Below are 57188 nucleotides of genomic sequence, written 5' to 3' on the forward strand. Positions count from 1 at the left end.
TTCGCCCGGGAGTGACACCGCTTTCCGACGCGGCCCGCCGCGCCACCCCGACCACCACCGCCGGTCACCCGTCCGGCGGTCCACCCGAGACGGAGGTACGTCCGTGGCAGAAGCAGCCATCGTACTCAACACCACCGCCGGCCTGACCGGGTTCATCACCGGCCAGGCACGGGGGCTGACCGAAGGTCTGTTCCAGGTCACCGGCTTCAACGACGCCCGCTTCGAGAAGGAGATGCCGCTGGAGATGCTGGCCTCGCCGAACCCGCTCGGGGACCGGCAGGTCGTCATGGTCCGGGGCAGCCAGTCCGTGGACCACGTGTACTGGCTGCGCTACCTGCGCCGGGGCAAGGTCGGCGTGACCGACCGCAAGCGGGTCTGCGTGGAACTGCTGGTGCGCTTCACCACGTTCGACTACGTGCCCAAGGCCGGCCAGGACCTGCGCACCCGCCACCTGAACGCGCTCGCCGACTACCCGATGTGGGGTATCTCCGGACTGAGCATCTCGCTGATGGCCACCGGCCGGGGCCGGAACCCGTTCAACAAGTTCAACGAGGTGGGCAGCCTCGTCTTCGACACCACGCCGGTCACCACCGGGCTGCCGCACTTCCGGATCAACTACCGGGTCCAGCACCAGGCCAAGACCGTCATGGGGGCCACGCTCGCGCTGAACCACAACGACGTCGGCGCGTTCCTGGTGCACAGCAACGGGTTGCTGGAGATCGCCCCCGGTGAGGGCCGGACCGAGAAGCACTTCCGGATCACCCCGCTGAGCGGACGGGTGCACAACCGTCCGAGCGTGATCGGCGTGGCCCAGGCCCCGGCGGGCCGGGTGTCCCTGCTCACCGCCACCCAGATCGCCCGGAGCGCGGGGCGCGACGCGAACGCGCTCGCCGCCCACGAGCACGACAGTCTGCGGATCGTCGGCTTCGACCAGCTCGACGGCCCGGACACGCTGACCGTCGACAGCGCCGCCGCCAACGGGGTGGTGGCGCGGGCGGGCCAGAACGGTCGTCAGGGCGCGGTGCGGTTGGAGTACATCCGCAACGGCGGCGTGCTGGGCGCCCAGGTCCGCACCAAGATCAGGGTTCTGCTGCTCCTGCGGTACACGCTGGTGCACTACTTCACCGATCCGGACCAGTCCGGCAACCGGCAGGTGGTCCAGCGCAACGGGGTCCGGTACGCCAGCTTCCGGGACGTGTCGCTCACCGTGCTGGACACCGTCGCGGGCGACCCGCTCGTGGTCGGCGAGGACGGCACCAAGTACGACGTCAAGGCGGTCAAGAACCGGTTCCACGAGACGTCGACCCTGCGGTTCGGCGCCCGGATCGAGGAGGTGGACGGCCAGGTCGGGGCCCAGGTGAAGATCACCTGGCGGGCCCAGCACGCCGGGGTGGTGGGCAAGTCGAAGTCCCACGACAACCACGGCGACTTCCGGCTCGGTGTCGACCAGTCCGGCAACCCGGTGCTGCGCCTGCTCGACGAGGACAGCAACAAGTACTTCACCGTGACGGGCTGACAGGGAGAGTCGAGATGAGCAGCTACCCGGAGACCTTCGACACCACCGGACCAGCGAGCCTGGACGACTCGTACGCCTATCTGAACTGGACGGCGGTGAGCGTCGGCCGGATCCTCGCCGAGCAGCCGGAGACGAGCTGGGAACTCCTGCCCGGCCTGCTCGGCGAGCACTGGGGCGACCCGGACTGGTACCAGCGCAACGAGTGGCTGGCCGACTTCTACAACACCGTCTACCAGTACGCCAACTCCGTGCCGCCGGCGCAGTTCTTCGTCCTCGACGAACTGGGCGAGCCGGCGGCGGAGATCGCCCGCGTGATCGATTCGGTGGTGCAGAGCTGGAGCACCGTCGCCTACCACGCTCCGGAGGGCGACGAGCAGCCGTACGACGACCACGGCGACGACCCGGCGTACGACGACCACGGCCAGCACGACCAGGGGCAGTGGACCAGCGACCAGCAGTGGACCGGCCAGGACCCGGCGTACGGCTACGACGACCAGGGGCGGTGGACCGGCGACCAGCAGTGGACCGGGCAGGAGCACCCCGGCCACGACCGCACCGCCGGGGAGTACGCCGACCCGGTGGAGGACGACCGGGCGACGGAGTGCGACCCGGTCGCGGTGACCGGGACGACCCCCGCCGACGACGACCTCGCGGAGCGCGAACCGCTGGGCCACGTGGACCCGGACACCGCGCGGCAGGTCCTCGCCAAGGTCCTCGACGACGAGGCGGACGACCTCTCGTCGGAGGACGAGCAGATCCTCGCCACGGTGCTCACCGTCGAGAGGTTCCGGTATCTGGCCCGTGAGTTCGACCTGGTGTGACCGGAGGCGGCGGATCCGGCCCCGCGCCGGCCGCCGCCACCCGGGGGCGGGCGGACCTCCGCCCGTCCCCGGTCGGGCCCGGCGTCAGCCGACGTCGGGTGATCCCGGCGTCAGCCGAGGTGGGGTGACCTGCCGCCGTTCCACGTCCGGCCGAGCCCGGCGAGCCGGTCGGCCGCACGCCGGTAGGTCGTCGGGTCGACACCGGCGGCCGGACCGATCTCGGCGAGCAACCGCAGGCTGCGCAGCCGGCCGAGGAAGTGGCCGGTCTCCCGGTGCGTCGCCAGCGCCTCCCGGGCCGTCCGCACCGCTTCCACCGGATCCCGGCCGCCCATCGCCTCGGCCCGTGCCACCAGAGCGTGTCCCTCCCAGACCCGGTACCCGGCGGCCCGCGCCACCTCCCACGCCTGCCCGGCCAGGGCCAGCGCCCGGGTCGGATCGGTGTGCCGGTGCACCTCGGCCAGTCCGATCAGCGCCTCCGCCCGTTCGCCGTGCGTCCCGCTGGCACGGGCCAGCGCGAGGGCCCGCTGATGCTCGGTCACCGCCGCGTCGCCGTCGCCCCGTCGCAGGTGCACCGCACCCAGCACGTTACGGGCGGCAGCCTGCTGCGACGGGTCGCCGACCAGCTCCGCCAGGGCCAGCGCGGCGTCGGCCAGCTCGGCGGCCCGGGTCACGTCGTCCCCGTACAGGTGCAGCGCGGCGAGGCGGCGCAGGCTCTCCACCTCGGTCGGGCGGTAGCCGCTCTCCCGGCTCACCTCCAGCGCCTCGCCGAGATGGGCCAGGGCCTCGTCGTGGCGGCCGAGCGCGTGCTCCACGTCGCCGAGGTTGCTCAGGCTGATGCCGGCGTTCATCCGGGTTCCGGTCAGCCGGTTCAGGGTCAACCCCTGTCGGAAGACCTCCTCGGCGTCGCGCAACCGGCCCATGTCCCGGTAGATGACCCCGAGGTTGCCGAGGCTCGTGCTCAACCGCTCGGCCCCGCCGAGCTGTTCGTGGATCTCCACCGCCCGCCGGGTCAGCTCCGCCGCCTGGGCCAGCCGGCCGGCCCGCAGGTGCATCAGTCCGCAGGTCCCGTACGCCGCCGCCAGCCCCTCCGGCCAACCGGCCCGGGTGGCCGCGTCGATCATCGCCGAGGCGTGCGCCAATCCCACCCGGTACTCGCTGCGGCGCAGGTGCAGGCTGGCCAGCCCGAGTCGGCTCGCCGCCTCGCCCGCCGCGTCCCCGCTGACCTGCGCGGCCCGCAGCGCGTGCGTCGCGGCCAGGAAGCCGTCGCTGTGCGGCCGGAACTGGTAGTACCCACGCAACGCGTCGGGGATCCGCCAGGCGGCCGGGTCCGCGCCGTGCTCGGCGGCGTGCGCGACGACCCGGACCAGGTTGGTCCGTTCCGCCTCCAGCCAGGCCATCGCCTCCTCGGCCGAGGCGAAGCCCTCGCCGTCGGGGTGGCTGCCCGCCCGGTGCTCCCCGGCCGTCGTCGGCCCGGCGTCCGCCGGTCGGCCGTCCGCCGGGCCGGGGCCGTCGCGGACGGCCCCGGCGGTGGCCACGTCCTCCGGCGGCAGGCGCACCATCTGCGGGTACGTGGCCGCCGCGGCGGCCTCGGTACGCCGTCGGCACCAGGTGTAGAGCCGCCGGTCGGCGGCCGCCCGCTCCGGCGGTGGATCCTCGGCGACGGCCCGCTCGACGGCGTAGATCCGGAGCAGGTCGTGGAAGGTGTAGCGGCCGGGACGGGGCTGCTGCACCAGGTGCGCGGCGGCGAGGCGGTCCAGCTCCCGGGCGGCGGTGGGCTGGTCCAGCGCGGCGATGGCGGCTGCCGCCAGCACCGTCACGTCCGCCCCCGGAGCCGGACCGAGCAGCCGGAAGAGCCGCCGGGTCGAGGCGGGCAGCGCCGCGTACGACAGGTCGAAGGCCGCCCGGACGGCCGCCTGGTCGTCCCCCTCGACCCGCAGGCCGGCGAGCTGGTTGCCGGCGCTGAGCCGGGCGGTGTGCGTGCTGATCGGCCGGCCCGGATGGTCGATCAGGTCGGCGGCGGCGATCCGCAGCGCCAGCGGCAGCCGGGCGCAGACCTCCGCCAGCTCGGCGATCTCGGTCGGGGCGGCGGCCACCTGCTCGGCCGGGATGATCCGGGAGAGCAGGGCGCTGGCCTCGGCGCCGGTGAGCACGTCGAGGGGGATGCGGCGGGCCCCGTCGACCGCGACCAGGCCGCTGAGCCGGTCCCGGCTGGTGACCAGTGCCATGCAGCCGGGGGTACCGGGCAACAGGGGTCGGACCTGGTCGGCGCTGGCCGCGTTGTCGAGCACCAGCAGCATCCGACGGCCGGCGAGCAGGGTCCGCAGCAGCGCGGCGGCCTGCCCCGGATCCACCGGGATCTGTTCGGCGGACACCCCCAGCGCGTGCAGGAACCCGGCGAGCGCCTCGCCGTCGCGGACCGGGCTGGCCGTCGCGTACCCCCGCAGGTTGACGTAGAGCTGTCCGTCCGGGAAGTGCGGTCGGACCCGGTGCGCCCAGTGCACCGCCAGGGCCGTCTTGCCCACCCCGGCCATCCCGGTGATCGTGGCGACGACGACCGGCCCGCAGGTCGACGCCGCCAGCAGCGCGTCCAGCGCCGCCATCTGGCTGCTCCGGCCGGTGAAGTGGGCGACGTCGGCCGGCAGCTGGGCGGGCGGGCGGTGACCGGGGAGCCCGGGAGGTGCCGGCGTGGTCGGCCGGGACGGGAGCGGCGTGTCCGCCCGCACCCCGGCCACCGGCAGGTCCTGCCGGAGGACGCGTAGCTGGGCCTCGCGCAGCTCCGGTCCGGGCTCGACCCCGAGCTGGTCGGCGAGGCGGTCCCGCAGCTTCCGGTGCAGCGCCAGCGCACGGGCCTGCTGTCCGCAGGCGGCGAGGGCGAGCATCAGCCGGGCGTGCACCTGCTCGTGCAACGGCTCGTGGCCGGCCACCGCGCTGAGTTCCCGGACCGCCCGGTCCGGCAGGCCCAGGTCGACGGCGAGGGTGGCGTAGGTGACCGCGGTGGCGATCCGGCGACGGTTCAGCGCGACGGCGGTCGGGTGCTGGGCCACGCCGGGCCCCAGGTCGACCAGCGCCGGCCCCCGCCAGAGGGCCAGCGCCTCGGCCAGCCGGTCCAGGCTGGCCAGGTCACCGGCGACGCTGCCCTCGGCCCGGCCGATCAGGGCGGTGAACCGGGCCAGGTCGAGCTGCCCGGGGCCGACGCGCAGCTGGTAGCCGCCACCGGTGTGGACGACCGTGGTGCCGCCGGCCGCCCCACCCCCGCCGGGGTGGGCGAGGGCCCGGCGGAGCCGGGCCACGTACGTGTGCACCAGGTTCAGGCAACTCTCCGGTGGGTCGTGTCCCCACAGGACGTCGACGATCTCCTCGCGGGAGACGGTGGCCTCCGGGTGCAGGGCGAGCAGGCCGAGCAGCATCCGCTGCCGCCCCGAGCCGAGCCCGACCGGCTCGTCGTCGAGCCGGATGCTCAGCGGACCGAGCACCCCGATGCCCAGCACCGGTACGCCCCCGGTCGCCCCGCCGGCGCCGGGCGCCTCGGGCAGCCCGATGGCCTCGGCGATCCGCCGCAGCGACCCCGGCCGTGGCGCGCGTACCCGCCCCTGTTCGATGTCCCGTACCGCCCGGACGCTGATCCCCGCCCGGCGGGCCAGCTCCTCCTGGGTCAGCCCGGCACGCAACCGCCGGAGCCTCAGCTCGGCACCGTTGTCCGCCATCATCACGGCTCCTGTCCGCCCCCGCGACCCCACCGGCGCCGGCACGTCGCCCGAACGTGCCGGCCCGGAGTCCATGATCCCTCCCTGCGGCACCGGGCGACAGTGGATCGTCGAGCGGCGGGAAGCGCACGGTGGAGGGTCCGTCCGGGCAGCCGATCCTGCCGGTTTCTGCCGGTGCCCCACCGGCACGTCGTTGCCCCTAGGGGCAATCCGGCAGCTCGAGACGGTCGGATCGGGCAGCACCGTCGATGGGGCGGCGTCCAGTGTGACGTCAGTGCCGGCCGGCGGGGCTTCTCTAGCGTTTGGGGCCGAGCTACCGCAACCGCTCGATCACTTAGGCAGGGAACCCTCATGACCGGACGCACGCAGGCGTACATCCGCACCCCCGACCCGATCTCCACCGCCGGCATCACCGCCGCCCTCCGGGGCCGGATGGAGATCGAGGTGGTCGCCGAGGCCGAGGTCACCGCCGACACCGTCGGGGTGGTCGCCGCCGACACCCTCGACCAGGACGCCCTGGAACTGCTCCGGGCGGTCCGTCGGCTGGGCTGCCGGCGTTTCGTGCTGGTCGCCGCGGTCGAGTCGGACCTGGCCCTGATCCCCGCCGTCGAGCTGGGCGTACGGGCGCTCGCCGCACGGGCCGAGGCGACCAGCCACCGGCTCGCGCAACTCGTCGTCAGCACCGCCTCCGGCGGGGCGGCGATGCCACCGGAGGTGCTCGGTCGGCTGGTCAAGCAGGTGACCCGGTTGCAGCGGACGGTGCTCGCCCCGCGTGGCATCGACGTCAACGGGCTGACCCACCGGGAGAGCCAGGTGCTGCGCCTGGTCGCCGACGGGATGGACACCCGGGAGGTGGCGACCCAGCTCAGCTACTCGGAGCGCACCGTCAAGAACGTCCTGCACGACATCACCACCCGGTTCCAGCTCCGCAACCGCACCCACGCCGTCGCGTACGCGGTCCGGGAGGGACTGATCTGATCCGGAGCGGGGTGGGCATTTCCGGTGCGGCACACACCGGCATGCAATTTCCACGAAACTGCCGTCCGCGCCATTCCCGTGATCGTTCGAATAGTCCTCGGTAAATATTTCGACACTCGTCGGCCTGTCGATCAGGAAGGTCGCCTTCCTATGCTCGTGGACGGGTGCCCGGCACGACCGGCCCCCGGGCCGGCGACGCGACGAGCCGTCCGGCCTCCCGCCCGTCCCCGCGTGTCACATCGTGAGGTGTCGAATGGCTGGTTCCCGTCCGTTCCGTACGCTGATCGTCGGCCTTCTCGGCTGCGTGCTGGCCCTGGTGCCCGCCCCGCCCGCCTCGGCCGGACCGGACCCGGCCGGACCCGGACCGGTCGCGCTCGACCAGGAGATGCGCAGCTACCTGGCGTGGCACCCCGGCGGTACGCCGATCAACGCCGACGAGATCAGCTACGACGGCGGGGCGTTCGTCGTCACCCTGCGCCGACCGGTCGGGACGTACGGCGCGGACTGCCCGTCCGGGTGGTTCTGCTTCTACGACTGGCCCTACTACGGCTACCCCCGAGGCCGCCTCTCGTCCTGTGGCAAGCAGAACCTCGCCAACTGGGGGTGGCAGTACCGCGCGGCCTCGGCGCACTACAACCTGGCCTCCGGTTCGGTCACCTTCCAGTACCACGACAGCTCGCTGTTCAGCGTCAGCGTCAAGGCCCGGGTTGTCGGTGACGCCGGACCGTACCGGGACTGGGCGAACTACGTGTACCGGCGCTGCTGAGCCGGTCAGGAGCAGCCGGCCTGGCTGATGACGTCGGTGCGTCCCGACATGCGCAGCGAGGTGTAGCTGGTCACCCTGTCGCCCCGGATCCTCTCGTGGCTGAGCAGCCGGCCGGTCTGCCGGTCGAAGGTCGCGGTGACCTGCCCGTCCGTGCCGTCCGCCGCGCTCACCGCGACCCCGTGCCGGCCGTTCCAGTCGGTGTAGTCGCCCCGGTACGCCAGCGCGGGGGTCTCGGCGAGCTGCGCCAGCAGGGCGGCGCGTTGACCGGGCGTGAGCAGGTGGTACCTGTGGAAGTGCAGGACCAGGTCGAGGGCGACCACCGCCCCGCTCCGCTCGTGTGGTCGCTGGTCCGCCAGCTCACGTAGCTGGCGGCGCAGGACGTCCGGGTCCTCGGCGGGCAGCGGATGCGTCACCGTGCTGGCACCCGGCGAGTACGTGGACGTGGTCGCCGGCAGTCGGCGTCCGGCGACGACCTCGACGGCGGCCTGCCGGACCGCGCCGTCAGCGGTGATCCAGGACTGTTCGTCACGGTAGCGGTCCTGGCGCAGCGTCCGCTCGTCACGGTCCAACGACCAGGTCCGCAGGCAGAAGTACGCGAACGAGCCCGTTCCCGGCTCGTCCGCCACCCGGGCGGCACGGAGGGCGAGGTCCATCAGTTGCTGCGGCGCGGTCGGGTCGACCGGGTCCCGTCCGGTGCCGGCGGCGTGCCGGTCCGTACCGGGGCGCGGGGAACCGCTCGACGTGCCCACCTGGTGCACCACTCCCACGGTGGCGGCGAGCGCCGCCACCAGCACCGCGCCCCGGGCCAGGCACCGGGTGAGAGGTCGCCGGCGACGACGTTGCGCTCCGGGTCCGTCCACCGTCTCGTCTACCGATCGGCGCTGGTGGGGGATCTCGTGCGCGGTGACCGGCGGCTCGCCGGCCGTGTCGCTACGGACCCGCTCCGTCAGCCGGGAGGCGGACGTCTCGTGACCCGGCCCGCGGGCCGGGGGGTAGATCTGGAGCGGACGGTGGCCCCGGGGCACCGGTGCGTCGACCGCGTGGAACCGGGCCCGGCCAGCCCACTGGACAGGCGGATCCTGCGCCCGGTGCCGCCCCGGGGGTGGACGTTCGGCGAGACCGACCCCGCCCTGGCCGGCGGCGGGGACCGGCGTGGTGCCCGCCCAGCCGGGCCGCCCGCCCCCCTCGCCCCGGGGGCCGACGCGAGGTGGTTCCGGCGGGCCGCTGCCGCCCGCCGACCGGCCGGTGTCGGTCGGCAGCTCCTGCTCGACCACTGCCGAGGCGCGGGCTGCCAGGACGAGGCACCACCGGCGGCGGTGCGGGCCGAGATCCGTGTAGGTGGCGCAGACGAGGGCCTGACTGACCAGTGAGAGGCGGGCCTGCGTCCGCCACTCGCTGACCCAGTCCGGGGAGCTGTAGCGCCGGCCCTCCTCGTGGACGATGCGGACCAGGTCGACCGCCGGTCCCCGCAGGTTCGGCGGGCAGGGCCGGTCCGGGTGGATCAGGTACTCCGCCAGGGCGTCCGACTCGGGGGACCCGAAGTCGGAGACCAACCGGAGCACGGTGGTCAGCAGTAGGCAGACCGGATCCCGGCTCAGCGGGGCCGCCTCCTCGAAGCCGTCCAGGTCGATCAGTCGGAACGCTCCGGGCAGGGGTCTGCCGAAGCTGTCCCCCGGGCCCACCACGTTGCCGCCGTGCAGGTCGCCGTGGGTCAGGCCGTAGCAGTACCAGACCGGCACGTCACCGTAGGGCGCAGCGAGCAACCGGAGCGGGTTGGGCTCCCGTCGCAAGTGGTTGATGACCCAGGGCTCGTCGCGGGTCACGGGGAACCCGAACCGGCGCACCACGTCGTGGAGCTCTGTCTCTGCGTCGGCGGCTGCCAACTCCTGCCGGAGGTAGGCGTCCACGGTTGTCCGCTCGACCGGTAGTCCGAGTTGCCCGTCGGTCGAGGTCGCGCCGTTCCAGCGGTGCAGCAGGGCCGCGACCACCGTCCGGAACGTGTCGAGCAGGTCCTGCCCGGCCAGATCGTCCAGGCTCCACAGCCGGTCCCCACCGTTCGCCACCTCGAAGAACAGGACCCATCGACCGTTGGAGAGCCGGACCGGGTCGAGGGGCTGACCGACCAGATGCTCCCGCGCGAACTCCCGGTCGAGATGGAGGGCCCGACGGTGCCGCCCCGGCTCCTGGGACCTCCCGTCCGGCGGCAGCACCTTGAGCGGCAGCACCTTGAGCAGCAGCTTCCTGGTCCGCGGCGGGTGCAGGTTGTGGTCGGTGTACGTACCGTGGTGAACCTCGGCACCCGTGTAACTCCGCCGGGGCGGCGGACCGTCCAGCAGGTCGAGGATGGCGTTGCGGGCTGCCGCCAGTTCCCGCAGCTCCGACCGGAGCAACTCGGGCGGCATCCGCTGGTGGAGGGGGTCGACCACGTCGTCGCCCAAGCCGGTCATTCGGGCCTGCCCACAGGGGATGGAGAGCAGGACGACCCGGGCGGGTCGTCCGAGGGGCGCTCGGGGGAATCCCGCGCGCAAGGAACGCTACTCGATCCCTCGGACAATCGGTAGATGACCTACCCGTAGCGTTGCTATCTATGTGGAAGTAACAAAACCGGTCACCGAAAAAGCGCTCTCGGCGCGCTCTCTGTTACATATAGCGCGCTGGATATAGGCTCGGGTTCCCGGCCCGGGAGAGTGACGTGACCGAACGCGCCGATTCCCTGCTCAGCCGCCAGAACCGGCCCGAGATGATGGCCCTCCTGCGGGCCATGTCGGTCTGCCACTCCCGCGCCCAGCGCCTCGACAACCTGCGGATGGCCGTGTCGGTGGTGCTCGGTGCCGCCGGGGCGGTCGTCGCCGTCACGGCGGCACCCGGCACCACCGTGACGGTGGTCGGCGCGCTCTGGGCCGTCGCCAACGCCCTCGGCCTCGGCGCCTGGTCGCGGGGGCAGCTCCGGCAGGCGGCGGTCCTTCAGGAGATGTTCGACGTGGACCTGTTCGGGCTGCCGTGGAACACTGTGGCCGCCGGTGACCGGATCGACGCCCACGAGGTCAGCCGGCTGGAGCGCGCGTACCGGGGGGACGAGCAGTACCTGCGGGACTACTACGAGATCCCGCCGCTTCCGGTGCCGTACGACGTGCTCGCCTGCCAGCAGCAGAACCTCGGCTGGGGCTCCCGGATCCGCCTGCGGTACGCGCACACCGTCCTCGGTGGCGTGGCGCTCTGGTCGCTGCTGGGCGTGGTGTTCGGGGTGACCGCCGGGCTGACCGTGGCCCAGCTGCTGCTCCAGTGGTTCGTGCCGTCCCTCGGCGCCCTGCTCCTCGGCCTGGAGATCTACCGGAGCCAGCGGGACGTCGCGGTGGAACGCGCCCGGGCGCTCGCCATCCTCCGGGCTCGCCTCGCGCCGGGCGGGTCACCCGCCCCCGCCGCACCCCGCGACCTGCTCACCCTGGCCCGGCAGACCCAGGATCTGATCTTCCACAGCCGGCGCGGCCAGGCCCGGGTGCCCGACTGGTTCTTCCGCCGGTTCCACGCTGCGGACCGGGTCGACTTCCAGGCGGCGATGACCCGCTTCGTCGACGTCCTCGGCACCCGGCCCCGCCCGAGCGGCGTCGACTGAACTTGACCGTCCTGCGTCCGCCCGCCCGGACCACGGCCTGCCCGTACCGCTGTCCGCCCGCTACGCCGCCCGTACCGTCGCACCGGGTGGCGATCCCCGTTGAACCGTCCGCACCCCGCCGCGTAGAAGGGGCCGAACGCGGGAGGATGTCGATGGACGAGGACGTGGAAGGCGATGGTGTTGATGCGGCGAGCCCTGGCATCGGTGCTCCTGGTGATCGGGCTCGTGCTGCTCGTACCGCCGACCGTGGCACCGGCGGCACCCGCCGAGACCGGCCGGTACTACGTCGTGGGGCCGCCGGTCGACGGGCAGCGGGAGTACCTCTACGCCATCGCCCTGCGCACCCTCGGCAACGGCAACCGGTTCCGGGAGATCGTCGAGCTGAACACCGGTCGGGTCCAGCCTGACGGCCAGACCTTCACCGACGGCATGGTCCTCGGTCCGGGCTGGATCCTCGTGCTGCCCCGGGACGCCCGGGGAAAGGGGGTGCGCACCGGGCCGCTGCCGGACCTGGCCCCCCGTCCCGCCCGACCGTCGCCGAGCCGGTCGGCCGCCCGACCGGCACCGTCCTCCCCGTCCGCGCCGGCCACCCGCTCGGCGGCCCCGGCCCGGACGGCCCCGGCGGGCACCCCGACCGTGACGGCACCCGGACTGGCCGCCCGGCACGGTCAGGACGTCGGGCGGGACGACCCGCTCACCCCACTCCTGGTGCGCGGTGGAGCGGGTCTGCTCGCGGTGGTCTTCGCCGTGCTGGCGCTGATGCTGCTGCGACGCGGTGGCCTCCGGCGTCCGGCCGTGGCCCTCGACGACCGTGGCCCGTGGCCGCCGGAGCGGCACCACACCCCGACCCCCGCCGAACTGTCCACCCCACCCGCCCCTGACGCCCCGGTGCCCGCCGTCGACCTGTCCGCCCGAGCCGCCGCTCCCGCGACCTCCGCGCCACCGGTGCCGACCACGCCCGCGCCGATCCCCGTTGGGGCGGGGCCCGCCGCCGGCCCCGCCGCGCCGTCGCCCGTGCCGGCACCGGCCGCGTCCGTTCCACCGCAGCCCCGGCCCGCGCCGCCGCTCCCGCCGGCCGGGAACACCACCGGCGTACCGGCCGCGACCACCGCGCCCGGTGCGACGGTGCCGGTCACGCTGGTCACCCCTGCCGAGGTCGGCACCGGTACCTCGACAGCGGAAACGCCGGTTCCGGCAACTCCGGGCTCTCCGGCCCCGTCCCCGGCGGTTCCGGTGGCCCCCGCCCCGACCCCGGCGGTTCCGGTGGCCCCCGCCCCGTCCCCGGCTCCGGCGGCCCCTGCCCCCGCCCCGGCCCCGGCCCTCGCCCCGGCGGGCGAGCAGCGGGACGTGCCCCGGCCGGCGGTGCCGGTGGCCGGCGAGGTCCCGTACCTCGCGGCCGACCTGGAGAGCGGGGCGGGACCGGTCCGGGTCCGGCTGGTCGGGGTGGCCGCCGGGCAGGGCGACCCGGCGTACGCCTGGCTCGGCGGGGCGGAACCCGCGCCCCGGGCGACCGTGCCGCTGGACCTGGGCCGGACCGGGCCGTGGCGGCTGCGCGTCGACCTGGGGCGTACTCCCGACGTGCTGACCCTCGTCGGGTCGGCCGACGCCTGTCGGCGGATGGCCGTCCACTACGCGCGTGGGCTGCTCCGGGCCGGTGTCGGGGTGGCGGTGGTCGGCGACGCCCTCGGGCCCGACGTCCCCGAGGGGTGCCGCACCCTCGCGGCGCTGCCCGATCCGCCGGCTGCGGGGGAGGAGCTTCCGGAGCCGTACGTGGTGCTGGTCGCCGGCCTGCCGGCGGGCGCGGTGGGGCGGGCCCGTGGGCTCGCCGCCGCGACCCGGGGGCGCTGCGTGCCGGTGGTGATCGGTCCGGTGCCCGGCGGCCGGTGGTCGGTTCAGGTGGTGGCGGACTGAAGGGCGGCGACGGCGACCGGTAGCGGGCCGGCCGGCACGTCCGCGACCCGTTGCCAGCCTGCCTCACCCGGACGGTACGCGCGGTGCACCCGCACCCGGTCGTACGAGCGGCTGCCGAGGATCAGCTCGACCCCGGCGTCGCGCAGCCGGGCGGCCGGGGTGCGGACGAACGCCAGTCCGCCCAGCGCCCCGGCGGTGCCCGGCACGTCGATGGTGCGGCCCCGGGGCACCCGGAGTTCCACCATCAGCCGGCCGGGCCGCGCCGGCGGCGGTTCCCGGTGCAGCCGGAGCCAGCCCCGGGGCAGGCGGTGGGGTTTCGCCGGCAGCAGCGCGTACGCCCGGCCGGCGCCGATCCCGGGCCACCGGCGGACGTCGTTGGGCAGCCCGGCCAGCGTCCCGGTGCCCGGTGCGCACCGGATGCGCAGCGGTCCGCCCTCGATCCCGGCGGGGCGGAGCCGGCCGAAGCCCTCGGTGTGGAACCCCTCCAGCGTCCGCACCCGGTCCAGCCGGGCCGCCGGCAGCAGGTACGAGTCGGCCATCCCCATCAGGTGCTGGAACCGCGCGGGTACGTGCGAGCGGAGCACCGCCACCGGGACCGCGCCACCCGGCTGCACCCGGACCCGGAGCAGCCGGCTGCCCCGGGCCGCCGAGCGGGGGTCGAGGAAGGCGACCAGGAACAGTTCGGCGCTGGACACGCCGTCGCGGACCGCGCGGGCCAGCTCGCCCGGGGAGACGACGAACGCCTCGAACTCCTCGGCGTTGACCTGCTGTCCCCGGGGCAGCCACGGCGGGCCGTACTCCGGGGCGCGGCGACCCTCGGTGACCAGGACGGGCCGGGGCAGGGCCGGGACCAGCTCCGCCGCCGGTCCGGCGGCGGGCGCGGCGGTTCCGGCCACCGCGTCCCCCGCCGCACCGGCCACCGCGCCTCCCGCCGCACCGGTCGGCGCGCCCCCCGCCGCACTGATCGGCGCGCCTCCGTCGGGAGGATCGCCGCCCGGGTCGGGCGCGGCGGGCAGCGCGGGCTCCGACGTGCCGGGCCCGGTGACGGCGACCTGCGCGGCGGACCGCCGCGACACCAGCCGTCCGTCCCCGGTGGCGGCGAAACCGGGCGGATCGGCGGCGTACCGGGGCGGGTGGGCCCGCCAGGGCGCCGGTGCCCCCGCGAGGTCGAGGGCCCGCAGGTCCCGTTCGTGGTCGACCAGTTCGGCGCTGCCGCCGGGCGGCGGCGTCCAGACCGTCGCCCCGGTCGTCTCGGCCAGCTCGGCGACCTGCTCGGCCAACCGGGAGCGCTCGTCGTCGTCGGACGGCCAGGTCAGCCAGAGGCGGAGGTCGCTGCCGTAGAGAGGCAGGTCGCCGAGGAGGGCGGCGAGCTGGCCGCCGGTGTGCACCTCCTGGGTGCCGCCGTACGTGCCGACGAGGAAGCCGCCGGACCGGGCGGTGACCGCCACCGTGACCAGGCCGTCGGAGGTTCCGCCGAGCCGGTGCGCGATGGCCCGCCGGGTGACGAAGTCGGCGCGGGTGGCGAGGGCGAGGCCGTCCGGCAGGGGCAGGCCGACCACCCCCGTACGGGGCCGGACCAGGCCCCGGTCCACCGCGAACCAGCCGGGCAGGTCGGTGGCGAGGTCCGGCGGCTGGAGGACGATCCAGTCCAGCGGGCACCGGGTGACCCGGTCCAGGGCCACCGCGTGCAGCGGGCCGGGCTCGGCCTCGTCGCTCCGCTGCTGCTCGGCGGGGCCCCGGGCGGTGACGTGCCGGATGTCCGTACCGGCCGGGCCGATCAGGACGTCGTGCCCGAGCAGCCCGGCGACCTCGCGGAACAGCCCGCTGTGCCGGGCCCCGTCGTCGGTGAGGATCCGGACGTCGTCGGCGGCCCCACCGGAGCGGCGGACCAGATCGGCGACGCCCCGGGCGTCGAGCCGCCGGGCGGGCGCGCTGGGCACCACCAGACCGCCGTCGGGATCGGTCTCCAGCCAGAGGTCGAAGAGCCCGCTGATCCGCCGGTGTCGGTGCGGGTCGAAGCGGCGGGTCGCCGGTAACCGGTCGATGCCCGCGTCGCCCACCGTCCGCGTGAGTTCCACCACCACCGTCCCCGCCTCCGTGTCCACCCGGCCCGCCGACGTCCACAGTGGTCGACGTCGGAAACACGCGAGGGCCCTCCGGTTCATCGATGACCGGTACCCTCGGCCTGCTCCCCCTGACGAGGATCAAGGAAATCTGGTTCAGATCGATTTGAACGAACCTGGCTGGGATCCGCAATAGACGGAGACGGCCGCTGACCCATGGCGGCGGTGACTGAAGGAGGACATCCCAGTGCTGGCGAAGCACCCCACTTTTGCCCGCCTGCTCGCGGTGGCGATGGCCTGCTGCCTGCTGCTGGCCGTACCGCCCCCGTCGACAGCCGCGGCCGATCCCGACGACCAGGCGTACGTCAAGTACTACGTGGTCGCCGCCGCGTACCAGGGCGAGCCGGAGAACCTCTCCGAGATCGCGCTGCGGTTCCTCGGCAGCGCCGAGCGATCGGCGGAGATCTACCAGCTCAACACCGGACGGGTCCAGCCGGACGGGGCCAGCCTGTCCGATCCGACCCGGCTGAACGCCGGCTGGCACCTGGTGCTGCCCTGGGACGCGGCCGGTGACGGGGTGAAGTACGGCCAGTTACCGGCCGCTCCGGGAGTCAAGCCGAGCCCGTCGCGCACCGTCCGTCCGACGAAGCCCGCCCCGGGGGCCAGCCCGACCAGTCCGTCGCCCAGCCCGCGACCCTCCGGCACCGGCCGACCGGCCGGCGGTGGTGGTCCGGAGCGGTGCACCGTCACCAGGGCGTCGAGCAGCAAGTCCAACTGGGCCCAGTTGCGGATGGCCGCCGACGGCGCGTGGAACCTGACCCGGGGCAACGGGGTGATGGTGGCCGTGGTCGACTCCGGGGTCGACGCCACCGTCGGGCAGCTCAGCGGACGGGTGGCGGTCGGCGCGGACGTGACCGTCGGCAACGGCCGGGGCGACGTCGACTGCCTCGGGTCGGGCACCGCGATGGCGGGGATCGTCGCCGCCGACGCGGGCACGAAGGAATCCCCGGTGGGCATCGCCCCGGACGCCACCATCCTGCCCGTCCGGATGGTGCGCAACTCGGGGAACGGCCGGGCCGCCGACGCGGCCAACGCCGTCGAGGTGGCGGTCAGCGCGGGTGCCTCGGTGGTCGCCCTCGGGTCGTACGTGGACCTGACCGACCCGGCGGTGGCGGCCTCGATCACCACCGCGCTCAACCACGACGTGCTGGTGGTGGCGGGTGCGCCGACCAAGCCGCTGGACCGGCCGGAGAAGGGGGAGGACTCCGGCACCGGCGCCCTGATCCTCACCGGGGCCGTCGGGGTGGACGACAAGCTCGCCGAGGAGTACCAGGAGGGGAGCGTCGACCTGGTCGCGCCCGGCGTCGACGTGGCCAGCATCGGCGTCGGCGGCAGCGGCGTGGTGAGCAACACGGGAACCCAGTTCGCGGTGGCCTTCGTGGCCGGGCAGGCGGCCCTGGTCCGGGCGGCCTACCCGGACCTGACCGCCGAGCAGGTCAGGCAGCGTATCCAGGAGACCGCCGACAAGCTGGGCGGCGAGGCGCCGGACGCCCGCTTCGGCCACGGGATGATCAATCCGGGCGCCTCGGTGGCGAAGCGGCTCGACGGCGAGAACCCGCTCTCCGCACCCGAGCGGGGCGGCAACGGCGGGGTGGCCCTCGCCGTCGTCCTCGTCGTCGCGCTCGTCGCCGGTGGCGGCTTCGTCTACCTGCTGCGGGTCCGCCGGCGCGGCTACGCCAACTGACCTCCGGATCGGCGGGGCCGGTGGACCTCCACCGGCCCCGCCGTCAGGTCCGGGTCAGCGCAGCGACCAGGTCTGCTTGGGGTTGAAGACGCAGTACCAGATGTTCAGCGGCGCGCCCGTGCCGTGGCCGTCCACGTCCAGGCAGGTGTTGGAGTGCGTGCTGACGATGCCGCCCTCCGGGGACCGCCGCCACTGCTGGGCCGGGTTGCCGCTGCACCGGGCCACCTGGACCGGCGTGCCGTCCTGCTTGTCGCCCCAGGCCACGTCCATGCAGAGGCCGTTGGCGCGGATCGTGCCGTCGGCGCGGAAGTCCCACCACTGGGCCTTCTCCTCCCGGCACGGCCGCAGGGTGAGCACGGTGCCGTCGGTGCCCGCGCCGGCGCTCACGCAGAGGCCGGTCTCCTTGCCGACGAGCTGCTTCATCGTGCTGGGCCGCTGCGGTCCGGGGTCGACCGGCGCCGGCCGCTTGGTCGGCGGGGCCTTGCTGCTGGCGCTCGGGGTCGGCGTCGGCGCGTCGTCGGTCGGCTTCGGGGCGGGCGCGCTGGGGGTGGGGGTCGGCGGCGCCGCCGGCCGGAGCCGTCCGTCGAGGGTGTAGAAGTCGGTGAACTCCCGCACCGTCCGGACGAACGCCTCGGTGGCGCTGTCCAGCTCGCCGCCGGTCTGCCGGACGGCGGTCGGCCCGTTGCGGTACGCGGCGAGGGCCAGCAGGTAGGGATCGCCCGCCAGCCCACCCAGGTCCTTGACCATGGCGCACATCGCGCTGCCGACCGCCGGGACGGCCACCTCCGGCTCCCAGGCGGACACGCCGTCGGGGCCGTACGCCTGCCAGACCTCGGGCAGGAACTGGGCGACACCGCGCTGCCCGGACGGGCCGAGGCGGTTCGGGTCGAACCCGGAGAGCGCCATCAACTGGGCGGCGACCGCCGGTGGGGACACCTGCGGGCAGACCGAGCCGGCCCGCACGACGAGCGGCACGTACTCGGCCGGCACGGCCTTCGGCTGTTCCTTGCCGCCGGTCGGCCGTACGTCGCCGGAGCCGCCGAAGACGGTCAGCTTGCCGTAGTACGCGGCGTAGGCGCTGACCTCGTCGACGTACTCGACGGCCGGGGGCGGCACCTGACCGGCCCGTACCACGTCGTCCAGTCCGGTGTGGAAGGCCGCGACGGAGAGCCGCCAGGCGTCCCCGTCGACCTTCTTCAGCCGGAGCTGTCCGCTGAGGTCGCAGAGCTGGTGGGCCAGGGCGATGGTGTTCGCGGTGGCGTCCGACCGGGCCGCGTCGGGCCACGGCGCCCACTTCTTCCAGTCCTGGTCGTCGAGTCCGGCGATGCCCCGCCCGCCGGAGGCGGTGTCCCGGGCCCGGCTGTCCAGCCCGGACTCGGCCATGAGCTGCCCGGCGAGACGGGCGGGGGAGAGGACCGGGCAGGACCGGGCGGCGGCCACGACGGTGGCCGCAAGCTCGTCGGAGACCGGGCGGCCGACCAGGTCGTCGTCCTCGGCCGAGGCGACACCCCAACCGACGGCGGCGACCACCGCGCTCAGGACGGCCAGGCCGGCGACGAGACCGGCGGCGAGACGGCGGGGAATCCGCCCGAGTGGAGACCGGGCGGACGGAGAGACGGATGTCACGGGCCATCCCTTTCGGCGGGGCGTCATCGCTGTCATGACGGACGGTCGCTGCGGACGGTTCACCGTTGGTGGCTCAAGCCGAATGATGTGGTGCCGGTGCACATTGAACCGAGGACGTCACCTGCCCGTCAACGGGGCAGTCACGGTCCGCAGCGCGCAGCACGGCGCGTCCTGCCGGAGCCGGCGGCGACGATCGGAGGTTGGTGCCATGGTGACGCGACGCAGGCTGCTCGGGATGGGGCTGGCCGGGGCGGCGGTGGTCGGCGTGCCGGCGGTCGCGGCTCCGCTGATGTCACGCGCCCGCGCGTCCGGCGGCCTGCCGCTGACCGTGGTGAACAGCACAGGGCGGTTCGACAACGCGGCGATCCGGATGTACGTCGTCGGCACCGACCTGGAGACCGGCGAGATGGGGTACGTCCGGGAGAGCGGCCGGTTCAGCCCGGCCTCGCTGGCCGACAACGGCCCCGACGGCAGGGCCGACATCGCCGTGCCGCTCGCCGCGAGCGGTGCCACCTCGTTCCAGCTGCCGATGATGTCCGGCCGGATCTACTTCTCGATCGACGGCGAGCTGCCCTTCCGGGTGGTGACCGACGGCGCGGGTCGGCCCGCCCTCCAGTACCCGGTGGGCTGGGTGGACGGCGACCCGGCGTTCGGGGTGCTGCACGACTGCTGCGAGTTCACCTACAACGCGGCCGGGATGTTCTGCAACACCACCATGGTGGACATGTTCAGCATCCCGATGTCGATCCGGCTCACCGGCTCGGCGGAGGCGACCACCGGCCGGCTCCGGGACGGCGGGCGGGAGGCCGTCTTCGACGAGCTGTCCCGCCAGCCGGGCTTCGAGCGGCTCGTCGTCGGCGACCGGCTGCGGGTGATCGCGCCCGGTCACGCGATCGGCACCGGCCGGTTCGATCCCGGCTACTTCGACGGGTACGTCGGGGAGATGTGGGACCGGTACAGCCGGACCGACCTGCGGGTCGTCACGTCCGCCGGCCGCTACACCGGTCGGGTGGTGGACGGGCGGCTCACCTTCGACAACGGGGTGCGCGCCTTCGACCGGCCGTCCACCCGGGACGTGTTCTTCTGCGACGGGGCCCTGCTCGCGCCGAACGACGGGGTGTCCGGGCCGGTCGCGGCGATCCTCGGGGCCGCGCTGAACCGCTCGGTGCTGGCCCGACCGGACCAGCCCGTCACCAGCCGGGAGGCCTTCTACCAGCATCCGGTGACCAACCACTACGCCCGGGTGCTGCACCGGCACGCCGCCGACGGCCGGGCGTACGGTTTCCCCTTCGACGACGTGGTCGGCGACGCCTCGTACATCCAGGACACCGCGCCGGGCAGGATGACGCTCACGCTGACCCCGTTCGGCGGCGGGGCGGCGACCGACCCGACCGCCCCGGTCGTGCCTCCGCCGACCGTGGACGGCGGCGACCGGAAGCGCGGCGTGGGCCAGGAGATCGCCGCGGACGGCTTCGACCGGCAGCACGGGGTGCGCACCGAGGGCACCGACGGCGGCGGCGAGCACATCGGCTTCATCGCCGACGGCGACTGGGTGGCGTACCAGGGGGTGAACTTCGGCGACCAGCCGGTGACCGGCTTCGAGGTGCGGGTCGCCAGCGGCGCGGACCCGGGGATCTCCGGACTGGTCGAGATCCGGCTGGGCGGCGAGCGGAACCCGGTGGTCGGCAGCGTCGCGGTGGCCGGCACCGGCGGCTGGCAGCAGTGGCGGACGGTCCCGGGCGGTCTGCGCCCGACGACCGGCCGGCACGACGTCTACCTCACCTTCACCAGTGGCCAGCCGCAGGAGTTCACCAATGTCCGCTGGCTGCGGTTCGTCCGATGAGTCCTACCCGGACCGTCGAACCGAACCGGCAGCCGGGATCGTCCACAGGGGAGGAGCGTCGATGTCGGGAGGCGGGCACCCGGGTCGACGAGGTACGCCGTCGGCCGCGCCGGCCTGGTACACGCTCCCACGGGTCCGGCTATTCTCTCCCGGTAGGTGGGTCGGCCGTCGATACGACGATGTCGACCCGACGGTACGGGTCCGACCCGTACGTCAGGGGGAGGCGGGCGGTGTCGGCGGTGCCCAACGACGCACTCGGGCCGGGGCGCACGGCGGACGCGGAGGCCGCCCCGGCGGACACCGAGACCCTGATGCGGCGGATCCACGAGGAGTACCGGACCCCGCTGCTGCGCTTCCTCACCCGGCTGGTGCTCGGTCAGCAGGAACTCGCCGAGGACCTCGTGCAGGAGACCTTCCTGCGGGCCTGGCGGAACCTGCCCACCCTCGCCGCCGAACCGCAGCGGATCGCCCCGTGGCTCTACACCGTCGCCCGGCACGTGGCGATCGACGCGATGCGGTCCCGGCAGGCCCGGCCGCCCGAGGTGGGCATGCCGGACCCGAACCGGCTGACCACCGGCGAGGACGTGATGGACCGCGTGGTCAGCACGCACACGGTCCGGCTCGCCCTGGGGAAGCTCAGCCCGGAGCACCGTGCGGTGCTGGTCGAGATGTACTACAAGGGGGCCTCCGTCGCCGAGGCCGCGCAGCGGCTGGGTATCCCCGAAGGTACTGTAAAATCCAGGACGTACTATGCGGTGCGCGCGCTGCACGCGGCGATCGGTTCGACGGAATCATCCTGACTCCACCAGGCCCGGTCCCTCGCCCGACCCCCGGAACGGATGCTGTCCCCGGGTGCCGCCACACCGAATGGTGTTGTCGGGTTGAGGAGGGGGCTTGATGCGCACCGGCGGCGAGAACCCCACCACCGAGCAGGCGACCCTCGCCCTCTATCTCCTCGGCGCGCTCGACGACGCCGAGCGGGAGGCCTTCGAGGCGCACCTTGCCGGCTGCTCGCGCTGCCTGGCGGAGGCCGGCGAGATCGGCGACGTGACGGGCGCGCTGGTCGGGCTCGGTCCGGCCGACTGGGCCGACCTCGGCCTCGACCTCGACGCGATGTCCGGGCCGTCGGCGGCCGACCCGTCGTCCGCCGCCCCCGCGCCGCCGTCCCCGTCCGCCGCCGTGGTGTCACCCCCGTCCGCCCCCGCGCCGCCGTCCCCGGCTGCGGTGACTGCACCGTCTCCGGCGACCGCCCTGTCTCCGGCGACCGCGCTGCCGCCGGCCGCCGCGGTGCCGGCGCCGGCCACCGGCCCGGCCGTCGACGCCGGATCCCGGTCCGCCGGTCCGACCCGGCCGGGCGGCGCCCGCCCCGGGGAACCCGGTGGCCGGTCGTCTGGCGGTCCGGGCCGGAACCGTCCCGGTGGGACGGCCCGGCGCCGCCGGCTGATGCTCTGGGGCAGCGCGGCGGCCCTGGTCATGGCGGTCGTGCTGGGCGGCGGGGTCGTGGTCGGCCTGAACTCCGGCGACGACGTGGTGCTGACCGCCACCGGGCAGGGCTCCGCGCAGGGCGTCAGCCTCTCCGTCACCATCACCACCGACGACGAGCGGGGCTCCACCATCCGGATCACCGCCACCGGTCTTCGTCCGGGCCTGCGGCACCGGCTCTTCGCGGTCACCCGGGACGGCGTCACCCACGTCGTACGGGACTGGACGACCTCCGGCGGGCCGCAGGAGGTGACCGGCGAACTGTCACTTCCGATCGAGGACCTGGCCTTCGTCACGGTCGGCTTCGCCGACGGTTCGGCGATCGTGACCGCCCCGATCTCCCGGGACGACGACGCCCCCCGCTGAGCCACCGATCGGCACGGCTGGTGAACCGGCGACCGGCGACGGACGTAGAGCCCCGGACAGCAGCGCCCGAGGCTTGCCGGAGGTGGCCCCGTGTCCGAGCCAACCGCGCCGACCCGACCCGGGGAGCCGCCCGCGCCCGACCGTGACCTCGATCGGGTGGTGTTCGCGATCCTCCGGCAGGACCTCGACCGCCTCGACGCACGCCTCGACCGCACCGACCCGGAGATGATGCGGGGGGAGCGGGAGGCGGCGCGCGGGTTGGTGGAGTCGGCCCAGCGGGCCGTCGACCCGCCGGCGGTGCACCCGGTCCCCGGCCCCGGCTGGGGTCCGGCACCCGGCACGGCCGGGCCGGTCGGCCCCGGGAAACCGGCGGACCGGCCGGCCGGCCTCACCGACGCGATCGTGCGGCTGGTCCGGTCCGTGAACCGGATCGTCGACGAGCTGCTCGACGGCCCGCCCGAAGCACCCGCCCGTCCGGGCGTGGGTGGTGGCCGGGGGCCGCTGCCGCCGCTCCCTGCCGAACGGGGGGCCGCGGTAGGCCCGCCACCCGGGGCGCGGCCGGGTGGCGGGGTCGCCGGTCCGCTCGGTCCGGGCCCGCCACCGGGTCTGCCGCACGAGTGGCGGGTGCCGGCGGCATTCGAGGCGGCGCACGCCCGGTACCTCAGCCGGATCGGTGAACGCCTCGACCAGGTGATCCAGGGCAACCCGGCCCTGCGTGACCTGTGGCAGAACGGCGGGTTGCCCACCGTCTCCGGCCACTACCTGCACCCGCCGACGGTCGGCGGCGCACCGACCACACCCCCGCCCGCCCGTACGCCGGACCGGTCGGTCGCCGACGTCGCCGCGCTCGCCAGCCCCACCCTCTCGCCGAGCCGTTCCGGATCTGTCCGCTCCGACCGGACCACGCCGCCGGAGATCGTGGCGCCGACGCCGTACCGCCCTGGGCCGGCGGCCCGGGTGGCGGCGCTGGGGTCGGGGGGAACGCCCGCGCCGGTACGCAGCGAGTCGTCGACCCCGGGGTGGCAGCCGTCCCCACCGGGCTCCCCGGCACCGATGCCCGGTACGGTCACGCCCCCCGCCGGTCCGCGGGGGCACCGGCGCTGAGCGGTGCCCTCCGCTCCGCCGCGGGTGCAGGCGGGCACGCCGTGCGGTGCCCTCCGCTCCGCCGCGGGTGCAGGCGGGCACGCCGTGCGGTGCCGTCCGCTCCGCCGCGGGTGCGGGCGGGCACGCCGCGCGGCGCAGACGGCCGCCCGGGAGCAGGAGCAGCGCCGAGGTCAGAGCGGGTCGATCCGGGGGACCTCCTTGGCCCGGTGCCCGCCCACCTTGCAGCCGGCGAACGGCCCGGACGGGTCGCGCAGCGCGCCCATCACCGGCGCCAGGTAGTCCCGGTGCCAGTTCGCCGGTCCGCACATCCCGGCCTGCGGGCCGGTGAGTTCCTGCCAGGCCATCCAGAGGCCGTAGAGCTGGGCGACCGCCTCCGGGTGCAGCCACCACCGGGGGCACCACGGCGTGGTGGAGGTGGTCTCCCGGGCGTAGACCGGCAGCAGCAGGTGGTGGACCCAGGTGGTCAGCATGTGCAGCGCCTCGGCGTACCGGGGACCGTCGAGGTAGAGGATGAACGGCGGACGGTCGACCGCCTGCTCCGGCGGGGCGGTGGTCTCCGGGGTCGGCACGGGCTGCTCCTGCGAGGGTCAGTCGTCGGTCGCGGACGGGCTGGCGGTCGGCGGGAAGGAGGGTGGAGGGCCGCCGAGCCCCTGGTACTTGCCGAACAACGCCCGGACCTGCACCACGTAGGACTGGGCCTCGTTGGTGGACGGGATGCCGCCGGCCTCGCGGACCGCGTCGATGCCCTGGTCGTACGCGACAAGCGTCAGGTCGAGCGGGTCACCGATCGCCTGACCGTTGTCCAGCAGGGTCCGCACCTCGCCGGCCAGGGCACAGACGTACCGGGCCTGCGCCATGATCGAGTCTTCCTCGTCGAGGGCGCTGGTCTCGTCGTTGTCGTCGGTGTCCTCGCCGTACCGGGTGAACACGTCGGGCGGGAGCTGGGAGATGCCCACCCGGCCGCCCGGCCCGACCTTCGCCGGGTCCCAGCCGGAGGCCACCTCGATCTGCGCGGCGATCACGATCGGGCCGATCGCGGAGCAGGTCGAGCCGGCGTCCTCGACGGTGTCGGCCAGAGCCGCCGGCACCTGGCTGCGGTCGAGGTCGCCCTTCCCGTCGCCCTGGACGGCGGCGAGCGAGTCGTCGGCGGTCTGGCCGGCGTCCAGGCCCGATCCGCCCCCGCCGAAGAGCAGGATGAGCAGGATCAGCGGGGCCAGCAGGACGCCGAGCCCGCCGAAGACGAGGACGACGGCCGCGCCGCCCACCGCCAGCACCGGCGAGCCGAGGCAGCTCAGGCCGGCGGCGATCGCCGCGCCGACGATCGCGGCGTGGCTCTTTCCGGAACCCGTACCACCCTTGTCGGAAGCCGTCACGTCCCCTCCTGTCCAGGTTCCCGGTCGGACGAAAAAACCTGCGATCCGGCGTGAACCGGGGGCGGCGGAGCCCCGTAGGAGCGTCCGTCGGCGGCCCGGATCGACCCGTCCAACGGGCCGGAACCGCGCCCGGTTCACCGCAGCCGTCGACCGGACCGGATTCGTGGAAGGAGGTGGACGGGCATGGCCCCAGCCCTGGCAGCCGACCCGACGGCGGTGCCGCCGCCGCAGGCGTACGGCCTCGGGTTGCCGCCCCGGCGGTCGCTGGCGGCGGAGGGGATCGGGTGGATCGCGGCGCACGGCGGCGCCGGCGCCACCACGCTCACCCGGCTCTTCGGCGGCACCGACCTCGGCTGCCGCTGGCCCGACGCCGCGCTGGCGGAACCCGCCCAGGTGATGCTGGTCGCCCGGAGCAACGCCGACGGGCTGCGTGCGGCGTCCCGGGCGCTCAACGCGTTGCGGGAGGGCCGGCACCCGCCCGGCATGCGGTTGACCGGCCTGGTCGTGGTGGCGGACGCGCCCGGCGGCCTGCCGCTGGCGCTGGGCCGCCGGATCCGGGTGCTGCGGTCGGTCGCGCCGCTGCACCGGGTGCCCTGGCTGCCGTCGCTGCGGCTCGGGCGGCTCCCGGGCCGCCTGCCCAAGGGCCTGTCCCGGCTGGCGACGGCGGTCGGGGCCCAGCCGGACGGCAGGGCTGTGGCGGTCGGGGCCCAGCCGGACGGCAGGGCTGTGGCGGTCGGGGCCCAGCGGGACGGCAGGGCTGTGGCGGTCGGGGCCCGGCCGTCCGGCAGGGGAAGGAGAGCGTCGTGACCGGGAGGTACCTGGCCATCGGGCTGTTCCGGGGCCCCGACCAGGACGCGCCGAAGTTCGACCCCCCGCCGGCCTACAACCCGGCCGGCGGCAACGCCAGCGCCGACGCGCTGCTGAACCTGCTCGCCTGGTGCGTCACCGCCGCCGGGGTGGCCGGCCTGATCATCGTCGGCACGATGATGGCCCTCCAGCTCAACCGGGGCATGCCGGGTGAGGAGAGCGACCACTTCCGGGGGCTCGTCTTCGTCGCGTTCGCCTGCGTGCTCGGGGCCTCCGCCGGACCGCTCGTCACCTACTTCGGCGACCTCGGCCTCTGACCCGACCCTCCGACCACCCCGACCCGACCACTTCTCCCCGAGCCCGGACCCGGGCCCGGCCGATGCCACGCGCCCCGGCGCGCACCCACGAGGAGAAAACCGATGTCGCTCATGATCCTTTCCGCCGTCGCCCCCTGGGCGGTCGTCCGGTTCCCCGCCCTGGACAACCCGGAGCCGGACGCCCCGGGCGAGTTGGAGGACCTGGTGGGGACGCTGCTCAACCTGGTGGCCTGGGCGGGCACCGCCGCCGGCGTGGCCGGCGTGCTGATCACCGGAACGATGATGGCGATCTCGGTGAAGCGGGGCGAGAGCTCCGAGCACCTGACCCGGCTCGGCCTCGTCCTCTGCGGCTGCATCCTGGTCGCCGCCGCCGGCCCGCTGGCCGGGTTCATCTTCGACGGCGGAACCGGCGGCGAGGGCGGCGAGGGCGGACAGGGCGAATGACCGTGACCGGCCGGGAACACCGGCGCTCCGGGGCGGACCCGCCGTTCTGGAACGAGCGGAACTGGGTGCTCTCCGCAGTCTTCCTCGCCGGGGCGGTGTTGCTGGCGACCGTGGTCTGGCTGACCCGGGACACCGGTGCCGACCCGGCCGACCCCGGTCCCGCCGCCGTCGAGCGGAGACCGGCGGAGGCGGGGGCCTGTCCGCCCGGCCGGACGGTGGCGTCCGGTCCGGCGGTGCCGCCCGGGGACGTGACCTGGCGGACCCTCGATGCCGGGAAACGGGTACCGGTCTCGGCCAGCGAGGGCCCGTCCACCGCAGGGCCGGTGCTCCGGTGCTTCGCGCGTACCCCGATGGGCGCGGTGCTGGCGGCGCACGTGATCCCGACCCAGTTGGGCGGGCCGGAGTGGCGCGCGGTCGCCGACCGGCAGGTGGTGACCGGACGCGGCCGGGAGGTGCTGGTGGCCCGGCTGGACGCCGCGACCGGGTCCACCGCCGTGCGCGGCGGCGGCAGCTACGCCGGCTACGCCCTGCTCCGGTACGCGCCGGAGGCCGCGCGGGTGCAGGTGCTCGTCCGCAGCGGTTCCGGCGGTTACGTGGCGACCGTGGTGGAGCTGCGCTGGGACGGCGGCGACTGGAAGGTCGCCCCCACCCGGACCGGCGCAGTGCACACCTCGGCCGAGGTCATCACCGGTAGTGCCGGGTTCACCCTCTGGAGGAGTTGACGTGGGCGCCTGCTCGCCACCGGATCCGCTCGACCTGCTGCTGGGTTTCCTGTCGTTCCTCGGTGACCCGATCGGCACCATCGTGCGGATGATCGCCAACCTGATGCTGGCCGCGGCCATCGCGATCTTCGGCGAGCTGACCGAGGAGGTGCCCACCCTCGGTGACGGCATGGCGCCCGGCGCGGACGGCAGTGCCGGCGTACCGGCCCTGATCAGCGACCAGATCGAGTGGATCATCGTCTACCTGTCGATCGGGTCGATCCTCGTCGCCGCCGCCCGGATGGCGCTGGAGCGCCGGGGCGACGCCGGCAAGCAGGCGCTCCAGGGCTTCCTCCGGGTGATCCTGGTCGCCGGGGCCGGGGCCTACACCATCAGCTACGCCGCCGAACTCTCCGACGACTTCTCCGACCATCTCTTCTCGTCGGCGGCGCTGGAGGTCGTCAAGAGCGTCCCGTGCATCGACAACGGGTCCAGCCTGGAGTCGTTCCTGCTGCTGGTGCTCTCCTTCCTGCTGCTGATCTCGGCGATCGTGCACGTACTGATGCTCTACATCCGACTGGGTGTGCTGACCATCCTGCTCGGCACCCTGCCGCTGGCCGCCGCCGCGTCGATGACGAACTGGGGCACCGGCTGGTGGCGCAAGCACATCGGCTGGCTGGTCGCCTGGCTGCTCTACAAGCCGACCGTCGGCCTGATCATGTTCTCCGGCGCGGAGATGATCGCGGTGGGCAACGAGAACGACTCGGCGCACAGCCGGATCGCCGGCATCGGGGTGCTGCTGCTCTCGGCGGTCGCCCTGCCCGCCCTACTCAAGATCATCGTTCCGGCCACGGCAGCGTTGGGCACCGGCGACCCGTCCGCCGCCGGCATCTCCGCCGTGGGCGGCGCGGTCGCCTCCGGGGCGAAGAAGGTGGCCGGCTCCGCGTTCACCAGCCAGGGCGACAGCGGCCCGTCCGGATCGCGCGGTGGGGACAGCCGGAGCGACCAGGGGGGGTCGGGGCCGTCCGGCTCCGGCGGTCGGGACGGCTCCACCGGCGGGGACGGGACGTCCGGCTCCGGCGGTCACCCCGGTTCGTCCGGCTCCGGCGGGCACCCCGGCTCCGCCGGCTCGGACGGCTCCGCCGGTGCGACCGGTGGCCCCGGCTCGACCGGCGGGACCGGTGCCCCCGGCGCGTCGACGGCCGGTGCCACGGCCGGGGCGGCGCGCCTCGCCGGCCCGGTCGGCGTGGCGGTCGACGCCGCCGCCCAGGGCGCCCGGGTCGGCCGGGCGATCGTGACCAGCTCGATCAGCGGCGCGGACGGCGACGCCGGGCACAACTGACCGGCCCCGGACCCGTCCGACGGGGTGGGTCGGGGCCGACGTGAAGGGAGAGGACATGACGGCGGAAGCACACATCGAACCCACGTACGGCAACTGGCGCCGGCCACGTCGGCCGGGGCTCGGGCGGCTGGGCCTGGTGGGCACGGTCGGCGTCTTCGGCGGCCTGGTGCTGGTGCTGCTCGCCTCGCTGGTCTCGCTCACGGCGTCGGCGGTGGTCGCCACCCCGTTCGTGCTCGGGCTCGCCCCGATGGCGATCCGTACCCAGGACGGACGGAACCTGTACCAGCTCGCGTCGGTGCGGATCGGCTGGCGGCAACGGAGGGCCCGCGGCGAGCACCTGTACGTCTCCGGGCCACTGTCGGCCCGTCCCGAGGGGCGGTTCCACCCGCCGGGCATGCTCACCCGGGTCGAGACGCGGGACGGGCGGGACGCCTACGACCGGCCCTTCGGCGTGCTGCACCACCGCGGCCGCAACCTCTACACCATCGTGTTGCGCTGCGAACCCGACGGCGGTTCCCTGGTCGACCCGGACCAGGTCGACACCTGGGTGGCGCTCTGGGGGGAGTGGCTCTCCCGGCTGGCCCACGAGCCCGGCCTGCGCGGCGCGTCCGTGGTGGTGGAGACCGCACCGGACCCGGGCACCCGGCTCGCCACCGAGGTGCTGCCCCGGCTCGACGGGTCCGCCCCGGCCACCGCCCGCGCGGTGATGGAGGAGGTGGTCGACGACTACCCCTCCGCCTCGTCGGAGATGAACTCCTACGTCACCCTCACCTACGGCGTGCCCGGCAACCAGCGGCGCGACCCGGAGGACGTGGTCACCGACCTGGCGATCCGGGTGCCCAGCCTGCTGACCGGACTGGTCAGCGCGGGCGGAGGACTGGCCGAACCGCTCACCGCCGAGCAGATCGCCGAGGTGGTCCGGGTGGCGTACGACCCGGCCAGCGCCGCCGAGGTGCTGAGCGTGCGGGCCGAGCACGGCCACACCGGGCTGGAGTGGGCCGACGCCGGCCCGGTCGCGGCGGTGGAGACGGTCGACTCCTACCAGCACGACTCCGGGGTCTCCCGGACCTGGCTGCTCACCCTCGCCCCCCGGGGCACCGTCCGGGCCAGCGTGCTGCGCACCATGCTGGACGCCTCCGCCGGCACCCGCCGCAAGCGGGTGGCGCTGCTCTACCGGCCGATCGACCCGGCCACCTCGGCCCGGATCGTCGAGGCGGACCGGCGGGCCGCGCAGTTCATGGCGACCTCCCGGCGCGGCATGGTGCAGGCCCGAGCCGCCGCCGAGGTCCGCGCCGCCGAGCAGGCCGCCGCCGAGGAGGCGACCGGCGCCGGGCTGGTCGAGTTCTCGCTGATGCTCACCATCACCGTCGACACCGCCGCCCAGCTCGACGACGCCTCGGTGATCGTCCGCAACATGACCGGCGCGACCCGGATCGCCATGCGACCGGCGAACCGGATGCAGGCGGCGGCGTTCACCTGCACGCTTCCGGTCGGCGTCCTGCCCTGGGAGCAGACCATGCTGCCGCACGAACTCCAGGAGGCGATGTGACCGCCGGCGCCCATCCCACCCGGATGCTCGACCTCGCCGCCGGCTGGCCGGCCGGCACCGCCGGGACCACCACCGCGCTGACCGGTCTGGTCGGGGACCCGGACGACCAGGCCCCGCCGGCCCCGAAGCGGAAACCGACCCGGTCCGTCGCGCCGGCCGGCAGCCGGTCCACCCGGGGTTGGCCCGGACCGGGCGGCGGCCGGGTCGGCTACCTGGACGCGCCGACCATGTGGCGGGCCACCACCGTGCAGGCGTGCGGGCTGTGGCCGTTCTCGGCCGGGTCCGGCGCGCCGATGTCCGGGGTGCCGATCGGGCAGCACCTCTTCACCGGGGCCACCGTCTGCGGTGACCCGATCTCCTGGTTCACCCGCGCCCGCTACATCTCCAACCCGTCGCTGTTCATGCTCGGCATGCCCGGTCTCGGCAAGTCCACCCTGATCAACCGGATGGCGGTGGGACTGGCCGCGACCGGCGTGGTGCCGCTGGTCCTCGGTGACCTGAAGCCGGACTACGCCGACACGGTCCGCGCGCTCGGCGGCCAGGTGATCCCGATCGGCCGGGGCGTCGGCGGGATCAACGTGCTCGACCCGGGGGCGATGGGGCTCGCCGCCGAGCGGATCGGTGGCCGGGCCGGCAAGGCGCTCGCCGCCGAGACCCACGGCCGGGTGCTGAACATGGTGGCCGCGCTGCTCACCATCGTCCGGGGCCGGGCGCTGGACGACCACGAGCAGTCGGTGCTCTCCGCCTGCCTGCGGCACCTGCGCGAGCACACCCCGCCCGGCCGGCCGCCGCTCCTGCCCGACCTGCTCCGGGTGCTGGAGGAGGGGCCGGACCGGGTGCGCGCGGTGACCCTGGACCGGGGGCAGGAGACCCGCTACCGGGACGCGGTGGACCCACTGCACCGCTCCCTGCTCGGCATCCTCGACGGCGCGCTCGGCGACACCTTCGGCGCGGCCACCTCCACCCGGATCGACCCGGACGCCCCCGCGGTCTGCATCGACATCTCCCGGATCGGCGAGGCGGACACCCAGCTCACCGCGGCGGCGATGCTCGCCGCCTGGTCGGACGGGCTGGGCACGGTCGCCGCCGCGCACGCCCTCGCCGACGCCGGGCTGGCCCCCCGGCGCTGGTTCTTCACCATCCTCGACGAGCTGTGGCGACCGCTGCGCGCCGCCTCCGGCATCGTCGACCGGATCGACGCCCTGACCCGGCTCAACCGGTCGCTCGGCCTCGGTGACGCGAAGATCACCCACACCCTGAAGGACGCCGACGCACTCGGCACCGACGCGGACCGGGCCAAGGCCCGGGGCTTCGTCGAGCGGGCCGGCATCGTCGCCTGCGCCGGGCTGCCGGCGGCGGAGATGGAGGAGTTGGGCCGGGTGATCGGGCTCTCCCGGCGGGAGATCGACCTGGTCTCGTCCTGGTCCTCGCCGCCCGGCTGGGCGAGCACCGGCGCCAACGAGGAACCCCCCGGCCGCGGCCGTTTCCTGATCAAGGTCGGTGGGCGCCCCGGCATCCCGATCCGGGTCTCCATCACCGACACCGAGCGGCGGCTGCACGACACCAACCAGCGGTGGACCCAGAACCGGTACGCCGCCGAGCAGGCCGCCGAGCGCGCGGCGGCCCGGACGGCCGCCTTCGAGGCCGAGGCCGAGCTGGGCAACCTGGTGACCCGGTCGGAGTTCGCGTCCCCGGCCGGGGAGCCGGCCACCGGTGACCCGGGGTGGACCCGGTGAGCCGCCCGACCGGCGGCCGGCCGTACGGGGCGGACATGTTCTTCCTGGCGGTGACGGTGGTGGCCGCCGTGAACCTGGTGATCTTCACGCTCGCCTGGCTCGGCGGTACGGTCGGGGCCGCGCTGACCGGGCACGGCTGGCTGGCGCCGCCGTTCGCCCTCGGCTCGTACCTGCACCTGGTTTCCGGCGAGGTCGCGGTGCTCTGGCCCGGCGTGCCGGCCTGGGCGGTCTACGGCGGGATGATGCTGGTGACCGTCCTGCTGCTGGTGCCGGGCACCGCCGCGACCCGGCAGTTGCTCGGGCGGCTGGGCGGCCGGGGCCGGAACCTGGCCGGCGAGCGGGAGTTGGCGTCGATGGCCCCCGCCGGGATCGCCGCCCGCGCCCGCGAGCTGCGCCCCTCGCTGGCCGGACGGAAGCACCTGCCGCCGGACGAGACCGGCAACCTCCTCGGCGACCTGTTGCCGCACGGCCCGGAGCTGCGCTCCTCGTTCGAGGACGTGGAACTCGACCTGATGGCGCCCCGGGCGGGCAAGTCCACCGGCATCGCCATTCCCCGGGTGCTGCGCGCCCCCGGGGCGGTGCTGCTGACCTCCAACAAGTCCGACGTGTACGCGGTGACCCGGGCCGAACGGGAGCGGGTCGGCACGGTCTGGACCTTCGACCCGCAGGGCATCGCCCACACGCCCCGGGGCATGTGGTGGGACCTGCTCGCCGAGTGCGTCACCATCGAGGGCTCCCGGCGGCTGGCCGGGCACTTCGTCGCCTCGGTCAACGACGACACCGCGAAGAAGGACTTCTGGATCTCGGCCGCGCAGAACACCCTCACCGCGCTCTTCCTGGCCGCCGCGCGCGGCGGGGCCACCGTCACCGACCTGCTCGCCTGGTTGGCCGATCCGGCCGACCGGACCCCGGTGGACCTGCTGCGCGACGTCCGGATGACCGCGATGGCCGAGCAGTTGCAGGGCACCGTACGCGGCGCGGTGGAGACCCGCGACGGCATCTACGAGACGGCCCGGCAGTGCGTGGCCTGCCTGCTGGACCCGGAGATCCTCGCCTGGGTGACCCGGGACGACCGCCTGCCGCAGTTCCGCCCGGAGCAGCACGTCCTCGGCCGGGACACGCTCTACCTGCTCAGCAAGGACGGCGGCGGGTCGGCCGCCGGGGTGATCGCCGGGCTGGCCGACGCCACCCTGCGGGCCGGTGTGGTCGCCGCCGAGCGGATGGGCGGCCGGCTCGACCCGCCGCTGACCGCCGTGCTCGACGAGGCGGCGAACGTCTGCCGCATCTCCGACCTGCCCGACCTCTACTCCCACCTCGGGTCCCGGGGCATCAACGTGGTCACCCTGTTGCAGAGCTACCGGCAGGGCTCCCGGGTCTGGGGCGAGGCCGGCATGGACGCGCTGTGGAGCGCCGCCACCGTCAAACTGCTCGGCGCGGGGCTGGACGACGCCGACTTCGTGGAGAAGGTCGCCAAGCTGGTCGGCCAGCACGACGTCCGGACGCTGAGCGTCTCGCGCAGCCGGGACGGCGCGACCCGGTCCACCTCGTTCCGGCAGGAGCACGTGCTGCCGCCGGACCGGATCCGGGCGCTGCCGAAGGGGACCGCGCTGCTGCTGGCCACCGGCATCCGGCCGGCGGTGATCCGGCTGCGCCCGTGGTACCGGGAGCCGGACGCCGCGCGTATCTCGGCGGCGGCCCGGGACGAGCAGGCCGCCATCACCGAACGGGCCGCCGCCAAGGCCCTGCCGCCACCCCAGTGGTACGCACCGCCACAAATATGATCATCACTGACAGATCAGTCGAGATTCCGGTGAACCGGTCCCCGGCTCGGACCGTCGTGGAGGCGTCCCCGTTTCTTCCAGCATGGAGGAGTCCATGAACAACAACGGGTATCAGTCGTCCGGGTACGAGGCCTCGCAGAGCTCGAACTACCCGTCGTCCTCGTCGTCCTCGTCCGGCCGGACCAGCCCCGGCCCGGGTGACCAGATCCAGGTGGACTGGCCGCAGGGCGGCACCAGCTACCACATGCTCGACAACCAGAACCGCCTGATGACGTACGCGCAGCAGAGCGGACGGTGGGTCCGCGAGAACGACGACAGCGTCGCCGCCGCGCTGGCGGCGTTCGCCTCCCCGGTGGCCCAGGGCGGGGCGGGCCTCGCCTCCAGCGGGGTGGGGACCGGCGTGGGTGTCGCGCTGGCCGCCGCTCCGGGCGTGTACAAGGTCGGCGCCTCGGCCGTCCAGGCGCTCCGGGACTCGAGCGTGAGCTGGGAACGGGTCCTGGGCGCGGCGGCCGGCGCGCTCCAGGCGGGCGGCGCGATCGCCTGGGGGGTCGGCACCGCGGGTGCCGCCTCCACCACCACCCGGGACGCGGGGGCCATCGCGCACGGCGTCGGCGCGGGCGCGATGGCCCTGCACAGCTGGTACTACGGCAACAACCAGCAGCGCCCGGTCCAGAACGACGTGGAGTCGCAGTACTCGTACAGCTACCCGACCAACCCGTCGAACACGACGGTCAGCAACCTCAGCTCGCCGTACGGCGCCTCGGGATACCAGGCCTCCGGGTCCCAGACGTCGGGTCAGAGCTCCGGCTACTCGTACGGTTACTCGGCCAGCCAGTCCGGCAACCCGTCGTCCGGTCAGCTCAGCAACCCGTCGGCGTCGAGCGGGTCGACGCAGAGCTTCCACACGGCGCAGAGCGGCCAGTCGGGAGTGCGGCGGCGGTAGTACGCCGCTCGGAGCGCCGGTCCCGGCGCGGGGTTCCGCGCCGGGACCGGTGACCGGGTACGCCCTCGACCACTCCGGCCACGCCTCCTGCGCCCGTCCGCCGGGCGAACCCCGGAACGGACCCTGACGCAGGCCAGCACGCTGACCCGCCCGTGCCCGTAGCCACCCGTCGTACCGGCACCCGGCCAGCAACTCGCTCGGCAGGGCGATCGTGGCGGCCGGCTTCAGGGCCAGTGGCGCCGATCTGACTGCCGAGCGGAGGACGCCGGTCCGCAGGTAGCGTTGGCCGTGCCGGCGGGTCGAGTCTTAGCGGAGGGTAAAGTCGCGGTTCGGCCCTGGTTAATTCCCGACCACCTGGTTAGCGTGCAGCTACTTTTTGTCATTGACAGCCCGAGTACGACCGGTCACCGGGGAGTCTGATGTTACGACGAGGCTCAGCGATCGCGTTGGTGGCCGCAGGGACGACGGTGATGTTGGCCGTCTCCGTGCTGCCGCTGTTCGCCGACGAGAACACGTCGGTCACTGTGGGCGCGGTCGCGGACACCACCGCGACGCAGGTGGTCCAGGACGGCGACAACAGCGTCAAGACGACGCTGGCGAGCTGCCCACGGCTGTGCGACCGGAACCCGAACGGCCGCCGGGACGCGCTGTTGCAGTTCGACGTGACCGCGATCCCCAGTGGCGCCCGGGACGTCCGGGCCACCCTGCGGGTGCACGCCTGGGATCCGTTCCAGGCCAGGGTCTTCGCCCACTTCGCCGCCGGGTCGGCCACCTTCCCCGGCGACTGGGACGCGCGCCCCTCCCTCGGGCCGGCGCTGGACGGCGTCAACGAGGTCGACCGGGGGCACAACGAGTGGGACGTCAGCCGGGCGGTCACCGGCAACGGCTCCTACACGTTCGCGCTGACCCAGCAGGACCGCAACACCCGGATCTACTGGGCCTCCCGGGACAACTCCCGCTCCCAGATCCGTCCCGAGCTGGTGGTGACCTACAAGGGCGGCGGGAGCCGGCCGGTGCCGACGCCCTCCCGGACGACGGCCGCGCCGCAGCCGTCCCCGAGCCGGACGACGGCCAAGCCGACGCCGGCGCCGACCACGGCCAGGCCCACCCCGTCGGCCACCCCGAGCCGCCCCTCGCCGAGCCCGACGCAGACCCCGCCCGGCCAGGTGCCCGGCTGGCAGATGGTCTGGAACGACGAGTTCAACGGCGACTCGGTCAACCGTGCCAAGTGGAACCTGCGGACCGGTGAGGCGCGGGACATCGACAAGGGCTGCAACGTCGACAGCCCGGAGAACACCTTCGTCTCCGGCGGCGTGCTGACCCTGCGCGCACTGCGGCAGACCGCCCAGTGCAGCTCGCAGACCCGGCAGTACACCCAGAGCTACCTGGACACCATCGGCCGCCACTCGTGGACGTACGGCCGGTTCGAGATGCGGGCCGAGTCGCCCAACGGGCCGAACGACTCGCGGGGGCTCTGGCCGGCGTTCTGGCTGCGGCCGGAGGACGGTGGCCGGGGCGAGATCGACGTGGTGGAGCTGCCCGGCGGCAACCAGTACTACCGGGCTGCCACCCAGGCCATCTTCTACGACTACACCCCGGTCAAGCAGGACCAGCGGTGGACCTTCCCGGACGGCGGGTACCCCGGCGACGGGTTCCACACGTACACCACCGAGTGGGAGCCGGACGCGATCCGCTGGTACATCGACGGCCGCAAGGTGTACGAGCGCAACCGCGCCACGACGCCCTGGTTCGACGAGGTGTTCCACAAGCCGTACAACCTCCGGCTGAACTTCCAGGTCGGTGGCTGGCTCGGCGACCCGGACGGGGGCACGGTCTTCCCGGCCGACTTCCGGGTCGACTACATCCGCGTCTGGCAGCGCTAGCCACCCTCCTCCCCGGAGCGTCCTCCGTACCGCGCCGCACCCGCACCCGCACCGCGCCGCACCGCACCGCACTGCATCCGCGCCGCCCAGCGCCGCGCGCGTACCGCGCGGTGCGGTGCGGGCGGGGCGTCACCTATCGTGTGCGCGCGGACGTGGCGGGTGCGGGCGCGGACAGGGGGCGGCACGGTGGTGGCGGAGCGGCGGGACGGCGACCCCAGGGAGCGGCAGGACGGCATCGGGTGGGTCACCCGGGCGGTCTTCCCCGATCCCCGGCTGCGGTTGTCGGTCTCCCGGGAACAGTCCACCGCCACCCGGCGGGACGCGGCCGGCGCGGTGACCGTGCGGTACGCGGTGGTGCCGTCGGTGGAGCGGGCCCGGTTCCTCCTGCCGCTCGCCTCACGACGGGTCGGGGCGGCCTCGACCTGGGCGTACAACGCCCTGCGTCCGCCCCGGGTGCGGCTGAACCGCCTCGCGGTCGGCCTGCTGGCCGGGGTGGGGGCCACCGGGGCGGCGGGGATGCCCGTGCTGACCGTCTCGGTGCCGGCGGGGGTGGAACCGGCCGAGGTGCTCCTGGTCGACCATCTGGCCGGTGTGCTCGGTGGCCGGCTGCACGCCGCCATCGGTATCCGTCCGCCCGATCCGCACCACAAGCCGACCCTCCAGCTCTTCGACGACCGGGGACGCCCCCGGGGGTACGCGAAGATCGGCTGGAACGACGCGACCCGGTCCATGGTCCGGGCCGAGGCGGCGGCCCTGCGGGGCCTGCCGCGCGACGGTGGTGACCTGCCCGACGCGCCCCGGCTGCTGGGCGAGGTGGGCTGGGGTGACCTCGCGGTGACCGTGGTCGAACCGATGCCCGCCGGGGTGCGGGGCCTGCGCCGTCCGGAGGAGCCCCGGATCGCCGCGATGCTGGCGGTGGCCCGGCGCGGTGGCGCGCCCGGCCCGGTCCGGCCGTTGCGCGGCTCACCGTTCCTGGCCGACCTGACCGCCCGCGCGGCGGTGGCGGGTGGCCCGGTCCGGGACGCCGTGACCGCACTGGCGGCCCGGGACGGCGAGGTGGCCCTCGAGTTCGGCGACTGGCACGGCGACTGGGTGCCGTGGAACCTCGGCACCCACCGGGGCCGCCTGATCGCCTGGGACTGGGAGAACGGCGGCACCGACCGGCCGGTCGGCTTCGACCTCGCGCACCAGGGCTTCCAGACCGCGCTGTCGCTGGGCGGGCGGCCCGCCGCCGGGGCGGCGGAGCAGATGCGGGCCCTGCTCGACCGGCAGGGACCGGCCGTCGGGCTGGACGCCGCCGGCCGCCGGCTGGTGGGTGACGCTTATCTCATCGAACTCTGGCTGCGCACCGCGGAGCTGGCCGCGGGCGGTGGGGGCTGGAGTCCGAAGCTGCACCCGGCCCTGTTGGACCTGCTGGCCGCGCGGCTGCGGTAGGGCCGTAACCGGGCGGGAAACCGCTGTCCGCCCCGGTTTCGCATGTCCGGCCCCGGTCCGCCGGTCGGTCGACCGGCGGACGGGCGTGCCGTACGGACGGGTGGGGGCGGTTCGGCGGCCGTCCGGTCGAACCTCCACAATGCGAGGAATCGTCGGACCGTCCCTTCCGGGAGCGCGGGTATTCCTTTAATGTTTCACCGCTTGGTCGTTGTTCGCCGTGCCCCCGCACGTGGTGACCGGAAGGTCGGGACACCCGGGGCGCGGAGGGGACCGGAGCATCACCGGCCGCCGGCCGGGCTCGACCCGCGGATCCGTACGGCGGACGCCGGGCGAGTGCGCCCGGTGGTCGTGCCGTCGCTCCACGTTCCGACCATCCGGACCGGCCGAGACGTTCGTACCGTCCAGGAAGGACGCCCGTGGCGTTGACCCACCTCCGCACCGTCCGCGTGGTGCCCGTACCGGTGCCGCCGGTCGGGCCGGCGGTGACCGGCCGGGGTGGGCGTCGGTGACCACGCTCCTCGTCGCCTCCACCGGTGGTCACCTCGCCGAGCTGCACGACCTCGTGCCCCGGCTCGGTGTGCGGGACGACTGCGTCTGGGTGACCTTCGACTCCCCGCAGAGCCGTTCGTTGCTCGACGGCGCGGAGGTCATCCACGTCCCGCCGGCCACCAGCCGGGACCTGGTCGGCGCGGTACGGGACCTGGTGGCGGCCCGGCGGGTGCTGCGCGGCGGTCGGTTCAGTCGGGTGGTCAGCACCGGGGCCAGCGTCGCGGCGTCGTTCTTCCTGCCCGCCGTCCGGTCCGGCGTGGCCTGCCACTACATCGAGAGCGCCACCCGCACGACGGGACCGTCGCTCACCGGACGGATGGTGGCCCGACTGCCGGGGACCGGGCTCTACACCCAGTACCCCTCGTGGGCCGACGGTCGCTGGCGGTACGGCGGCTCGATCTTCGACGCGTACGTGCCCCGCGAGTCGTCCGCCACCCGCCCCGTCTCCCGGGTCGTCGTCACCCTCGGCACCCAGAAGTACGGGTTTCCCCGGCTGCTGGAACGGCTGACGCGGGTCATTCCCCCGTCGGCCGAGGTGCTGTGGCAGGTCGGGTCGACGCGGATCCCCCGGATGCCCGCCGACGCCCGCGCACAGGTGCCCTTCGCCGAGCTGCGGCAGGCGATGCGGGAGGCGGACGTGGTGGTCACCCACGCCGGGGTCGGCTCCGCGCTGACCGCGCTGCGGGCCGGCCAGCGCGCCATCTACGTGCCCCGTCGCCGGTGCCACGGCGAACACGTCGACGACCACCAGGTCGAGATGGCCCGGGAACTGGACCGCCGAGGACTCGTCCTGGCCCGTGAGGCGGACCAGGTCACCGAGCACGACCTCCTCCTGGCGACCCGGTGGACGGTCTCCGCCCGCAAGGAGGTGGAGCCGTTCCGATGGACGAACCAGACCTGATTCCCGAACGGTGCGCGACGGCCGAGTTACGGCACGTCCGGACCGGTCGGGTGATGTGCGCCGGCCACCGGCGCAGCAAGCTACGCCTGTATCACTTCATCCTTGGGGGCCGCCCAGTGTCACTCAGAACGTCAACCCGACCGGGCCGGAGATCGGCCGCGGTCCGCTGGCTCGCCGCGATCTCCGTGCCGGCACTGGTCGCCACGCTGGGGGTGGCGTCGTCGGTCGGGGCCGCCGACTTCACGCCGGTGGCCAGCACCCTCACCTCGCCGAACCCGGTGGACACCACCCCGCACGCGCAGAACGGCGACGTCAAGGCGTTCGCCGAGATCGGCGACACGGTCTACGCGGGCGGCAGCTTCACCTCGGTCAAGAGCCCCGGCGCGGCGACCTGGACGCCCCGCAACTACCTCTTCGCGTACGACCGGGCGACCGGCGCGCTGAAGGCCTCGTTCACGCCGGTGCTGGACGGCGCGGTGCACGCGCTGGCGGTCAACCCGGACGGCAAGCTGATCGTCGGCGGGAACTTCAAGAACGTGAACGGGGTGTCCCGGAAGAACCTCGTCGCCCTGGACCCGGCCACCGGCGCGACGGTGGGCTCCTGGGTGGGGCGCAGTGACGGCGGCCAGGTGCGGCGCACCATCGTCCGGGGCAACCACCTGTACGTCGCCGGCGCCTTCCACTGGATCAACGGCACCTCCCACTCGCTGCTGGCCCGGCTGAACGCCACCACCGGCGCGATCGACCCGACCTTCCAGGTCGACGCGTCGGTGGCCCGCACCAGCACCGAGCTGGTCTGGGGGCTGGACGTGTCGCCGGACGGCGGCACGCTGGTCGCGGTCGGCAACTTCACCCTGGTGAACGGGCTGTCCCGTAATCAGGTGGTGGTGGTCGAGCTGGCCGGCACCCCGACGGTCGCCGACTGGAGCACCCAGCGTTACGTGCACCCCTGCTCCAGCGCGAGCTTCCCGTTCTACGCCCGGGACGTCGACTTCTCCGACGACGGCAGCTACTTCGTGATCGTCGCGGACGGCGGCCGGGCGAGCGGGGCGTACTGCGACACGATCGCCCGCTTCGAGACGGACACCCGGGGCAGCGCGATCGACGGCACCTGGGTGAACCACACCGGTCACGACTCGGTGACCTCGGTCGAGGTGGCCGACAACGTGGTCTACGTCGGCGGGCACTTCCGCTGGCTGAACAACACCAACGGCAACGACGCGGCCGGCCCGGGGGCGATCAACCGGTTCGGCTACGGCGCGCTCGACCCGATCAACGGCATGCCGCTGGTCTGGAACCCGCAGCGCACCGGCGCTCCGGCGGGCACCACCAACTGGGGCCCGATCGTCTGGGAGCTGTGGCGGGGCAGCACCGGCATCCACGCCGGCTTCGACAACGACGGTGCCGGCGGCGAGTACCACGGCCGGATGGCGCTCTTCCCGCTGGCCGGCGGCCGGGTCACCCCGGCGGTGAACGCGCCGCAGACCGTTCCCGGGTACCTCTACGTCGGGGGCACCGACGGCCAGCTCACCAAGGTGGCCTTCAACGGCGCCGCGACGCTCGGCACGCCGACCGTGGTCAGCCAGCCGAACGTGACCGCGGCGGGCGCGGCGTTCGTCGTGCACAACCGGCTCTACTGGTCGAAGACGGACGCGACCGCCCCGGGCGGCAGCTACCTCGGGATCTCGGTGTTCAGCGGCGGTACGGTGGGCGCCCCCTGGGTCGGCAGCGGCTACAACGACTGGTTCAACCCGGCCATCATGAGCGGGGCGTTCTACCTGGACGGTCGGATGTACTACACCAAAGCCGGGCAGAACGTGCTGTACTACCGCTACCTGGAGCCGGACGGCTACACCGTCGGCGCCTCCGAGTTCACCGTCCCCAGCCAGGGCGTGACCTGGGGCACGGCCCGGGGACTGACCTGGGTCGACGGGCGGATCGTGTACGGCACGGCGCTCGGTGCCCTGTGGGCCGTGCCGTTCGACGGGGCGGCCGTGGACGGCTCCGCCGCGACCCAGCTCGACGGCGGCCTGCTCGGCACGAACTGGTCCAGCCGGACGCTGTTCTACGCCACGTCCTGACCCACCGACGCTCGACCGGTGCCCGGACGGCCGACCCCCGTGGTCGGCCGTCCGGGTGCCACGGGAGATTCGACTGAACTCCGGGTGACCGGGGGGAGGACCCGGGTGCGACCGTCGACGACAATAGGAGGACCGACCGTCCGCGAGTGTGGGTCGACCACCGGCACTCCGTACGCCCCCCGCCGCACCCCAAGAGGACCTGTCTGATGGACGCCACCGACGTCGCCCGACCACGCCCTGTGGGGCTGGCGGATCTCGCGCGAATCCCCCTACGTCGCTGGCGTACCGTGCTCGCCGCGGTGGGACTGCTGCTGCTCCTGGTCGTCGCCTACCTCGTCTTCGTGCCGGCCGTCTACACCGCGACGACCGTGGTCGTGGTCCGGCCGGTGGTCACCGACCCGTTCTCGCTGCCCGCCGGGGGCGCCGACCGGGCGGTCAACATGACCGCCGAGACCGGCATCGCCACCAGCAACGACGTCATCGACAGGGTGGCCCAGATCACCGGTCGGGACGTCGAGGGCGTGGGCAACGCGCTGAAGGTGGAGACCCCGGTCGGCGGTCAGCTGCTGCGGTTCAGCTACGCCGGGGAGAGCGAGCGGGAGGCGGTCGCGGGGGCGAACGGGGCGGCCGACACGTACCTCACCATCCGCAAGGGGATGTACGAGGACCAGCGCGCCGCCGTGCTCAAGTCGTACGACGAGACCATCTCGCTGGTGACCACGCAGCGGACCACCACCCAGCGGCAGTTGCCCTCCGAGGGCTCGAACACCGGCCCCCGGACCAGCGCCCTGCTCGACCAGATCCGGGCCCTGAACGACCAGTTGGCCCAGCTCGCCGAGCAGCGTTCCAAGATCGCCTCAGCGGACCTCAGCCCCGGTTCGGTCACCAGCGCCGCCCGCGAGCCGGTTCCCTCGAACCGGGACTCGGCCCCGGTCTTCGTCCTGGCCGGGCTGCTCGGCGGGGTGCTGCTCGGCGCGGTGCTGGCCTTCGTCCGGGAGGCGGTCGACCGTCGGGTGCGCTCGGCCAAGGAGGCGTCCGAGATCATCGGGGCGCCGCTGCTCGGCACGGTGCAGCGCGGCAAGGGCGACGCCGCCACGTCCGACATGCGCTACCTCGCCCTGGCGCTGAACCAGTGGATCGAGCGGCCGAAACCGGTCCCGCTGGTGGTGCTCTCCAGCGACGAGGACGAGGGCCGGGCCCAGGTGAGCGCGGGGCTCGCCGCCGTCCTGGCCGAGGCCGGGCACGAGGTGCGGCTGGGCAGTTCCCCGGAGAGCCTGGAGCAGATCCGGCCGGTCCTGCTCGCCGCCCAGCGGCGCGTCCCACCGGCGGTCACCGCCCCCCGGCCCCAACTCGCCAACCCCGTCCCCGCGCCCGCGGCGAAGCCCGCCGTCGAGCTGATCCCGAAGCCCCGCCCCGCCGCCGAGGCCACCGAGCCGCCCCGGTCGATGGACGACACCGTGCAGATCACGGCGGTGCGCTCGCCCCGACCGGCGGGCGGTGCCGGCGCCGCGAGCGGGCCGGACGACACCGTGCAGATCACGCCGGTGCGCTCGGCCCGGACGACGGGCGCTGCTCCGGCGACGGGCAACTCCGACGACACGGTGCTGATCACCCCGGTCCGCAAGCCCCGGCCCAGCCCGGGACCGGAGAGCAAGAACGGTGCCGTGTACCGGTCCGGCATCGCGAACGAGCCACCGAAGCCGCCCACGCCGGCGGCGGCGTCCGGCTCGGCCAGCGTTCCGGCCTCCGCGCCGGCCACGCCGGTCGCCCCGACCGGCCCGGCCGCCACCGACGACCGGACGGTCCGCATCGGCACCGGCGTCGTCCGGCTGATCCGGGACCTCGACTCCGGCGACGACCGGGGGCTGGTCCTGCTCGACGCCCCGGCCGCGACCCGCGACGACCGTGGCGTGCGGATCGCCCGAGCCGGCTTCGCGGTGCTGGTCGCCGCCCGGGACCGGACCCGGACCGCGCACCTGCACCGGGTGGTCGATCGGCTCCGCGCCGCCGGGGTGAACCCGGTCGGCTTCGTTCTGACGAGGGATGGACGTGACTGAGCTGGCACCGACCGACCAGACGTACCCGCGGGTGACCGCGGTGATCGCCACCCGGGACCGGCCGGGCCTGTTGGAGCGGGCCGTGCAGGCGGTGCTGGACCAGGACTACCCGGGTGAGATCGAGTGCGTGGTGGTCTACGACCACTGCGACATCCGACCGCTGGAGGTCCGGGTGCCGGAGCGCGGGCGGACGTTGAGCTACGTGAACAACAGCCACCGGCAGGGGCTGCCCGGCGGGCGCAACACCGGCGCGGACGTGGCCACCGGCGAGCTGATCGCCTTCTGCGACGACGACGACCTCTGGCTACCCGCCCGGTTGACCCGGCAGGTCGAGCTGCTGCGGAGGCGGCCCGACGCGGCGGCGGCGAGCTGCGGCATCCGGTTGCAGGGGCCGGGCATCGCCAAGGACCGCCAGCTCGACGCCGACGAGGTCACCCTGGACGACTTCCTCGCCGACCGGGTGATGGAGGTGCACTCCAGCACGATGCTGGTCCGCCGGTCCACCTGGGACGCGATCGGCCCGGTGGACGAGGAGATCCCCGGCGGCTACGGCGAGGACTACGAGTGGCTGTTGCGGGTCGCCGCCCACGGTCCGGTGGTGATCGCTCCCGAGGTGCTGGTGGTGGTCGACTGGCACGGCGGCTCGTTCTTCTTCGGGCGCTGGGCGGTCATCGTCGAGGCGTCCCGCTACCTGCTCGCCAAGCACCCCGAGCTGGCCCGTAGCCGGACCGGCCTGGCCCGGATCCACGGCCAGATCGCCTTCGCGCTGGCCTCCGGGCACCGGCGCGGAGAGGCGTTGCGCGAGCTGGCCCGGGTGGTCCGGCTCAACCCGGTCGAGAAGCGGGTCCTGGTGACCCTGCCGGTGGCGTTGGGCCTGGTCTCCGGGGAGCGGGTGCTGAGCCTGGCGCAGCGGCGGGGGCGGGGTGTCTGACCGTACCGACCGGGCCGGCGCCGGGGGAGAGGTCCGGCGCGGCACCCGCAACGGCGCGGTCGGGTTGGCCGGAGCAGCCGTCAACGGGCTGCTCGGCTTCGTACTGACCCTGGTCATCGTGCGGGGCTTCGGGCCGGCCGGTTCCGGGGCGGTCTTCACCGCGATCGGCGTCGTCACGATCGTCGGCGTGCTCTGTTGCGCGGGCGCGGACACCGCCCTGGTCTGGGCACTGCCCCGGCGACGGCTGGGCCCCCGGGGGGACGCCGCCCGGCTGCTCCCGGTCGCGCTGGTGCCCACCCTGCTCGGGTCGGCCGTGGTCGCCGTGGGCGGGGTGGCCCTGGCCGGGCCGCTGGCCCCGGTGCTGTTCGACCGCCCCGGTGGCGACGGGCCGGCGCTGCTGCGGCTGGCGTTCGCCACCCTGCCGCTGACCGTGGCGATGACGGTGCTGGTCGCCGCGGTACGTGCGGTCCGTCCGGTGACCGCCGTGGTGGCCGTCCAGTACGTGCTGGTGCCGTTGGCCCGGCCACTGCTGGTGGCGGCGGCGGTGGTCGGCGGTGCCGGGGTGGTGCTCGCCTTCGGCGGCTGGCTGTTCCCGGCCGCCCTGGCGGTGCTGGCCTGCGCGGTGCTGCTGCTCGGTCCGCTCGGTCTGACCTCGGGTGCGGTGCTGCGTCCGGAGCGCGCCGACTGGCGGACGTTCTGGGGCTTCGCGCTGCCCCGCGCCGGGTCGGCGGCCATCGACGCGAGCAGCATGTGGCTCAGCGTGCTGCTCACCTCGGCGCTGGCCGGTCAGGCGGACGCCGGTGTGCTCGGCGGGGTCGGCCGCTACGTGCTCGCCGGGCTGCTGGTCATGCAGGGGCTGCGGGTGGCGGTCGCGCCGCAGCTGTCCCGCCTGCTCGGGCAGGGCCGGACGGTCGAGGCCGCCGAGGTCTACCGCCGTACCACGATGATGATCATCGTGCTCTCCTGGCCGGCGTACCTGCTCCTCGGCTTTTTCGCCCCGGGCTTCCTGAGCCTGTTCGGGCCGGAGTTCGGCGCGGGCGCGACCGCGATGACCGTGCTGGCCGGCGCGATGATGGTCAACTCCGGGGTCGGGATCGTGCAGACCATGCTGCTGATGAGCGGCAACAGCGGCCGGCACCTGGCGGCGGCGGCCACCGGTCTGGTGCTCAACGTCGGTCTCGCCCTGGTCCTGGTGCCCCGGCACGGTGTGCTGGGCGCGGCGGTCGCCTGGACGGTCGGGATCGTGGTGGAGAACCTGCTCGCCGCCCGCGCCGCCCGCGCCGCGATCGGTCAGCCACTGCTCACCGGCGCGCTGCTGAAGGCCGGGGCGGTGGCCGGCGCGGGCACCCTGGTGCTCGCCACCGTCGGCGCGGCACTGGCCGGCCGGGGCGTCGCCGGGCTGGTGCTGACCGTGCTGCTGCTGGCGGCCGGGTGCGCCCTGCTGCTGCTCGACCGAAGGGTCCGGCGGGTGGTCCGGGCGGCTGCGGCGACGCTGCGGCCGACCCCCCGGGACCGGCCGGACGAGGGTTCACCCGACCGGACGGCCGTGGCCGGAACCGGCGCGACGAGAGGGACGCGATGACGATCCGGGACCGGGCCAAGAGCGTGCTGCCCACGGGGATGCGGACGGCGGTCCGCGGCTCGCTGGTGCGTTACGGCGAGTGGACCAGCGACCAGCGTCCGCTGCCGGACTTCCTGATCGCCGGCACCAAGCGGGGCGGGACCACCTCGCTCTGGCGGTACCTGCTGGAGCACCCCCTGGTGCCCCGGCTCTTCCCGGCGTGGAACACCAAGACCTCGCACTACTTCGAGGAGAACTGGGGTAGGGGCGAGACCTGGTACCGCTCGCACTTCCCGACCGAGCGGCAGCGCCGGGCGCTGGAACGCAAGCACGGCGGGCCGACCCGGGTGGGGGAGGCCGCGCCGCTGTACATGTTCCACCCGCTCGCCCCGCAGCGGGTCACCGACCTGCTCCCCTCGGTACGGCTGATCTTCCTGCTCCGCGACCCGGTGGAGCGGGCGTACTCGCACTGGAAGGAGCGGCGCACCGAGGGGAAGGAGCCGCTGGAGTTCGCCGAGGCGCTGGCGCGGGAGGAGGAGCGGACGGCCGGCGAGCGGGAGCGGCTCGTCGCGGACCCGACCTACTTCAGCGAGGCGTACGACTGGTACACCTACCGGGCCCGGGGTCGCTACCTGGAGCACCTCGAACCCTGGCTGTCCCGGTTCGACCGGGAGCAGCTGCTGTTCCTGCCCAGCGAGACGCTGTACCGGGAGCCGGCCGCGACGTACGCCCGGGTGCTGGACTTCCTCGGCCTGCCGCCGCACCAGCTCGCCCGCTTCGAGGTGTTCAACGACCGGCGCAGCAGCGCGATGGACCCGGTGCTCCGGACGGAGCTGGCCGCGTACTTCGCGCCGTACAACGACGCGCTCGCCGCGCGGCTGGGCACGGAGTTCGACTGGTCGCGCCCCTGACGGTGGCGGAGCAGCCGGGACGGCGGGCGGAGTGGCCGGGACGGCGCGCCGTCCCGTAAAACGGGCATAAGCCGTCTAAATTGGGCGAATGCCTCGCCGTCTGGTCGTGGTCGTCACCGTGGTGCTGACCATGCTGCTTCCCGTCGTCCTGTCCACCCCGGCGCGATCCGCGCCGGTCGGGGCCGTCGCGCCCTCGCCGACCGGCCCCGACCGGCCCGCGTCCCCCGTCGGCCCGGCCGGGCCCGGGGTGCTCCGGTGAACGACTTCGCGCTCGCCGCCACGCCCGGCTCGATGACCGTCACCGCCGGCCATCCGGCCCGGCTCACCGTCGCCACCACGGTCACCTCGGGGGCGTCCCAGCCGGTCGCCCTCCGGGTCGCCGACCTGCCCGCCGGGGCCACCGCCGAGTCCACCCCGGCCGTCGTCACGGCCGGCGCGTCGGCCCGGCTGACCCTGCACACCTCGATCTCCACCCGTCCCGGCACCTTCACCCTGACCATCGAGGGCCGGGGCGCCTCGGTGACCCGTCAGGTGGAGGTGCGGCTGGTCGTCCGCGCCGCGCCGGTCGTCCGGGCCGCCTTCTACTACCCGTGGTTCCCCGAGGCGTGGAAGCAGCAGGGGCTCGACCCGTTCACCAACTACCAGCCCGCCCGGGGTTTCTACTCGATCGACGAGAGCACCGTCCGGGAGCAGGTCGCCGAGATGCGCCAGGGCTGGATCACCGTGGGGATCGCCTCCTGGTTCGGCCGGGGCACCACCACCGACCGGCACTGGCCGGCGATGATGGCCGGCGCGCGCGACACCGGCTTCGCCTGGGCCCCCTACTACGAGCCGGAGGGCGTCACCGAGGTGAGCGTCGAGCGGATCGTCGAGGACCTGCACTACCTGCGGACCACCTACGGCGGCGCGCGCTCTCCGCTGGCCGTCCTGCCCGGTCGGGGCATGGTGGTCTTCGTCTACAACGCCAACGACGGCAGCACCGCCCGGGGCTGCGCCACCGTGGAGCGCTGGAACCAGGCCCGGGACCTGCTGGCCCAGCGGTACGGCGAGAGCGTCTACGTCAACCTGAAGGTCTTCCCGGGCTTCCGTACCTGCCCCGGCACCCCCCGGATCGACGGGTGGCACCAGTACGCTCCGGCGAGCGCCGAGAGCGACTTCAGCACCGCCCCCGGCGAGGGCACGTTCGCCGTCTCGCCCGGCTTCTGGAAGGCCGGTCTGGCGTACGGGCAGGAGCCCTTCCTCGCCCGGGACCGGGACCGTTGGTGGGCCAACCTGGCCCGGATGAACGCCTCCAGCGCGCGGTGGCAGCTGGTGACCACCTGGAACGAGTGGGGTGAGGGCACCTCGATCGAGGCCTCCGCCGGGTGCCGCGCCCCGGCCCCGGCGGGCACCTGGTGCGACTGGCGCGGCGACGAGGTCTCCGATCTGGTCGCGGACCTGCGCGACCTGCCGCCCCCCGGTGCGCCCGCCCCGCCACCCGCTGCCGCGCCCCCGGCGGCCCGGCGCCCCGCCGACGGGTCGCCCGAACCGGTCCGCCCGCCCGCCGGTTCCGCCGACGGGCCGTCAGCCGGTCCGCCCGTCCGGTGACCCGACCGTGACGCCGGTGGTGTTCGACTGACCGCCGGACGCCGCCTGTCGGGTGCAGTTTCCCGGCCGGTCCGGCGGTGTCGGGCGGTCGGTCAAACGGTCGGGAAACCGCCGGAAAAGAGAATGGTGCTCGCGTCCGGAAATTCCATCATCGAGGTGTGGAGGTGCTGTTCAATAATTGTTTCCTTTGGTGGGGTCTATCTGATCTCCGTAGCGCTTGAGCTGGGGAAACGATCAGAAGAACATGAACTCGTCGCGACGGAAAGCGCCTGCCCGCATGTCGCGTTGCCGACTGTTGCCGTAATGGACGTGCCCGGTTCACCGCTCGTACGCTTCCGCTGCCCGGGCCATTAACCGGCGGGTGTGGCGCAGTCTCGTTCTTTCTCGAAAGAGAATTCCTCACATGCTGCCCGCCGGTCGGACGAATGGCTCGATGAGCGATCGGTTCGACCGTGAGGGGTTGGCATGACCAGAGCCGTACTCGGCCCGGCCAGCAGGCAGACGCCAGAGAGTTCCGCGGCGGTGCCGCAGGACCTCGGGAGATCGGCCGGTGATCGGCCACCCCGGCTCAGCGTCGTGGTGCCCACCCGCAACGAGGCGGAGAACGTGCCACTGCTGATCGCCCGGCTCGGTCCACTGCTCGCCCCGCTCGACGCGGAGATCCTGGTGGTCGACGACAGCGACGACGACACCCCCGCCGTGCTCGCCCGCGCCGCGTTCGACGCCCCGCTACCGGTACGCCTGCTGCACCGCCCCGCGCCCATGCGGACCGGCGGTCTCAGCGGGGCGGTGCTCCTCGGGGCCGGGCATGCCCGGGGCGAGTGGATCCTGGTCATGGACGCCGACCTCCAGCACCCGCCGGCCACCGCCGCGATGCTCGCCGCCGTCGCCATGCGCCACGACGTAGACGTGGTGATCGGCACCCGGTACGCCGGCAACGGCTCCCGCGAGGGACTGGACGGCCCGGCGCGGGAGGCCACCTCCTCCTGGGCGACCCGGCTGGTCAAGAGTCTCTTCCCCGGTCGGCTGGCCACCGTCAGCGACCCGATGAGCGGCCTGTTCGCGGTCCGCCGGGCCGCGATCCGGCTGGACCGGATGAACCCGGTCGGCTTCAAGGTCCTGCTGGAGCTGCTGGTCCGCCACCCGGGGGCCCGGGTCGCCGAGGTCGGGTACGAGATGGCGACCCGGCACGCCGGTCGGTCCAAGGCCACCCTCCGGGAGGGGCTGGCCTTCCTGCGCCACCTGACCCGGCTGCGCGGGCAGCGACTGATCGGCCAGATCCGCTCCGGCCCCCGTGCTCAGCGGGAGCGGCTGCGCGAGTTGGGCCGGCTGGTCGCCTTCGGCCTGGTCGGCCTCTCCGGCATGGTGGTCAACACCGCCGTGCTCTGGTTCTGCTACGAACCCGCCCAGCTGCACCACCTGCTCGGCGCGGCGGTCGCCACCCAGGTCTCCACCTCGTGGAACTTCCTGCTGGTCGACAACCTGATCTACCGGCGCAACCGGCGGGCCGGGCTGACCGCCCGCGCCACCCGCTTCTTCCTGCTCAACAACGTCCTGCTGCTGTTGCGCCTGCCGGTGCTCCAGGCGCTGGTCTGGGCGGGGGCCGGGGTGCTCGCCGCCAACGCGGTCACCCTGGGCGCCCTCTTCCTGGTCCGGTTCCTGGTCAACGACCGGGTCATCTACACCGGCGACGAGCGGGGGCGCCGCGACCCGGTCCGGATGCTGGTCGCCGTCGACGGCACGGAGACGCTGCCGACGCCGTCGCGCCGCCGGTACCAGTACCTCAAGTACCGGTACGACGTCGCCGGGGTGGTCACCATCGGCTCCCAGATCCGTCTGCCCGAGCTGGAGTTCTTCCGCGCGCAGTGGGTGGCCGGGGCCGACGTGGACATCGCCGTCCGGGTCGCCGACGTGGGCGGACGCGGCCCGCAGCGGCGCGCGGCGATGACCCAGTACGCCGACCGGTCGGTGCTGCGTTACGAGGAGCAGCTCGGCCGGCTGGGGGCCAACTTCCGCATCCAGCTCGGCCGGCCGATCGACATCCAGGTCGGTCCGCTGCTGGCCCGCTCCCCGCACGTGGTCTACACCAACGTCATCGAGGCGCTGCTGCGCTTCGTGATGGTGTCCCGGGGGCACATGCTGCTGCACTCCGCCTGCGTCACCCTCGACGGCGTCGGGGTGATGCTCTCGGCGCTCACCGACACCGGCAAGACCGCCACCGTGCTGCGGCTGCTCCGCGACCACGGCGGACTCTTCCTCTCCGACGACATGACGATCGTCCGGCCGGACGGCGTGGCGCTCTGCTTCCCCAAGCCACTGACCATCAGCGCGCACACGCTCCGCGCGGTGCAGGCGCAGGACCTCACCCCGCAGGAGTGGCGGCGGCTCCAGATCCAGAGCCGCCTGCACTCCCGGGGCGGCCGGTCGCTGGCGCTGGCACTGGCCCGCTTCAACCTGCCGATCATGGGCATCAACGCGCTCACCCAACTGCTCGTCCCACCGCCCAAGTACAGCGTCGACCGCCTGGTGCCGTGCCGGATGGGCACCAGCACCCGGGTGGAGGAGCTCTTCGTCATCGAGCGGGGCGCGCCCGGGATCAGCGACCTCGACCCCACGGAAACCCTGGAACGGATGATCGACAACACCGACGACGCGTACGGCTTCCCGCCGTTCCGCTACCTCGCCCCCTCCATCACCATCGACGGGCAGGGCTACAGCCAGCTCCGGCAACGGGAACGGGAGATCCTGGCCGGCTTCCTCTCCACGGTGCGCGGCCGGGTCGTCTCCTCGGACTGCTTCGGCTGGGCCGACGAGATCCCGCGCCTGCTCCGCGAGGAGCGGGGCGAGGCCCGCCGCGCGGCCGTACCGTCGCCGGTGTGGCCCCGGTGGGACGCCCACCTGGCCGGTGCCGGGGGCGCCGTGTGAGCGCCACCGGCACCTCTCCGACGACCCCACCCGGGCAGCGGGTCGGGACGCTGCCGGCACCGCGTACCGGCACCGAGCCGGTCGGTGCGGACCGACCGGCCACCGGTCACCGCGCCACCGTGCTCGGCGTGCTCACCGTGATCGCCGCGCTCGCCGCCGTGGTCCGGGCCTGGCAGCTCGACGCGCTCGGCTTCAACAGCGACGAGGCCGTGTACGCCGGGCAGGCCGCCTCGCTGGCCGGCAACCCCCGCTACGCCGACCTCTTCCCGGTCTTCCGGGCCCATCCGATGCTCTTCCAGGCGCTGCTGTCGCCGTTCTTCCGGGTCGGCGAGGCGGACGTCGCCGGCCGGGTGGTGGTGGTCGTCCTCGGCGTCGCCACCGTGCTCGCGGTCTACCCGCTCGGCGCCCGCCTCTACGGCCGGCGGGTGGGGCTGGTCGCCGCGCTCCTGCTGGCGGTCATGCCGTACCACGTGGTGGTCACCCGTCAGGTCCTCCTCGACGGGCCGATGGTCCTCTTCGCCACGCTGACCCTCTACTGCCTGGTCCGGTTCGTCCAGGGACAGCGGCTGGTCTGGTACCTGGCCACCGCCGCGATGCTCGGCCTGACCATGCTGACCAAGGAAACCAGCGTCGTCCTCGCCGGTGGCGTCTACGCCTTCCTCGCGTTGACCCCGATGGTGCGCCGGCCGGTCCGGGCCACACTGGTCGCGCTGCCGGTGCTCGCCGCGATCTTCGCGGTGCACCCGCTCTCCCAGGCGCTCGCCGGCCGCAGCAGCACCGGCCGCAACTACCTGGTCTGGCAGCTCTTCCGTCGCCCGAATCACCCGATGGACTTCTATCTGGACAACGTCCCGGCGGCGGTGGGGCCGCTCGTGCTGGCGGTGGCGCTCGGTGGCCTCTGGTGGGCGCGCCGACGCCGGTCCTGGCGGGAGACCCTGCTGCTGGCCTGGATCGCCGTACCCGTGGTGTTCTTCACGCTCTGGCCGGTCAAGGGCTTCCAGTACCTGCTGCCCGTCGCGGTGCCGGTGGTGCTGCTCGCCGCCCGTGCGCTGGTGACGCTGCCGGTGCCCACCCGGCTGCCCGCCCTCCGGGCGTGGCCCCGCCGCGCCCGCCCGGCGACCCCGATCGGGCAGCCGTCCGCCGGGCAGCCGCCGGAGTCGTCCGCCGGGCACGGCACGCCGGGCACGGCCGGTCCTCCGCCCGCCGGGGGCGGTGCGCCGAACGGCACGCCCGAGCCGTCGTCCACCGGTGTCGACCGGCCGGGTACGCCGGCCCGTCGCCTGGTCCCGGCGGTCCGGCTGGCGGCCGTCGCGGTGGTCGCGGTCAGCCTCCTCTGGCCCTCGTGGAACACCGTCAACCACGCCGGCCGGAGCACCTTCCTCGCCGGCTCCGGTGGGGTGCCCGGGGGCCGCGAGGCCGGCCGCTGGCTGGCGGCCAACACCCCGGAGGGCTCGGTCATCCTGACCGTCGGCCCGTCGATGGCGAACATCGTCCGCTACTACGGCAGCCGGCGGAGCTACGGGTTGTCGGTGAGCCCGAACCCGTTGCACCGCAATCCGTCCTACACACCCCTGCTCAACCCGGACGCGTCGATGCGCGCCAACGACCTGCACTACGTCGTCTGGGACTCGTTCTCCGCCCGACGGTCGACGTACTTCTCCGAGCGGCTGCTGACCCTGGTCCGGCGGTACCACGGCCGGGTGGTGCACACCGAGTACGTCGACGGCCCCGACCGGACCCCGGTTCCCGTGATCATGATCTACGAGGTGCGTCCATGACCGACTCCCACCGTCCCCGGGCTCCGCGTGGCGCCCTGCGCCGGCCGCTCGGCGCGGCCCTCGCCCTGCTGCTCGCCGCCGCCGCGCCGATCGCCGCCGTACCGGCCGCCGCGTCGGCCGGTGCTCCCACCGGGGTCGTGCCGGCCGGTGTCTCCGCCCCCGTGCCGGTCGGTGCCTCCGCCGTCGGGGCGGCCGGTGTCTCCGCCGCCGGGGCGGTTGGGCCGACGTCCGTCGCCCCGCCCGGACAGCCCGCGACCAGCACGCCGATCCGGCACTTCGTCTACCTCATGCAGGAGAACCACACCTTCGACAACTACTTCGGCACCCGGCCCGGGGTGGACGGCATCCCGGAGGGCGTCTGCATGCCGGTCAAGCGCGGCCAGCCCGAGCCCTGTGTCGAGCCGTTCCACATCGGTGACCGGGGCGCGATCGACCTGGACCACTCGGCCGAGGCGTTCCGCACCCAGTACAACGGCGGGAAGATGGACGGCTTCGTCGAGGGGGTGAGCAAGCAGGGCAAGGACGGCACGATGGCGATGGCCTACTACGACGACCGGGAGATGCCCTACTACTGGAACGTCGCCGACGAGTACGTCATCTTCGACCGCTTCTTCAGCTCGTCGAACTCGGGCAGCATCCGCAACCACATGTTCCGGGTCACCGGCGGTCCGGGCGCGTACGGCGAGGCGGAGACCATCCCGACGACCGGCTGGGGGGACATCCCCACCATCTTCGACCGGCTGGAGGAGGCCGGAGTCTCCTGGAAGTTCTACGTGCAGAACTACGACCCGACGATCACCTTCCGGACCCGTATCGCCGAGGAGGAGATCGACCGGGGAGCGCAGGTGATCTGGGTGCCGCTGCTGGCGTACGCCCGCTACATCGACGACCCGAAACTGTCCAGCAAGATCGTCGACCTGGACGAGTACTACGAGGACGCCGCGAAGGGCGAACTGCCGGCGGTGGCGTTCGTGGCCCCGGCCGGCAACAGCGAACACCCGCCGGGCAACATCCGGGCCGGACAGACCCTGGTCCGTTCGCTGCTGACCCAGCTGATGCGATCGCCGGCCTGGGAGTCCTCGGCGTTCTTCTGGTCCTACGACGACTGGGGCGGCTGGTACGACCACGTCACCCCGCCGCAGGTCGACAAGTACGGCTACGGCTTCCGGGTGCCGGCCCTGATGGTCAGCCCGTACGCCCGCCGCGGCCACGTGGAGTCCACCACTCTCGACTTCGCGTCGGTGCTCAAGTTCATCCAGGCCAACTGGGGACTGCCGGCGCTGGCCGACCGGGACCGGAAGGCGGCGAACTTCCTCGGCGCGTTCGACTTCGAGTCGCCACCCCGCCCGGCGGTGCTGCTCGACACGGAACGGAAGCCGGCCGTGGTCCAGCGGCCCCGGCCGGAACCCGTCTACACCTCGTACGCCGTCGCGGTGGCCCTGGTCGGGGCGCTGGTCGCCACGGCCGCGCTGCGGGGACGGAGGTCGCGGTGAACGGGCCGCTCAGCCGCCTGCTCCTGCCGCTGGTCGTGGTGGCGACCCTGCTGGCACTCACCCCGGTCGCCGCCCTGGCCGACGGCCCCGCCTCCCGCCGGCCGGGCGTCCTGCGGATGCAGACCGTGCCGCCGCTGGCCGGCGTCCAGGTCACCGTCGACGGCACCACCGTGCGCTCCGACCGCCACGGGCGGATCGCCGTCCGGGTGCGGAACTTCCTCGGCCTCGCCGACCGGATCGTGGTCGCCTCGGCGGCGGTCGGCCCCGACCGGCGGGTGGTCTTCGACCGCTTCCGGGGCAGCCCGGACGCCGGGGTGCGCCGGATCGTCGAGGTCGGGCTGCGGACCGTCCGGCGGGTCTCGTGGAGTTTCGTCGAGCGGCTCGGTGCTCCGGTGCCGGCCGACCGGATCACCACGATGCGGCTGCGCAGCAGCACCGGGGAGATCCACGAGCTGAGCGGAGCGGACCTGGTCCGGCCCCGCTGGGTCGCCGAGAGCCGTACCCAGCAGGGCCCGCGCGGACTGGCGTCGAAGCAGCTCTACTACGTGGTGGACAGCGTGGTGGTGGACGGCACCTCGGTGGTCAACCGGGCCGCACAGCGGTTCGTGCCCTGGGACCGGCAGGAGTGGGTCATCGAGCTGCTGTTCTTCAAGGTCACGTTCAGCGCGACGGACATGATCTTCAGTCGCCGGGCCGGGGACGGCGTCATGCTGACCCGGGCGGACGGTCGGGCCGAGCAGCTCGGCTTCACCGCCGACGGCACGGTACTCGTCCCCGACCTGCCCCGGGGCACCTACGAGGTGAAGGTGGCCGGGGGCGGCGTCTCCTTCGGACGCCCGGTCAGCATCAGCCGCGACCAGCAGGTGGTACTCAGCGTGATCAGTCCCCTCGACCTGAGCCTGGTGATCCTCGGCGTGCTGGCCGTGGCGCTCGGCCTGATCCTGGTCGGCCGACCGCACCTGGGCCGGGCACTCCTGCGGTGGCGTCGCCCGTCCTGGCTCCGCCTTCCCACGCGCCGGCCCGCAGTGGCTCCCGGCTCCGGCACCCCGGCGCAGCCGGTCCCGGCCCCGACGTCGCCCGGCACGGGCGAACAGCCGGTCCCGGTATCGGCCGGCGGGTCCGAGCAGCCGGTCCCGGTGTCGGCCGGCGCGGGCGTGCCCGACCCGCCGGTTACCGAACCGGCGGCACCGGCGACCCGTCCGCAGGTGGTGCACGGCGCGTCGCCCGCTCCGGCGGGACGGGCGGCCCGCCGCAGCGACGGACGCCGTGGCGCCGCCGTCGCGGTCGCGGCGTTGCTGACCCTGCTGGCTCCGCTGCCGGTCGCCGACCGGCCGGCCTCCGCTGCCGCGCCGGCGTGGCAGGCTCCGGCCGGCCCGCCGGACGCCGCGCCCCCGTGGGTGGTCGCCCCGCCGCACGCCGCCGCCGCGCCGACTCCCGCCGGGACGTCCGCCCCGGTACCGGTGCTCGCGTACTACTACATCTGGTTCAACCCGACCTCGTGGAACCGGGCCAAGACCGACTACCCGTTGCTCGGGCGGTACTCCAGCGACGACACCGAGATCCTGCGCCGGCACGTCCGGATGGCCAAGGCCGCCGGCATCGACGGATTCCTGGTCTCCTGGAAGCACACCCCGCAGCTCGACGCGCGGCTCGCCGCGCTGGTCGACGTGGCGCGGCGGGAGAACTTCAAGCTCGGCATCGTCTACCAGGGGCTCGACTTCGGTCGTGACCCGTTGCCCCTGCCGACGGTCCGCGCCGACCTGGGGCACTTCGCCGACCGGTACGCCACCGAGCCGGTGTTCGACATCTTCGGCCGGCCGGTGGTGGTCTGGACGGGCAGCGAGAAGTTCACCGCCGAGCAGATCGACGACACCGTCGGGGCGGCCCGCAGCCACCTGCTCGTGCTCGGCAACGCCAAGAACGTCGACACGGTGGCCGACACCCGGGGCGTGCTGGACGGTCAGGCGTACTACTGGTCCTCCGCCGACCCCGTCGAGGAGAAGACCGACCGGAAGCTGACCGCCATGTCGGAGGCGGTCAAACGTACCGGCGGACTCTGGATCGCCCCGGTCGCGCCCGGCTTCGACGCGCGCATGATCGGCGGCCGGCGGGACGTGGACCGGCGCGACGGTGCCACGCTGCGCGCCTCGTTCGCCGCCGCCCGCCGCTCCGTGCCGGACGCCCTCGGCGTGATCAGCTGGAACGAGTTCAGCGAGAACACGCACATCGAACCGAGCGAACGGCACGGCGAGACGTACCTCGACGTCCTCGCCGACCTGCTCGGCCGTGCCGTCGACCACGACGTGCTGCTGGAGAGCCACGCCACCTCGAACGAGAAACCGTGGGGGCTGCCCGCCTGGGCGGCCCTGCTCTCCACCGTCGCGGTGGCGGCCGTACCGCCCTTCTGGCTGGTGTACCGCCGACGCCGGGCCCGTTCCGCGGTCACCCCACCGACCCAGCGGGGCGCCGCCCCGCAGGTGGATCCAGTGGACCTCTGAGGCCAGGACGACCAGTCCTGGCTGGGTTCGGCCGAGGGCACCGACCGGGCCATGTCGATCACGCTGGAC

The 57188-nt window shown here is 74.3% G+C and carries 41 protein-coding genes (1 of these 41 running past the window's edge); 35 read left to right on the forward strand and 6 right to left on the reverse strand.

The window, feature by feature from the left end; translation table 11 throughout:
• From AB0F58_RS22635 to AB0F58_RS22645, 3 genes are all read left to right on the forward strand, one after another.
• Positions 1 to 15: the end of a hypothetical protein gene (locus AB0F58_RS22635; RefSeq protein WP_357146193.1), read on the forward strand. The gene continues 1932 nt to the left of window position 1, outside the view; the window shows 15 of its 1947 coding nt (coding positions 1933-1947); the start codon falls outside the window, past its left edge; the stop codon is at positions 13 to 15.
• A gap of 88 nt (positions 16 to 103) precedes the next feature.
• Complete coding sequence (locus AB0F58_RS22640) at positions 104 to 1516, forward strand: hypothetical protein (RefSeq protein ID WP_357146196.1); 1413 nt, start codon at positions 104 to 106, stop codon at positions 1514 to 1516.
• A gap of 14 nt (positions 1517 to 1530) precedes the next feature.
• On the forward strand, positions 1531 to 2337 hold the full coding sequence (locus AB0F58_RS22645) for a hypothetical protein (RefSeq protein WP_357146199.1): 807 nt from the start codon (positions 1531 to 1533) through the stop codon (positions 2335 to 2337).
• A gap of 110 nt (positions 2338 to 2447) precedes the next feature.
• On the opposite strand, the gene AB0F58_RS22650 is transcribed toward AB0F58_RS22645, so the two are convergent.
• Complete coding sequence (locus AB0F58_RS22650; protein ID WP_357146202.1) at positions 2448 to 6044, reverse strand: BTAD domain-containing putative transcriptional regulator; 3597 nt, start codon at positions 6042 to 6044, stop codon at positions 2448 to 2450.
• A 348-nt stretch (positions 6045 to 6392) separates the two neighbouring features.
• Between AB0F58_RS22650 and AB0F58_RS22655 the strand changes: the two genes are divergently transcribed.
• A complete protein-coding gene (locus tag AB0F58_RS22655) occupies positions 6393 to 7019 on the forward strand; it encodes a response regulator transcription factor (RefSeq protein WP_357146205.1) in 627 nt (208 codons plus the stop codon).
• A gap of 253 nt (positions 7020 to 7272) precedes the next feature.
• Entirely contained in the window at positions 7273 to 7785 is a 513-nt protein-coding gene (locus AB0F58_RS22660) for a hypothetical protein (protein ID WP_357146208.1), read from the forward strand.
• 5 nt (positions 7786 to 7790) lie between these two features.
• Here AB0F58_RS22660 and AB0F58_RS22665 read toward each other — a convergent pair whose 3' ends face one another.
• On the reverse strand, positions 7791 to 10232 hold the full coding sequence (locus AB0F58_RS22665; RefSeq protein WP_357146211.1) for a hypothetical protein: 2442 nt from the start codon (positions 10230 to 10232) through the stop codon (positions 7791 to 7793).
• Between the two features lie 245 nt (positions 10233 to 10477).
• Here AB0F58_RS22665 and AB0F58_RS22670 point away from each other — a divergent pair, with 245 nt between their 5' ends.
• Both AB0F58_RS22670 and AB0F58_RS22675 read left to right on the forward strand, forming a co-directional pair.
• Positions 10478 to 11398 (forward strand): S-4TM family putative pore-forming effector, encoded by a 921-nt coding sequence (locus AB0F58_RS22670; protein WP_357146214.1) that lies wholly within the window; start codon positions 10478 to 10480, stop codon positions 11396 to 11398.
• Between the two features lie 183 nt (positions 11399 to 11581).
• Positions 11582 to 13309 carry a hypothetical protein gene (locus AB0F58_RS22675; RefSeq protein ID WP_357146218.1) on the forward strand — a complete coding sequence of 576 codons (1728 nt, stop codon included), beginning with the start codon at positions 11582 to 11584 and terminating at the stop codon, positions 13307 to 13309.
• Here the strand turns inward: AB0F58_RS22675 and AB0F58_RS22680 are convergent.
• The gene (locus AB0F58_RS22680) at positions 13291 to 15393 is read right to left on the reverse strand and encodes a hypothetical protein (RefSeq protein WP_357146221.1); all 2103 of its coding nucleotides are present in this window, start codon (positions 15391 to 15393) and stop codon (positions 13291 to 13293) included. The genes AB0F58_RS22675 and AB0F58_RS22680 overlap by 19 nt on opposite strands.
• A 226-nt stretch (positions 15394 to 15619) precedes the next feature.
• On the opposite strand from AB0F58_RS22680, the gene AB0F58_RS22685 reads away from it, so the two are divergent.
• Positions 15620 to 17116, forward strand: coding sequence for a S8 family serine peptidase (locus AB0F58_RS22685; protein ID WP_357146224.1), 1497 nt, complete (start codon positions 15620 to 15622; stop codon positions 17114 to 17116).
• Between the two features lie 54 nt (positions 17117 to 17170).
• Here the strand turns inward: AB0F58_RS22685 and AB0F58_RS22690 are convergent, their stop codons facing one another.
• Positions 17171 to 18742 carry a ricin-type beta-trefoil lectin domain protein gene (locus tag AB0F58_RS22690; protein ID WP_357146227.1) on the reverse strand — a complete coding sequence of 524 codons (1572 nt, stop codon included), beginning with the start codon at positions 18740 to 18742 and terminating at the stop codon, positions 17171 to 17173.
• A gap of 208 nt (positions 18743 to 18950) precedes the next feature.
• On the opposite strand from AB0F58_RS22690, the gene AB0F58_RS22695 reads away from it, so the two are divergent.
• The 4 genes from AB0F58_RS22695 to AB0F58_RS22710 all read left to right on the forward strand — a co-directional run bounded on the left by AB0F58_RS22695 (position 18951) and on the right by AB0F58_RS22710 (position 23537).
• Positions 18951 to 20585, forward strand: a complete 1635-nt coding sequence (locus tag AB0F58_RS22695) for a beta-1,3-glucanase family protein (protein WP_357146230.1) — start codon at positions 18951 to 18953, stop codon at positions 20583 to 20585.
• 239 nt (positions 20586 to 20824) lie between these two features.
• A complete protein-coding gene (locus tag AB0F58_RS22700; RefSeq protein WP_357146233.1) occupies positions 20825 to 21385 on the forward strand; it encodes a sigma-70 family RNA polymerase sigma factor in 561 nt (186 codons plus the stop codon).
• A 97-nt stretch (positions 21386 to 21482) separates the two neighbouring features.
• Positions 21483 to 22433: a zf-HC2 domain-containing protein gene (locus tag AB0F58_RS22705; protein ID WP_357146236.1), complete on the forward strand. Its 951-nt coding sequence runs from the start codon at positions 21483 to 21485 to the stop codon at positions 22431 to 22433.
• Between the two features lie 90 nt (positions 22434 to 22523).
• A complete protein-coding gene (locus AB0F58_RS22710; RefSeq protein WP_357146239.1) occupies positions 22524 to 23537 on the forward strand; it encodes a hypothetical protein in 1014 nt (337 codons plus the stop codon).
• Between the two features lie 170 nt (positions 23538 to 23707).
• Here the strand turns inward: AB0F58_RS22710 and AB0F58_RS22715 are convergent, their stop codons facing one another.
• Together AB0F58_RS22715 and AB0F58_RS22720 are read right to left on the reverse strand one after the other, a co-directional pair.
• On the reverse strand, positions 23708 to 24106 hold the full coding sequence (locus tag AB0F58_RS22715; RefSeq protein WP_357146242.1) for a DUF4913 domain-containing protein: 399 nt from the start codon (positions 24104 to 24106) through the stop codon (positions 23708 to 23710).
• An 18-nt stretch (positions 24107 to 24124) separates the two neighbouring features.
• Positions 24125 to 24910, reverse strand: a complete 786-nt coding sequence (locus AB0F58_RS22720; RefSeq protein ID WP_357146244.1) for a lytic transglycosylase domain-containing protein — start codon at positions 24908 to 24910, stop codon at positions 24125 to 24127.
• 183 nt (positions 24911 to 25093) lie between these two features.
• Here AB0F58_RS22720 and AB0F58_RS22725 point away from each other — a divergent pair, with 183 nt between their 5' ends.
• The 23 genes from AB0F58_RS22725 to AB0F58_RS22835 all read left to right on the forward strand — a co-directional run bounded on the left by AB0F58_RS22725 (position 25094) and on the right by AB0F58_RS22835 (position 57119).
• Positions 25094 to 25717, forward strand: coding sequence for a hypothetical protein (locus tag AB0F58_RS22725; protein WP_357146247.1), 624 nt, complete (start codon positions 25094 to 25096; stop codon positions 25715 to 25717).
• Positions 25714 to 26034: a hypothetical protein gene (locus AB0F58_RS22730; protein ID WP_357146249.1), complete on the forward strand. Its 321-nt coding sequence runs from the start codon at positions 25714 to 25716 to the stop codon at positions 26032 to 26034. The genes AB0F58_RS22725 and AB0F58_RS22730 overlap by 4 nt, the downstream gene beginning before the upstream one ends.
• A gap of 102 nt (positions 26035 to 26136) precedes the next feature.
• Positions 26137 to 26478: a hypothetical protein gene (locus AB0F58_RS22735; RefSeq protein WP_357146252.1), complete on the forward strand. Its 342-nt coding sequence runs from the start codon at positions 26137 to 26139 to the stop codon at positions 26476 to 26478.
• On the forward strand, positions 26475 to 27200 hold the full coding sequence (locus AB0F58_RS22740; protein WP_357146255.1) for a hypothetical protein: 726 nt from the start codon (positions 26475 to 26477) through the stop codon (positions 27198 to 27200). Before AB0F58_RS22735 ends, AB0F58_RS22740 begins: the two co-directional genes overlap by 4 nt.
• Before the next feature lies 1 nt (position 27201).
• A complete protein-coding gene (locus AB0F58_RS22745; protein ID WP_357146257.1) occupies positions 27202 to 28521 on the forward strand; it encodes a hypothetical protein in 1320 nt (439 codons plus the stop codon).
• A 55-nt stretch (positions 28522 to 28576) separates the two neighbouring features.
• On the forward strand, positions 28577 to 30070 hold the full coding sequence (locus AB0F58_RS22750; protein WP_357146260.1) for an SCO6880 family protein: 1494 nt from the start codon (positions 28577 to 28579) through the stop codon (positions 30068 to 30070).
• Positions 30067 to 31806: an ATP/GTP-binding protein gene (locus AB0F58_RS22755; RefSeq protein WP_357146263.1), complete on the forward strand. Its 1740-nt coding sequence runs from the start codon at positions 30067 to 30069 to the stop codon at positions 31804 to 31806. Before AB0F58_RS22750 ends, AB0F58_RS22755 begins: the two co-directional genes overlap by 4 nt.
• Positions 31803 to 33587, forward strand: coding sequence for a TraM recognition domain-containing protein (locus tag AB0F58_RS22760; protein ID WP_357146265.1), 1785 nt, complete (start codon positions 31803 to 31805; stop codon positions 33585 to 33587). The genes AB0F58_RS22755 and AB0F58_RS22760 overlap by 4 nt, the downstream gene beginning before the upstream one ends.
• 94 nt (positions 33588 to 33681) lie before the next feature.
• A complete protein-coding gene (locus AB0F58_RS22765) occupies positions 33682 to 34530 on the forward strand; it encodes a hypothetical protein (RefSeq protein ID WP_357146268.1) in 849 nt (282 codons plus the stop codon).
• A gap of 470 nt (positions 34531 to 35000) precedes the next feature.
• Complete coding sequence (locus AB0F58_RS22770; protein WP_357146271.1) at positions 35001 to 36413, forward strand: family 16 glycosylhydrolase; 1413 nt, start codon at positions 35001 to 35003, stop codon at positions 36411 to 36413.
• Positions 36414 to 36572: 159 nt separating this feature from the next.
• Positions 36573 to 37847 (forward strand): hypothetical protein, encoded by a 1275-nt coding sequence (locus tag AB0F58_RS22775; protein WP_357146275.1) that lies wholly within the window; start codon positions 36573 to 36575, stop codon positions 37845 to 37847.
• 505 nt (positions 37848 to 38352) lie between these two features.
• Positions 38353 to 39297, forward strand: a complete 945-nt coding sequence (locus AB0F58_RS22780) for a glycosyltransferase (protein WP_357146278.1) — start codon at positions 38353 to 38355, stop codon at positions 39295 to 39297.
• Between the two features lie 185 nt (positions 39298 to 39482).
• Entirely contained in the window at positions 39483 to 41378 is a 1896-nt protein-coding gene (locus tag AB0F58_RS22785) for a delta-60 repeat domain-containing protein (RefSeq protein ID WP_357146281.1), read from the forward strand.
• Between the two features lie 206 nt (positions 41379 to 41584).
• A complete protein-coding gene (locus AB0F58_RS22790; protein ID WP_357146284.1) occupies positions 41585 to 43435 on the forward strand; it encodes a hypothetical protein in 1851 nt (616 codons plus the stop codon).
• A complete protein-coding gene (locus AB0F58_RS22795; protein WP_357146287.1) occupies positions 43428 to 44366 on the forward strand; it encodes a glycosyltransferase family A protein in 939 nt (312 codons plus the stop codon). Before AB0F58_RS22790 ends, AB0F58_RS22795 begins: the two co-directional genes overlap by 8 nt.
• Positions 44359 to 45948: a lipopolysaccharide biosynthesis protein gene (locus AB0F58_RS22800; RefSeq protein ID WP_357146290.1), complete on the forward strand. Its 1590-nt coding sequence runs from the start codon at positions 44359 to 44361 to the stop codon at positions 45946 to 45948. Before AB0F58_RS22795 ends, AB0F58_RS22800 begins: the two co-directional genes overlap by 8 nt.
• Positions 45945 to 46838 carry a sulfotransferase domain-containing protein gene (locus AB0F58_RS22805; protein WP_357146293.1) on the forward strand — a complete coding sequence of 298 codons (894 nt, stop codon included), beginning with the start codon at positions 45945 to 45947 and terminating at the stop codon, positions 46836 to 46838. Before AB0F58_RS22800 ends, AB0F58_RS22805 begins: the two co-directional genes overlap by 4 nt.
• 88 nt (positions 46839 to 46926) lie before the next feature.
• Positions 46927 to 47097: a hypothetical protein gene (locus AB0F58_RS22810; RefSeq protein WP_357146296.1), complete on the forward strand. Its 171-nt coding sequence runs from the start codon at positions 46927 to 46929 to the stop codon at positions 47095 to 47097.
• Positions 47094 to 48425 carry a hypothetical protein gene (locus AB0F58_RS22815; RefSeq protein ID WP_357146299.1) on the forward strand — a complete coding sequence of 444 codons (1332 nt, stop codon included), beginning with the start codon at positions 47094 to 47096 and terminating at the stop codon, positions 48423 to 48425. Before AB0F58_RS22810 ends, AB0F58_RS22815 begins: the two co-directional genes overlap by 4 nt.
• Positions 48426 to 48890: 465 nt before the next feature.
• Positions 48891 to 51350 (forward strand): glycosyltransferase, encoded by a 2460-nt coding sequence (locus AB0F58_RS22820; protein WP_357146302.1) that lies wholly within the window; start codon positions 48891 to 48893, stop codon positions 51348 to 51350.
• Positions 51347 to 53128 carry a glycosyltransferase family 39 protein gene (locus AB0F58_RS22825; RefSeq protein WP_357146304.1) on the forward strand — a complete coding sequence of 594 codons (1782 nt, stop codon included), beginning with the start codon at positions 51347 to 51349 and terminating at the stop codon, positions 53126 to 53128. Before AB0F58_RS22820 ends, AB0F58_RS22825 begins: the two co-directional genes overlap by 4 nt.
• Complete coding sequence (locus AB0F58_RS22830; RefSeq protein ID WP_357146306.1) at positions 53125 to 54621, forward strand: alkaline phosphatase family protein; 1497 nt, start codon at positions 53125 to 53127, stop codon at positions 54619 to 54621. The genes AB0F58_RS22825 and AB0F58_RS22830 overlap by 4 nt, the downstream gene beginning before the upstream one ends.
• A complete protein-coding gene (locus AB0F58_RS22835; RefSeq protein WP_357146309.1) occupies positions 54618 to 57119 on the forward strand; it encodes an endo-1,3-alpha-glucanase family glycosylhydrolase in 2502 nt (833 codons plus the stop codon). Before AB0F58_RS22830 ends, AB0F58_RS22835 begins: the two co-directional genes overlap by 4 nt.
• The last annotated feature ends 69 nt before the right edge of the window (positions 57120 to 57188 follow it).

Origin of the sequence: Micromonospora sp. NPDC023956, from assembly GCF_040639195.1 — a bacterium.
Taxonomy (GTDB): domain Bacteria; phylum Actinomycetota; class Actinomycetes; order Mycobacteriales; family Micromonosporaceae; genus Micromonospora.

Excerpts from the sequence above, each read along its gene's own strand:
- AB0F58_RS22735 (WP_357146252.1), top strand. The coding sequence starts at position 26,137 with ATGTCGCTCATGATCCTTTCCGCCGTCGCCCCCTGGGCGGTCGTCCGG.
- AB0F58_RS22770 (WP_357146271.1), top strand. The coding sequence starts at position 35,001 with ATGTTGGCCGTCTCCGTGCTGCCGCTGTTCGCCGACGAGAACACGTCG.
- AB0F58_RS22810 (WP_357146296.1), top strand. The coding sequence starts at position 46,927 with ATGCCTCGCCGTCTGGTCGTGGTCGTCACCGTGGTGCTGACCATGCTG.
- AB0F58_RS22820 (WP_357146302.1), top strand. The coding sequence starts at position 48,891 with ATGACCAGAGCCGTACTCGGCCCGGCCAGCAGGCAGACGCCAGAGAGT.
- AB0F58_RS22805 (WP_357146293.1), top strand. The coding sequence starts at position 45,945 with ATGACGATCCGGGACCGGGCCAAGAGCGTGCTGCCCACGGGGATGCGG.
- AB0F58_RS22725 (WP_357146247.1), top strand. The coding sequence starts at position 25,094 with ATGGCCCCAGCCCTGGCAGCCGACCCGACGGCGGTGCCGCCGCCGCAG.
- AB0F58_RS22655 (WP_357146205.1), top strand. The coding sequence starts at position 6,393 with ATGACCGGACGCACGCAGGCGTACATCCGCACCCCCGACCCGATCTCC.
- AB0F58_RS22750 (WP_357146260.1), top strand. The coding sequence starts at position 28,577 with ATGACGGCGGAAGCACACATCGAACCCACGTACGGCAACTGGCGCCGG.
- AB0F58_RS22705 (WP_357146236.1), top strand. The coding sequence starts at position 21,483 with ATGCGCACCGGCGGCGAGAACCCCACCACCGAGCAGGCGACCCTCGCC.
- AB0F58_RS22765 (WP_357146268.1), top strand. The coding sequence starts at position 33,682 with ATGAACAACAACGGGTATCAGTCGTCCGGGTACGAGGCCTCGCAGAGC.
- AB0F58_RS22830 (WP_357146306.1), top strand. The coding sequence starts at position 53,125 with ATGACCGACTCCCACCGTCCCCGGGCTCCGCGTGGCGCCCTGCGCCGG.
- AB0F58_RS22790 (WP_357146284.1), top strand. The coding sequence starts at position 41,585 with ATGGACGCCACCGACGTCGCCCGACCACGCCCTGTGGGGCTGGCGGAT.
- AB0F58_RS22695 (WP_357146230.1), top strand. The coding sequence starts at position 18,951 with ATGGTGACGCGACGCAGGCTGCTCGGGATGGGGCTGGCCGGGGCGGCG.
- AB0F58_RS22660 (WP_357146208.1), top strand. The coding sequence starts at position 7,273 with ATGGCTGGTTCCCGTCCGTTCCGTACGCTGATCGTCGGCCTTCTCGGC.
- AB0F58_RS22675 (WP_357146218.1), top strand. The coding sequence starts at position 11,582 with ATGCGGCGAGCCCTGGCATCGGTGCTCCTGGTGATCGGGCTCGTGCTG.
- AB0F58_RS22650 (WP_357146202.1), bottom strand. The coding sequence starts at position 6,044 with ATGATGGCGGACAACGGTGCCGAGCTGAGGCTCCGGCGGTTGCGTGCC.
- AB0F58_RS22665 (WP_357146211.1), bottom strand. The coding sequence starts at position 10,232 with ATGACCGGCTTGGGCGACGACGTGGTCGACCCCCTCCACCAGCGGATG.
- AB0F58_RS22645 (WP_357146199.1), top strand. The coding sequence starts at position 1,531 with ATGAGCAGCTACCCGGAGACCTTCGACACCACCGGACCAGCGAGCCTG.
- AB0F58_RS22740 (WP_357146255.1), top strand. The coding sequence starts at position 26,475 with ATGACCGTGACCGGCCGGGAACACCGGCGCTCCGGGGCGGACCCGCCG.